Here is a 56,375-nt window from a genome sequence, read left to right on the forward strand (position 1 = left end):
ATGACCGTTTGCAGGCAGGTCCCGGGGCGCAGGCTGCGGGCAGCGGCTCGGCACCGGAAGCGGAAGCGCTGCTCAGCGTGCGGGTGCCGCCGGCGCTGCGCGCCATCTTCCAGGTCTGGGCGCAAGAGTGCGATCCGGCGCCGCTGCTGCCGCGCGGCGGCGACATGCGGGCGCTGGTGGCGGCCTACGTGCGCCTGGGCGCCGCGGTGGGGGCGGCGCCTGTCGAGCGCGAGCTGCTGGTGCGGGTGTATGTCAACGCGGCGCTGAACTGCGAATTTGCGCTGTGGATCGAACTGCGCCACGAAGCGGCAGCAGTGCTACGCTGGCTGGCGCCGCTCGTCGCGGCCGACCCGGCCCTGCGCGCGCGCATGGCGCAGGCCTGGCCGCGCCTGGGCGGTCCAGACGGACCTTAATAAACCAGCTTGACCGCGACCAAGGTGAGGGTGGTCGCCAGCAAGGCGCGCAAGAAACCTTCCGGCACCGATTTGGCGATCCAGGAACCGAGGGTGATGCCGGGCAGCGAACCGATCAGCAACATGGCGAGCAAGGCCCAGTTGATCGAGCCCAGCCACCAGTGGCCGAAGGCGGCAATCGCGGTCAGCGGCACGGCGTAGGCGATGTCGGTGCCGGCCACTTCGGCCGCGCTCATGCGGGGATACAGCATGACCAGCAAGGTGGCGCCAATGGCGCCGGCGCCGATCGACGAGACCGTCACCAGCACGCCCAGCAGCGCGCCGGACACGATGGTGGCGGCCGCCAGCGGCTTGCCCTGCAACTGGCGCTCGGGCTTGGCGTTGATCCAGGCCAGCATCTTGCCTTTGAACAGTAGCGCGATCACGGTCAGCATGACCGAGCCGGCGATGGAGTAACGGATGATCTGGCCGATTTCCTTGTCGAGGGTGCCGAATTGCTTGAGCGCCAGGGTAGCGGCCACGGCGGCCGGCAAGGCGCCGTAGCAGAGGTGGCGCACGATATCCCAGCGCACGGTGCCGCGCATGCGGTGAGTGAAGGCGCCGGCCGATTTGGTGATGGAAGCGAAGGCGAGGTCGGTGCCGACGGCGACCGAGGGCGGCACGCCGAACAGCAAGGTCAGCAGCGGAGTCATGAGAGAGCCGCCGCCGACGCCGGTCATGCCGACCAGCAGGCCGACCGCGAAACCTGAAATGATGTACGTAAGTTGCATGGATGAGCCCCTAGAATAGCCGCAAGGGTATAGGGACTCAGCCTTTATTCAAACAACGGAAAGCTTATTTGCTTATGCGTTTCGCCGTACCAGCGCCGGGCGGCGCCGCGCGGCGCCCGGTTTTACTTGTTCGGCTGGGGCGTGACACGCAGGTAAGCACGCGCGGCAGTGTAGCCTTTCGGATACTTCTGCTTGATCAGTTCGGGATCTTGCACGCTCAGCGGGATGATCACATCGTCGCCGTCACGCCAGTTGCCGGGGGTGGCCACGGTGTAGGCGTCGCTCAGTTGCAGGGCGTCGATGACGCGCAGCACTTCGTCGAAATTGCGCCCGGTGCTCATCGGATAGGTGATCGACAGGCGGATCTTTTTCTTGGGATCGATCACGAACAGCGAACGCACGGTGGCCGTGGCCGACTGTTCCGGGTGGATCATGTCATACAGGGATGCCACTTTTTTGTCGGCATCGGCAATGATCGGGAAGCCCACCACGGTTTTTTGGGTCTCTTCGATATCCTTGATCCAGGTTTTGTGCAGCTCGGCCGGATCGACCGACAGGGCGATGGCTTTCACGTTGCGCTTGTCGAATTCCGGTTTGAGCTTGGCGGTAAGGCCCAGCTCGGTGGTGCAGACGGGCGTGAAGTCGGCCGGGTGCGAAAACAGCACCACCCAGGAGTCGCCTGCCCATTCGTGAAACTTGATCGTTCCCAGTGAAGAATCCTGCTCGAAATCCGGAGCGGTATCGCCCAAACGTAAACTCATTGTGATCTCCAATCATTCATCAAAAGTAGTAGGCGGATATCAATCATGGCGAAAAGGCCAGCATCCTATTGTGCGCCAATTCGGCCAGCCGCTGCAAATATTGTTGTCCGGCGGGCCAGTCGCCCAGGCCCGACTCCGCATTGATGTGGCCCAGCCTGCCCTGCTCGGCCAGCTCGCTGCCCCAGCGGCGCGCCCACAGGGCCGCGTGTGGCGCACTCATCCATGGATCATTGGCGCTACTGACCAAGATGCTAGGGCAACCGAGCGGCAGCGCCGGCAAGCGCTCGGCCACGCCGAACTTGTCCGGATCGGCGGGCGCGACCAGCAACGCGCCGGCCACGCCCTCGCTGTTGCGGGCGATGCTGTGCACGGCGGTCAGGCAGCCGAAGCTGTGGGCCAGCAGCAGCGCGGGACGCGGATCGGCGCGCCGCTGCTGGTCCAGCCGTGCGGCCCAGGTCGCCAGATCGGGCTGGTCGAAGTCATCCTGGCGCACGCGCACGAATGCCGGGTGCAGGCGCTGCCAGCGCGACTGCCAATGCGCCGGTCCGCTGTCATGCAGTCCGCTGACCACGATGACTTGAAAATGGGGAAACAGTTCGGTCATGGCGCCACCTCCTGGACCACCAGAATACGGCGCGCATGCGCGAAAGCGAAGGAATCGTTTCGCGCTTCGATATACCGCCCGCGCATAAGGCGGGGCGGATGGGGCGGCTAGTAAAAGCGGTTGAACAGCACCACCGTCCAGGAGGCGATGGCGATCAGGACTGCCAGCATGACGGCGGCGCTGCCGAAATCCTTGGCGTTCTTCGAGAGCGGATGGCGTTCGAGCGAGACGCGGTCGACCACGGCTTCGATGGCCGAATTAATCAGTTCGACGATCAGCACCAGCACCAGCACGGCAATCAGGAACAGTTTCTGGAAAGCCGACACCGGCAGCACCAGCGCGATGATGGCGCCGATGATGACGACAATCAATTCCTGGCGGAAGGCGTGTTCGTGGGTCCAGGCGGATTTGAACCCATCCATCGAGTAGCTTGTCGCTGCCAGAATGCGCTTGAAGCCGCTTTTACTTTTAAAATCACTGACAGGCTGAGTCATGGATACTCTTCAAAATAACAGGTAAAGCACATTATGCCCCGCCCCGCCACCGGCGCGCCATCTTTGCGCGGCGTCACAGGGAAATTGCCAATCCTTTTCACATTGTGGTATAAAGTGACTACTTATACTGCACTGCACCAACCACATCATGAAAATCGACACCGTTGACGCGCCCAAAACCTCGATCCAGGTGATCGAGCGCATGGTGGCCCTGCTCGACGCGCTGGCCAACTATACCGATCCTGTCAGCCTGAAGGAATTGTCCAAGGTATCCGGACTGCATCCCTCGACCGCGCACCGGATTCTCAATGACATGGTCATCACGCGCTTCGTGGACCGGGTCGAGCCGGGCACCTACCGTCTCGGCATGCGCTTGCTGGAACTGGGCAATGTGGTCAAGAGCCGGCTGTCGGTGCGCGAAGCGGCGCTCGATTTCATGCGCTCGCTGCACAAGAAGACCCAGCAGACCATTAATCTGTCGGTGCGCCAGGGCGACGAGATCGTGTATATCGACCGCGCGTTTTCGGAGCGCTCCGGGATGCAGGTGGTGCGCGCGATTGGCGGACGCGGTCCGCTGCACCTGACCTCGACCGGGAAGCTGTTTTTGTCGGTGGACGAGCCCAAGGCGATCAGGGCGTATGCCACCCGCACCGGGCTGGCGGGGCATAACAAGAATTCGATCACCGATTTGAGCAAGCTGGAACGCGAATTGAGCCTGGTCCGGTCGCGCGGCTATGCGCGCGATAACGAAGAACTGGAACTGGGCGTGCGCTGCATGGCGGCGGGCATCCATGACGATTCGGGCAAGCTGATTGCGGGCTTGTCGATTTCGGCCCCGGCTGACCGCTTGCAGGAGGAATGGCTGGAAGATCTGGTGATGACAGCGAGCCAGATTTCGGCGACGCTGGGGTACACCGGGCCGGCGGTGTAAGCGTTTACGTCAAGTCCGTCATTCCTGCCAGGGGCAGAAATGACGGTTTTACGTATGACGGTACTAATTCAAGTCAATCCGGGCGGCCGCAAGGCTTCCAGCCAGCGCCGCATCCGTCCGGCATCGGCCGTGCGCGATTGCTTGCCCTTGGAATCCAAAAACACCATGATCACCGCGCGCCCCTGAATCACGGTCTGCATCACCAGGCAGCGCCCCGCTTCATTAATAAACCCCGTCTTTTGCAAACCGATATCCCAATCCGGCATCGCCACCAGATAGTTGGTATTGTTGTAATGCATCAGCCTGCCACCGGCATCGACCGTCGATTTCGGATCGGTCGAATACTGGCGCAGCAGCGGTTCGTTATAAGCGAACATGGCCAGCTTGGCCAGGTCGCGCGCGCTGGCGACATTGCGGCTGGACAGCCCGCTCGAATCGACATAGCGCGTATCGTGCATGCCCAGCTGGTAAGCCTTGGCATTCATGGCCGCCACGAAGCCCGCCACCCCGCCCGGATAATTGCGCGCCAGCGCGGCGGCGGCGCGGTTCTCCGAGCTCATCAGCGCGATATGCAGCAGGTTGGCACGCGTCATCTGGGAACCGACGCGCAGGCGCGAACTGGTGAATTTCTCATGGTCGACATCGTCCTCGGTGACAGTCAGGACCTCGTCCAGGTCTTGCCTGGCCTCGACCACGATCAGGCCCGTCATCAGCTTGGTGATCGACGCGATCGGCAAGGCGATATTGGCGTTCTTCTCGAACAAGACCTCGGCATTGTTTTGGTCGAGCACGAAGGCGACGTTGGACTTGAGGTCGAGCGGGTCGCGTGTCTGGTTCAGGCCGGCCAAATCGCCCGCGCTCTGGCGCACCCGTTCGGGCAGCGAGGCGGCGACGATCACGCGCTGGTACACCAGCTTGCGTTTGCCACGGACCATGACCGTGCGCCGCACCATGGTATTGCGGCTCTCGGCCGCCGGACGCAAGGCGATTTCGCGGCGCTGCACGCGCGACTTGACCACGACGTGCTTCTTGGCCTTGCCCGCGCCAACTGCGCGCTCGGCACCGGCCTTGGCCGTGACCCTGGCTTCCACCGGCGGCGTCAATACTAACAGCAGGGAAGCGATGGCGCTCAACACTAACTTATACATCTGGAAATCCTTTGAAGCGAGCTGACCTTGTAACGCTGAAGTCTAGCAAAGTGCTCAGCAATCGCAAGCGAATTTAACATTCGGAGGAAGTCTTGTGCTGAGCTACAACGTCGTGTAGCCAGGCCGCTTCTTGCATGAACACAGTGTACGCGTTTATTCCCTGAAACGAACAAAGCTTGCCAGCGGCTCGCGCGCCGTCAACAGGGTGTTTTCAATCTTGTCCGGATCGGCGTAGCCCAATGCCATGCCGCATACCAGCATCTCAGTGGGGGGCAGCTGAAGATGTTCGGCAATGACGCGGTGATACTGGGTGAAGGCCGCTTGCGGACAAGTGTCGAGGCCGCGCCCGCGTGCGGCGACCATGATATTTTCGAGGAACATGCCGTAATCGAGCCAGGAGCCCTGCTCCAGCACCCGGTCGATGGTGAAAATCAGCCCCACGGGCGCATCGAAGAAGCGGTAGTTGCGGCCAAACTGCGCTTGCATGCCGGCCTTGTTGTCGCGCTCCAGGCCCAGCAGCGAATACAAGTCCAGGCCGACCTTGCGGCGCCGCTCGATGTAGGGCGAGATCCATGCGCGCGGATAGTAGGGATATTCTTCCACATGCTGCCTGGCCAGCTCGGGATCGTTGTGGACGGCCAGGATCGCTTGCGCCAGCCGCTCCTTGGCTTGCCCGGTCAGCACGGTCACCTTCCACGGCTGGATATTGGTGCCGGACGGTGCGCGAGCACTCACTTCCAGGATGCGCTCGATATCTTCGCGCGCGACCGGGGTCGGCAGGAAGGCACGGATCGAGCGGCGCGAGCTGATGGCGGCATCCACGATGTCTTGTTCTTTACTTACCAACATTGCTTCTCCTATTTTTTAACGACACACACCACACCGATGACCGCCACCACCATCCCGGCCACGCCCAGCCAGCTGAAGGCTTCGCCGAACATCAGCCAGGCCATGATGGCCGTGGTTGGCGGCGTCAGGTACAGCAAGCTGGTCACCTGGGTCGCATCGCTGCGGCGGATTAACTGAAACAGCAGGAAAATCGCCCCGATCGACAGCGCAAACACCGACCACATCCAGGCCCCGACGAAACGCGGCGTCCATGTGATGCTGCTGAGCGTCAGATCGAGTCCTTCAAACATCAGGGCCACCGGCAGCAGCACCGCCACCGTGGACGCGAACTGGATCACGGTGCCGGTGCGCAAATCGAAGCGCGGGCAGAAATGCTTCTGGTACATTGTTCCGGCGGTGATCGAGAGCAGCGCCATGACACTGAAACCGATCGCCAGCCCCGACAGGCCGACCAGGGTGATCTTGGCATACACCACCAGGGCCACGCCGGTCAGGCCGAACAGCAGGCCCAGCCACTGGCGCGGACGCACCGTTTCGCCGATCAGGGGAGCGCAAGCGGCGGTGAGGATGGGTTGCATGCCGACGATCAGGGCGGTGAGCCCGGCCGGCATGCCGAGCTTGATGGCGCACCAGACGCCGCCCAGGTAGCCGGCCTGCAACAGCAGCCCGGCCACGGCGATATGGCCGATGCTGCCCCTGGGCCACGGCGCTTTCCAGATCAGGACGATGGGCAGGAGCACCACCAGGACGGCGACGCAGCGCAGCAGCAGGAAGGTCAGCGGCGGCGCGTACGGCAAACCGAACTTCGCGACAATGAATCCCGTACTCCACAATAAGACGAAGAACACCGGCATGGGCGAGAGCCAGGCCGCACTGTGGCGCGGCGCACCATTTTTTAACGTTTCGTTTGACATATATCAAGGGTCGCGCTCGACGCCAAAACGTCAAGACGCCGCATCAACAGGTTGGACAGCGCGAACAGCGCGAACAGCGAGTCTAGCATGGTCGGCCCTGCCATGTTATCAAGGCCCAGTTTGTCTATGACACGATGGTGATCGCGGGCATGCCCAGGGGGCGATGCGCGCCGTCCCGCCACATCGTTTCTTCCCGTCAGCACGCATTTGTGCACTGCACAAGATTCGCTTGACACTGCTCAGAAAATCATTAAAATGGGCTTTGTTGCGCTGCACAATCCACTTGTTCAGCCTTGGCTTGACAGATTTTCCTGCCTCACCGGTTCAACGCAGCATTTATCAACAATACGATTAATTATTATTTGGAGAATATATATGTTTGCAATCCCTGAGCAGTTTTCGAACGCCACCAAAGCTAACTTTGAATCGCAGTTCGCGCTGTACTCGTCGCTGACGGCGAAAGCGTTTGAAAGCATTGAAAAGCTGGTCGAGCTGAACATCACCGCTGCCAAGGCAACGCTGGAAGAGTCGTCGATCGCCACCAAGCAGCTGCTGTCGGCCAAGGATCCACAAGAATTTTTCGCGCTGAGCGCCGCCCAGGCCCAGCCGAATGCTGAAAAAGCCCTGTCGTACAGCCGCCAGCTGGCCGCCATCGCGACCGGCACCCAGGCCGAGTTCAGCAAGGCAGCCGAGTTCCAGATCGCCGAAACCAACCGCAAGGTGATTTCGCTGGTTGACGAAGTGAGCAAAAATGCACCAGCCGGTTCGGAAAATGTCGTTGCCGTGATCAAGGCATCGATCGGCAATGCCAACGCCGGCTACGAGCAGCTGACCAAGACTGCCAAGCAAGCCAAAGAAGCCATGGAAACCAATGTGAACGCAGCCGTATCGCAGTTCACCCAGGCTGCACAGAACGTTGCTGCACGTACCACCAAGCGTTAATTTGCTTGTGTAGTGCCGCAGTAAAAAAACCCCGCGCTGCGGGGTTTTTTGTTGCCGTCGTCAGCGCGCGCGGGCGCCGCGACGAGAAGCGGTCCGGTCTTACTCTTCGCCCAGATACGCCGCCTTCACGCGCGGATCATGCAGCATGTCCTGGGCATTGCCCCCCATGATGATCGCGCCCGAATCCATCACATAACCGCGGTTGGCCGCTTCCAGCGCCAGTTTCGCGTTCTGTTCCACCAACAGCACGGTAATGCCCTGCTTGTGCACGTCGCGGATCACTTCAAAGATCTTTTCCACCATGATCGGCGCCAGGCCCATCGATGGCTCGTCGAGCAGCAGCAACGTCGGGTGGCTCATCAAGGCGCGCGCCATCGCCAGCATCTGCTGCTCGCCGCCCGACAAGGTGCCCGCCATCTGCGCTGCCCGCTCCTTCAGGCGCGGAAACACCGAGAACCACTTTTCCACGTCGGCCTCGATGCCGGCCTTGTCGTCGCGCGTGTAGGCGCCCATCAGCAGGTTTTCGTGGATCGACATGCGCGTGAACACGCCGCGCCCTTCCGGCACCATGGCCAGCTTCTGCCGCACCAGTTCGAACGACTTGCTGCCCTTGAGCGGCTGGCCCATGTAGCTGATCACGCCTTCGACCTTGCAGTCGGGCAGCGTGCCGGTGATGGCTTTCAGCGTGGTGGTCTTGCCGGCGCCATTGGCGCCGATCAGGGTCACCAGTTCCCCCTTGTTCACTTCCAGGTCGATGCCCTTGACGGCCTTGATGCCGCCATACGCCACCTTCAAACCCGAGATTTTCAGAATGTTGTCGCTCATGCGTGAGCACCTCCCAGGTAGGCTTCGATCACTGCCGGATTTTTCTGTATGTCGGCCGGTAAGCCTTCCGCGATGGGTTTGCCGTATTCGAGCACGGTGATGCGGTCGCACAAGCCCATCATCAGCTTGACGTCGTGCTCGATCAGCAGCACGGTCTTGCCTTCCTGCTTGATTTTCACCAGCAGTTCGCGCAAGGCCAGCTTTTCGGTCGCATTCATGCCGGCCGCCGGTTCGTCCAGCGCCAGCAGTTGCGGATCGGTCGCCAGCGCGCGCGCGATTTCAAGGCGGCGCTGGTCGCCATAGGACAGGAATTTCGAGGTGCGCTTGGCGTACGCGCCGATCCCCACGAAGTCGAGCAGCTCTTGCGCCCGGGCGCGGATCGCCGCCTCTTCCAGGCGCGCCGCCTTGTGCCGGAACACGGCGCCGAACACGCCCTGATGGGTGCGCACATGGCAGCCCACCATCACGTTTTCCAGCGCCGTCATCTCGCCGAACAGGCGGATGTTCTGGAAGGTACGGGCAATCCCGGCCTTGGCCACCGCGTGCGGGGCCGATGGCGAGTACGGTTTGCCGGCCAGCTCGAACGTGCCCGTATCAGGCTGGTAGAGCCCGGTAATGACGTTGAAAAAGGTGGTCTTGCCGGCGCCGTTCGGCCCGATCAGGCCGTAAATCTGGCCGCGCATGATCTTGATACCGACGTTGGTCAGCGCTTGCAAACCGCCAAAGCGCTTGTTCACGCCGGAAATATTGAGAATGACTTGTTCGCTCATCTGGATATCCTCACGCAGCCATTACGCCGGCAGCTCGCCGGCTTGGTTGGTCTCGGCGGCCTCGGGCCGGTCTTCGTGCTTGGGCGAGGGCCACAGGCCGGCCGGCTTGCTGAGCATGATCCCCACCAGCGCCAGGCCATACAGGGCCATCCGGGTCACTTCCGCTTCCAGCAGCACCACGCCGAACACGGCCATCTGGAGCGGTTCGACCACGTAGCGCAGGATGTGCGGCAAGGTGGCCAGCAGCAAGCCGCCCAGGATCACGCCCGGAATGTGGCCGATGCCGCCGAGCACCACCATCGCCAGCACGGCGATCGATTCGGTCAGCGAAAACGATTCCGGCGAAACAAAGCCCTCGAACGAGGCGTACAGGGCGCCGGCCACGCCGCCGAACGAGGCGCCCATGGTAAAGGCCAGCAATTTGACGTTACGGGTGTTGATGCCCATGGCCTTGGCGGCGATTTCATCTTCGCGGATCGCCACCCAGGCGCGCCCCAGGCGCGAATGCTGCAAGCGCCCGGTGACGAACACGATGCCGATGCACACGGCCAGGAACAGGAAGTAGTGCGCGTTCACCGACGGCATGCTGAAGCCGCCGACGATCACATTTGCGCCCGACCCGGCCTCGCCGGACAGGGACACTCCGAAAATGCGGATCGGATCGATCAGGTTGATGCCCTGCGAGCCATTGGTGAAATTGAGCGGCGCGTTCAGGTTGTTCATGAAAATGCGGACGATCTCGCCGAAACCCAGGGTCACGATGGCCAGGTAGTCGCCGCGCAGCTTGAGTGTCGGCGCGCCCAGCAGGGCGCCGAAGAAGCCGGCCGTGGCCGCCGCGATCGGCACGATCACCCACAGCGACAGGTGAATCCCGCTTTCCCGGATTTGCGGTCCCATCAGCGTGACCAGCCATTCGCCCAGGCGCGGGTATTCGTTGACCACCGATTCGAGCAGCACGGCAAATTGCGGCGAGGCCAACAGGCCGGTGACATAGGCGCCGACGGCAAAGAAGGCAATGTAGCCGAGGTCGAGCAGGCCGGCGAAGCCGACCACGATGTTCAGGCCCAGCGCCAGCATGATGTACAGCAGGGCGATGTCGACCATGCGCACCCACGAGTTACCGAAATTCTGGGCGATGAAGGGGAAGGCCAGCAACACCACCAGCAGCACGCCCATGTTGATGCGGGCCTGGCGCGGATGGGCGTCGAGATCGAAGGAGAGAAGAGCCATGATATTCCTTTCTGTACCCGGTCAGGCGCGGTCGGCGACGCGTTCGCCCATGATGCCGGATGGCCGGATCGTGAGCACGATAATCAAGACCACGAAGGCAAAGATATCCTGGTAGTGGCTGCCGAGAAAACCGCCGGTCAGGTCGCCGATATAGCCGGCGCCCAGCGCTTCGATCAAGCCGAGCAGGATGCCGCCGATCATGGCGCCGTAAATATTGCCGATGCCGCCCAACACCGCCGCCGAAAAGGCTTTCAAGCCCGGCAGGAATCCCATGGCGAACTGGATCGACGAATAGTTGGCGCCCCACATCACGCCGGCGACCGCGGCCAGCGCCGCGCCGATGGCGAAGGTGGCCACGATGACCTTGTTGGCGTCCACGCCCATCAGGCCGGCCACCCGGGGGTTTTCGGCGGTGGCGCGCATCGCGCGGCCCAGTTTGGTTTTCTCGACCAGCATCACCAGCGCGCCCATGCACAGCAGGGCCAGGGCCAGCAGCAGGACCTGGGTCTGGGAAATCACGGCGCCGGCGATGTGGATCGGCTCGCTCGAAAGCAGTTGCGGAAATGGCAGCGGGTTCAAGCCCCAGGTTTTCATCGCAAACGCGTTCAGCAGGATCGAGACGCCGATGGCGGTAATCAGGGGAGCGAGGCGGGGCGCGTTGCGCAGGCGGCGGTAAGCGACCCGCTCGATGAGGACATTGACCAGCATGCAGGCCGGAATGGCACCGATGATGGCGATGGCCAGGTTGGCATAGCCGGGCAAGCCAGGCACGGCCCAGGCCAGCAATTTCAGGATGGACAGGCCAACCATGGCGCCGATCATCAGCACGTCGCCATGGGCGAAGTTAATCAGGTTGAGCACCCCGTAGACCATGGTGTAACCCAGTGCGATCAGGGCGTACATACTGCCGAGCACAAGGCCATTGAGAATTTGTTGGATAAAGATATCCATGATGTTCGCCTCATTTCATTTCGATCTAACAAAAACGGCACCCGGGGAAACCCCCGCAGTGCCGCTCCTGGCCTCATGCCGCTAATTCACAAACGCCGCCGCCCCTGGCCATGCGGGATGACGATTTTTCATGTCTCTGCTGCCGCCGCGCGTCACTGGAACGCGCATGCCGTCCTGATGACAAGCATTCCGAGCGTCGTCATCATAACGAGGTTTGGAAAAAACTAATATCGGAAAATCACAGGTGTTCCGAATTTAATTTTGACAAACGGCCATGCCCTGGGTTATGCAAGCCCGGCCTTGACGCCGTCGAGCCCCTTGGGCAGGGGGAAGGTTACATGCTCTTCCACGCCATCGAGCGCGCGCACGCTGCGCGCGCCGAGTTCCTTGAGGCGGTCGATGACGGCCTGGACCAGCACTTCGGGGGCCGAGGCGCCGGCCGTGACGCCGATCCGCAGCTTGCCGACCAGCCATTGCGGATCGATCTGGGAGGCATTGTCGACCATATAGGCCGGCGTGCCCTTCTTTTCCGCCACTTCGCGCAAGCGGTTCGAGTTCGAGCTGTTGGGGCTGCCGACAACGATCACCACGTCCACCTGGGGCGCCATGAACTTGACGGCTTCCTGGCGGTTGGTGGTGGCGTAGCAAATGTCGCCCTTCTTCGGCTCGATGATGTTCGGGAATTTTTCCTTGAGCGCGGCGATGATGTCGGCCGTGTCGTCGACCGACAAGGTGGTTTGCGAGACGTAGGCGAGCTGGTCAGGGGTCTTGACTTCCAGCTTGGCCACGTCGGCCACCGTTTCGACCAGGTGCATGCCCTCTTCCGTCTGGCCCATGGTGCCTTCGACTTCCGGATGGCCATCGTGGCCGATCATGACGATTTCGCAGCCCTGGCGCCGCATCTTGGCCACCTCGACGTGCACCTTGGTGACCAGCGGACAGGTCGCATCAAAAATGGTCAGGCCGCGCGCTTCGGCTTCGGCGCGCACCGCTTTCGACACGCCGTGGGCCGAAAACACCAGGGTGTTGCCGGGCGGGACATCATCGAGTTCCTCGATGAAAATCGCGCCCTTGCTGCGCAAGTCCTCGACCACGTAGGCGTTGTGCACGATTTCGTGGCGCACATAGATAGGCGCACCGAATTGTTGCAGGGCGCGCTCGACGATTTCGATCGCGCGGTCGACGCCGGCGCAAAAACCGCGCGGCTGGGCCAGGAGAATTTCGCTGTCCATGATGAACCTCTGTATTATTTATACAACAGTTATATATACAACACCAACAACTAAAGTACGGAAATCAGCCGAACTTCGAATTGCAAGGACTGGCCCGCCAGCGGATGGTTGAAGTCGAAGGTCACCACACCGTCGCCGAACTGGCGCAGCACGCCGGCAAAGCGGCCGCCGCCGGGCGCGGCGAAGTCGACCAGGTCGCCCACTTTATAGTCGGCGCCGGGGGCCGAGTTCTCGTCCAGGGTGGCGCGCGAGACATCGCGCACCAGTTCCGGATTGCGCTCGCCGAACGCTTGCGCCGGAGCCAGCTGGAAGGTTTCGTGCGTGCCTTCCGGCAATCCCATCAGGCAGGTTTCGAGGAAGGGCGCGAGCTGGCCGCTGCCCATCATCAGGGTGGCCGGGTTGCCGGCGAAGGTCGTGATCAGGTCGGTACCGTCAGCGCTGGCCAGGCGGTAATGCAGGGTCAGGTAAGCCGATTCGGTGACGACGGCGGGGGAAGTTGTGGACATGGTAGTCATCGAGGCGTGCAAAGCGCCATTGTAAGCCACGCTGGCGCAAACGGCCTCGCCTGCCCGCATTTGATTGCAGCCAGGCTTGCTCAGCAGCCGCAGCCGTAGGCGAAACGTTCGCTGCCGAGCACTTTCCAGGCACCATCGATGTTGACCAGCACCAGGCGCTACCAGCGGTCGTCGGTGCTGCCGGGCCGTTCGATATCGCCCGGTTCCTTGCCCTGCCCTTCCCACACGGCCAGGTCGGCAATGCCGTCGGCGTCGAGGTCGTAGTACAGATGCGTTCCGCCGATAAAGCCGGTGCGAGCGCGCTCGCGCGTCATCGTCGCCTCCCTGGCCGCGGCCGGGCCGGATGGCAGCTCGACTGTCGTGTAGAAGGCGAACAGGCTAGCGGGCGGCTTGACGTTGGTTTTCTTGCTGGCAGCGGCCTGGTGCCCAAAGAAGCGCCACGGGCCGGCGTCGGCTTCGCCGAACGCGAAGCCGGGAACCCAGCCTGCGCATTCGGGCTCATCGGCATAACGCCACAAGGTCTCGGTCTTGCGAATCACGCTCGGCTCGACGCGCAGCCGGCCGTCGCGCTTGAGCTGGACGCGCGACACCGAACGCACCAGCGCATCCGTGCGGCTGAGCATATCGTACAGGCCCGGAGAATCATCGTTCTCGCTGACGCCAGCGGGTTTCGGGCGCGGGTGGACCAGTTGCCGGAATACGATGCCGAAGCGGCCGCTGGCCTGCTCGGCGGTGCTGCCCGGTGCTGCCACCTGGGCTTCGGAACGGAACAGCGAGGGCCTCACGCTGGTGAATTCCAGCGCCCCGATCAGGCCGGCGAGTTGGCGCTCGTTCATGCGCTCGTCGCCGTGACCCGACAAGTCAAGACCGGTCCCATCGCGCAGGCTGGAATGCAGTTGCAACGACTCCTCCCCGCCCGGAAGCACCAGCCCGTTGACCTTGCCACGCGCGCGCAGGCGCACGGCCTTGCGCTTGAGATCGGACCAATCCGCGAACGGCGCCGGCTTGCGGCCATGCGTGCCCAGGGCGAGGTGGTGCAAGCGGCGCTGGCGCGCAACGCGGCCAGTATGGTGCTGGCGCACAAGCACCCGGTATGTTGAATTTGGGATTGTCAACGACTGAGTACCTCGAAAAACCTCGCTGAAAGTGGCATGATGCTGCCATGCCAACCATCGCGGCCCAGCGGCGCCTCCATGATCTCAAGTCAACTTCTATTTCTCTTTAGTGCGCTTGGCGCGGTCAATGGACTCTTCTTGGCATGCTACCTGTTCAGTCGCCGCTCGCATCGCCTGGCGAACTGCATGCTGGGCGCGCTATTGCTGGCGATCGGCATCCGCACAGTCAAATCGGTTATTTACTATTTCAATCCGGATCTGGCGCTCGGGTTTCTGCAGACCGGCATCTCGGCATGCGTGTTTATCGGGCCGCTGACCTACCTGTATGTGCATTGCTGCCTCGCCGATCTGACACACGGCACGGTCAGTATACGGTGGCACGGCCATCTTGTGCTGCCATCGTTGGCCGTCGGTTTGGGGCTGATTTTTCCGTATTCCGCGTACCCCTACCTCTGGCGCTGCTCCCTTTACGGCATCCATCCATACTGGCTTGCTTATCTATTCCTGGCTGGCCGGCAGCTTTGGCAGGCACGTGCCTTGGCGCGCCAATCCTTACTCGTGCACAGCGTGTACCTCAGCAGTTTTTTGATACTCATTGCCTACGTCAGCACGCCATTGACATCGTATATTGTCGGCGCGCTCTCATTCACTTTCTCGATACACGTCACGATTCTGATGTATTTTCTGCAATCCGAGACCAAGGCGGATACCAGCAAACGAGAGAGTTACAAAAATAGCAAACTGACCGAGGACGATGCGCGCGCCTTGTTGGGCTCACTCAATGACGTCATGCGCGACCAGCAGTTATATTTGAACCCGAACTTGAGTCTGGCGCTGCTATCAAAAAAGGTCGGCAATCTCCAAACCACGGTGTCGCAGGTTATCAATGACAATCTTGGCAAGAGTTTTAATCATTATATCAATGAGTTTCGCATTCAGCACGCACAGCATCTGCTGGTCAGCGAGTCTCACCTGAACATGGAGCTGGTTGCCGAGCGCAGCGGCTTCAATTCCAACTCCACTTTCTTTGCCGCGTTCAAGCGGATCACCGGACAGACGCCGGCGCGCTATCGCGCCGAACTGGCATCATAGTCCCCCCCGGCCGGCCGCCTGCCGGCCCCAGTCGCTGCGAAATTATGTATCCGGAGTCCGAAATCATGGCTCCAGACCGCACGCGCGCGCATTTCCCTTACCTTCTCATCAGGCCCAGCCTAACCCGCCAGCGGCCGAACAACCACGTATACAACTTAAGGTCGATTCATGAATCCACTTCGTTTCCTGAGCACCGTCTTCGGTGCCTGTCTCATTCTCTGCGTGCCAGGGCGTGCAAGCGCAGACGTACAACTCCCGACAGAAACTGAACAAATAGCCAGTACGCTAACGGCTTACATGGAAGGAACGGCGAACGGCGAGCCCGCCAAGTTAAGAAATGTCTTTCACCCGGATTTCAAGCTATACACCGTCAACGATGCCAACCAGCTGCTCATACGCTCCGGCGAGCAGTACATCGCAAATATAACTCCCGGCAAGAAAATCAATCGCATCGGGCGAATTTTGTCGATCGACGTCGAAAACAATGCGGCTGCGGCAAAGGTTGAAATTCTGATGCCTGATTACAGGCTGTATAGCGACTACTTCATGCTGCTGAAATACCAGGGCTCCTGGAAGATCGTACATAAGAGCTACACCTGGAAAAACGTTGACAAACAAAGCAACAAGATTCTGTTCGTCACATCGAACCAGCATACCTACGGCAGCACCAGGCTGAATACCGCAAATCATTTCGAAGAAATTGCCATAGCCTACGATGTCTTCAAGCGCAGCGGTTTTCAGGTGGACTTTGTCAGCCCCAGCGGTGGCGCAATTCCACTAGAGTATATCAAGACATCGGATAAAACCCAGAAAGAATACTTGTATAACGCTGCATTCATGACCCTGCTGCAAAATACATTCAAACCGGAGCAGATTGACGCTAACGAATACAAGGCGGTCTATTACAGCGGCGGCGGCTCGGCCATGTTTGGGGTTGCCGAAAACAAAGGCATTCAGAATATCGCAAGCAGGATTTACGAAAATGGCGGCATCATTTCCGCCGTATGCCACGGCACTGCCGGCATTACCCTTTTGAAAGATCGAAACGGCAAGTCAGTCTTTTTGAACAAGAAGGTCACCGGTTTTTCCGACATATTTGAAGACACGCAGGCTGACTATTACAAGACCTTCCCATTTTCCATCGACAAGGAAATCGGCAAACATGGCGGCAATTTTGTCCATTCAAAGAAATTGGGAGAGGAGTTCTATGTGGTGGATGGCAATATCATAACGGGACAAGACCCTTCGGCCACGGCTTCCGTCGCGCACCAAGTCATCAACACCATTCGAAAAAATTGAAAGGACGGACGCAATGAAACGCAACTTCTTAGTGGCAAAATGCCTTATGCTCGGATGCATTGCATCGCTCTCATTGACCGCATATGCCGACACTGACATTGATCCTGCATCGGCACTGGCCATCGAAAAAATTTTCGCCGACGTCAATTCCCCGAATAAGCCTGCGCTGACAGTCATTGCTTTGAGGAACGGGAAGCCAATTTACCAGAAGGCTTTCGGAAGTGCCAATCTTGAATACAAAATCCCGGCGACTGTCGATACAAAATTTCAGGTTGACAGGCTCGCATGGGAATTTATCGCCTTTGCCACTTTCATGCTGGAGGAACAGGGGAAAATTAAGCTCGATGAAGATGTCAGAAGTTACCTCCCTGAGATGCCTGGCTTCGGCGGGAAAATAACCGTCCGACATTTGCTGAGTTCGACTGACGGACTGCACGGATACAAGGTGCTGAAATCTTTGGCAGGCTGGGAATCACGAGAACCCGATCAGCACACGACCATATTTAAGATGATTAAGAATCAAAAGGCACTGAACTTCAAACCGGGAAAGGAATTTTCGCCAGGCGGCGACACCAGGCTCGTACTATTGGCCAAAGTCGTGGAAGCCGTTTCAGGCGAACCATTTGACGTATTCTGCAAGAATCGAATATTTTCCCCACTTGGCATGTCGAACACCCAATTTGTCTACGATAGCGGTCTACCCCTGGAAAACACGGCCGTGCCGTACCGACCTGGTGACAACGGCGCCTATCAGGCCGACCGCGGCAATGCGCCAGGTCCGGCCAATCTTTACACATCCGTCCGCGACCTGGGCGTCTGGCGCTCCCATCTTGCATCGCAGGACCCTGGCGTCAGGTCATTGGTCAAACAGCTGGATTCGCCCATCCGGCTTGATAATGGCGCAGTTATCAAGGATATGAGCAGTATTTCGATCTACGGGCAACAGCACATTGGCCAAGAGCGAGGAATACCGAAAGTCTACCAAATGGGGAATTCTGGCGGGTATGCGAGCTCTATTTTTCGTTTTCCCGCCCAAGATTTCACCGTTATTACATTGAGTTCCGGGCTGGCGTACAGTGGCAGTTACGGCATGCGTTTGGCGACCGTGCTCTTGAAAGACCATTTTCCCGAACCCGAATCGATCGACTACAGCAAGATTGCGGCTGTGAAGCTGCGTCCCGGGCAATTGCAGAAATATGAGGGAGATTATTGGAGTTCGGTGCGGGCCATTTCTGCGAAGGTTCACCTGAAAGATGGCGTTCTATACTTCAGCAGGGCCGAGGGTATAGAAGGCCGCGAGCTGATTCCGCTCGGTGACTCGGTCTTCCAGCTGAAAGCAGAGGGGGACGATACATTCATCATCAAATTTGTCGATACCAAGTCCGGAAAAAATGTGCACTACATCATGGGAGAAAGCGATCCACTCGTATATGAATCATATCGGCCCATGCCACAGACAAAAGATGCGCTGACACAATTTACAGGCGTGTTTTACAGCGATGAACTGAATTCTTCGTTCGTTCTTGATGCAAGCTCCGGCACGCTTACCGCCAGTAATATCCGCGTAGGCGCGGTCAAATTCAAGCCAACGAATCAGGATATGTTTTCTGGCGACAAGCGCTTTATGGCCGGCATTAAATTTATTCGAGGAAAAGGCAATGAGGTAACTGGATTTCGCATCGCAGTCGATGAGGTTCGAAATCTGGTGTTTAAAAAAATGCCCACCAGCTAAGGTCGTCCAGTTCGTCCTTCTCGCCACCGTGCAACAACGCCTAAGCGGTCGAACTCGCGCCTTCCACAGCGGTCCAATCGGAACGGTGGCAATCAGGCGCCGTTGCAGCACCAGTGGAGAACGTGGATGGGAGGGATCAAGGATTGGCCCAAACAGCAGCGGCCGCGCGAACGGCTCATCAGCGAGGGAGCGTCGGCCCTGTCCGATCCGGAATTGCTGGCCGTGTTCCTGCGCGTGGGCGTGCGCGGAAAAAGCGCGGTCGAACTGGGACGCGACCTGCTGCTGCGTTTCGGTTCGATCAACGGCTTGTTCGACGCCAGCCTGGTACAGTTTTCGGCGATGCACGGGCTGGGGCCGGCCAAGTTCGCGCAATTGCAGGCGGTGATGGAACTGGCCCAGCGCGCCATCGGCGAGCGCCTCGAGAGCGGCCCGATCCTCGGTTCGCCGGAGGCGGTGCGCCAATACCTGCGCATGCAGCTGGGCCGCCAGCGGCATGAATCCTTCCTCGTGTTGTTTCTGGACGTCAAAAATCGCTTGATCACCTGCGACGAAATGTTTCGCGGCACCCTGACCCATACCAGCGTGCATCCGCGCGAGGTGGTGAAAGCGGCGCTGGCGCGCAACGCGGCCAGTATTGTGCTGGCGCACAACCACCCATCGGGCACGCCGGACCCCAGCGAGGCCGATCTGCTGCTGACCCGCGCGCTGGTACAGGCCCTGGCGCTGATCGATGTGCGGGTGCTCGATCATTTCGTGGTGGCGGGGCCGCATGTGCATTCGTTCGCGGAGCATGGGCAGATGTAAGCGGCACCGAACCCTTTATTTGTTAAATCTACCAGATAATAAGACACAATTGTTTTTCACAAGTCATTGATTTAGCTTCGCTTTTCACGCTATACTCTTGTTTTTCCAATTTTGGATATATTCAAGGAGTGCGCTATGGCACGTGTTTGCCAAGTAACTGGCAAGGGCCCGATGGTTGGTAACAACGTCTCCCACGCTAACAACAAAACGAAGCGTCGTTTTTTGCCTAACCTGCAAAACCGTCGTATTTTTGTGGAATCGGAAAACCGCTGGGTCTCCCTGCGCCTGTCCAACGCCGGTCTGCGCGTAATCGACAAAGTCGGCATCGATGCCGTGCTGGTCGACATGCGTGCCCGTGGCGAAAAAGTTTAATTAGGGAGCTATCATGGCAAAAACTGGCCGCGACAAAATCAAGCTGGAATCGACCGCAGGTACGGGTCACTTCTACACTACCGATAAAAACAAGCGCACGATGCCTGCTAAAATGGAGATCATGAAGTTCGATCCTAAAGCACGCAAGCACGTGATGTACAAAGAAACCAAGATCAAGTAATCCGCGATCCCGATTTCAGTACCGAAAGAGCCGCCCACGCAAGTGCGCGGCTCTTTTGTATTGCGAGCCCGGCTCAGTGCCTGGCGATGCGCTCGCGCAGGCTGGCAATCAAGCCGTCCGACGCGTCTTCGATATAGTCGAGGACCAGTTCGAAACCATCGATATCGCCGCCGTACGGATCGGGCACCACGTCCGAGTCCGAGCGGGTGGCAAAGTCCATCAGCAGGCCGAGCTTGTGCTGGAAGCGCGGCGGGCAGGCGCTTTCGAGCATGGCCAGGTTGTGGCGGTCCATGGCGTAGATATGGTCGAAGTTCTCGAAATCGGCCGGCGTCACCTGGCGCGCGCGCTGGCCGCTCAGGTCGATGCCGCGGCGGGCGGCGTGCTCGCTCGAACGCGGGTCGGGCGCGGAACCGATGCGGTAATTGGAGGTAGCGGCCGAATCGATCAGCAGGAAGGGTTCGAGGCCGGCAGCGGCGGCACGGCTGCGAAACACGCCTTCGGCGGTGGGCGAGCGGCAGTAATTGGCCATGCAGATGAACAGGATGGCGATTTTTTTGGTCATGGGCTTGTCCGACGATGAATGATCACAAACAGGCCGGGCTTGCCGCCGGCAAGCGAACCGTCAACCTCAAAACCGTCATTCCCGCGTCGGCGGGAATCCAATTTCCTCCGCGTATCTGAGAGGCCTTGGATTCCCGTGGGGGCGCCTAGCCCTGCGCGGGAATGACGGTTTTTGAGTTTGAGGCTAAAGAAAGACGTTGCGTGCTATGCGTAGCTGCGCAAGCGCAGCGAGAATTCCTGCAGCGATTTGATACCCGACGCTTCGGCGCGGGTGCACCAGTCCTGCAACTGCTGCAGCAACTGGTCGCGCGTGAAATGCGAACGTTCCCAGATCGCGCCCAGTTCCACCCGCATCTGGTGCATCGTTTCCAGTGCCTTGCTGTGCTGGAACAACTCAACCAATTGCTGTTTCTGCGGATCTTCCAGCTTGCCCGGCTCGCGCTGCAACAGCTTGCGCGAGGACTTCAGGAAGCGCGCTTCCAGCTCGGCCTTGTGCTTGAGGTGCTCGAACTCGTCGCGCCAGGCCTGCTTGACCGATTTGGCATATTTCGCCATCACGTCATACCGGTTGGCGATCACCGACTGCAAGGTATCGAGGTCGGCGACCATCTTGCCATGTTCAAAAGCCGGCTTCGGCGCCACTTTCTTCACCTTGGCCAGGCCCAGGGTTTCCAGCACGCGGATATAGAACCAGCCAATATCGAATTCATACCATTTCGAGGACAGCTTGGCCGACGTGGCAAAGGTGTGGTGATTGTTATGCAACTCTTCGCCGCCGATCAGGATGCCGAACGGGATGATATTGGTAGCCGCGTCGGAGCAGTCGTAATTGCGATAACCCCAGTAGTGGCCAATGCCGTTGATGATGCCGGCCGCAGTGATCGGAATCCACGCCATCTGGACCGCCCAGATGGTCACGCCGATCACGCCGAACAGCGTGAAATTGATCACCAGCAGGGAAGCCACACCCTGCCAGCTGAAACGGGTATACAGATTGCGTTCGATCCAGTCGGTCGGCGTGCCGTGGCCATACTTCTCCATGGTTTCCAGGTTCTTCGATTCGGCGCGATACAGCTCGGCGCCTTCAAACAAGACCTTGCGGATGCCGCGCGTGACCGGGCTGTGCGGATCTTCGACGGTGTCGCATTTGGCGTGGTGCTTGCGGTGAATCGCGGCCCACTCCTTGGTCACCTGGCCGGTGGTCAGCCACAGCCAGAAACGGAAAAAATGACTTGGAATCGGATGCAGGTCCAGCGCGCGGTGCGCCTGGTGGCGGTGTAAATAGATGGTGACGCTGGCAATCGTGATATGGGTCACGATCAGCGTATAAATCACGACTTCCCAGCCGGACAGGCCAACCAGGCCGGTCGTCATAAAATCGAGCACAGCGTTCAAGGTGGTGCTTAACAAATTCATTACCGCTCCAAAATGGTGTTCGTTGCCATCCAGACCATGCCGCATGGAAATGATCGAGTGAGCCATTTTACGACGATACCGTACCGCACGGTACGATTGTCACCAATCATTTCAATTACGGACGAGAAATACCGGCCAGCACGGACACCATCTGGGCATCGAGCAGTCGCGTGTCGCGCGAAGGATACGCCAGCTTGATCTGGCCCGACTGGACCAGGGCGTAAATCTTTCTGTTTACTTCAGACAAAACACCGCCACGGCCATTTTCCGGATCGCTGATCCAGAAGCCCACTTCCAGGTCGTAGCCGTCGGCGCCGAACTTGGTCAGCGACACCCCCGGCGCCGGATCGTCGAGCACGCGCTCGACCCCGTGCGGCTGCTGTTCGAGCAGCGGGATCAGCACATCGAGGTCGCTGCCGTAGGCCACGCTGAGCGTGGTCGCCACCCGGATCGAGCGGTTCGACAGCGACTGGTTCTGTACCGGCCCGGAAATGAGCATTTCATTTGGCAACACCGTCTCGACCCCATCGAGCCCTTGCAGGATGGTGTAGCGGGTATTGATATGGGTAACTTTGCCGGTGAATTTATCGACCGAAATCATATCGCCGATGGCAAGGCTACGTTCGAGCAAGATGACAAAGCCCGACACATAGTTGCTGGCAATTTTTTGCATACCGAGACCCAGGCCGACGCCGAGCGCCCCGCCGAATACCGACAGCACGGTCAGGTCGATGCCGACCAGGGTCAGGCTGCCGAGCACGGCAATAATGATCAGCACGGCGCGGCTCATGCGCCCGATCACCGCGCGCGACGAGGTATGGATGCCTTGCACGCCCATCAAGCGCTCTTCCAGCGACGCGCCAGCCCACAGCGCCAGCATCAGCAGCACCACCACCGACACGATGGCTTGCAGGATGGCCGCCATCGATACCTTGTTTTTGCCGAGCGGCAGCTTGGTATCGTCGAGGAACTCGAACACATCCGGCCAGAGCCCGGCGATGTACAGGGCCACCGCCAGCCAGACCAGCATGGCGAAGATTTTTTCGAAGGTGAGAATGGCGGCGCCGACCGGGCCGTGACGCGCAAACACGCGCCGCATCAGGTAAAACGCCAGGCGGATCAGCGCCAGCGACGCGAACAGCGGCAGCGCCAGGCGCAGCAGGTGCACATTGTAGCGTTCCGCCACGAACAGCAATTTGGCCAGCGCCAGGAAGCCCACCACGGCCAGCGGGCTGAGCACATAGGAGAAACTTTCCACCCCTATCTGCACCACCCCGTTCCCGGAGCGGCCGCGCAGCCAGGCACGCCGGATCGCGTAACCCAGCCCCCATCCCAATACGATACAAACAACGATGGCCCCAGCCTGGTACAGGAAGCTGGGTTTGTCGAAATCCTCGATCAGGTCGGACAGCACGTTCGATAAGGGCATGGGGCTCGCTGGGCGGGTTATTCGTCGGCGTCGGCGTCGATCTCGTCAGCCGGCTTGTCTTTCGGTGGCTTCGGCGCCATTGGCTTGCGCTCCATCACGGCGGCGAAGAAGCCGTCGGTGTGGTGCTTGTGCGGCAGCAGCTTGAGGTAGTCGCCCATGTCCAGGTCGATCTTTTGCTCAGCCAGCACTTTGCTCATCGGCACCAGGTCGAATTCCGGATGGGCCGCCAGGAATTGCTCGACGATGAAGTCGTTCTCTTCGTCCAGCAGGCTGCAGGTGGCGTACACCAGGCGGCCGCCACCCTTGAGCAGGCGCGCCGCGCCGTCCAGGATCGAGGCTTGCTTTTCCTGCATTTCAGCGACGGCTTCCACCTTCTGGCGCCATTTCACGTCCGGATTGCGGCGCAGGGTACCCAGGCCCGAGCAAGGCGCGTCGACCAGCACGCGGTCGATCTTGCCGGCCAGGCGCTTGATCTTGGCATCGCGTTCGTGCGCAATCTGCACCGGATGCACGTTCGACAGGCCGCTGCGCGCCAGGCGCGGCTTGAGCTTGGCGAGACGCTTTTCGGAAATATCGAAGGCGTACAGACGGCCGGTGTTGCGCATCAGCGCACCCAGCGCCAGGGTCTTGCCGCCAGCGCCGGCGCAGAAATCGACCACCATCTCGCCGCGCTTGGCGCCGACGATCTGGGACAGTACCTGGCTGCCCTCGTCCTGCACCTCGATCGCGCCGCTCTTAAACAGCGGCAGGTTTTGCAGGGTTGGCTTTTTCAGCACGCGCAGGCCGAGCGGCGCGTACGGCATCGGCATCGCTTCGATCGGCGCTTCGGCCAGGCCGGCGACGACTTCATCGCGCGTGGCCTTGATCGAATTGACGCGCAGGTCGAGCGGGGCCGGCTGGTTCAGGGCGTGCGACAGGGCCAGCGTTTCGGCTTCGCCATACTGGGCCACGAACTTGTCGAACAGCCACTTCGGCAGGTTCGAGCGCATTTGCGGCGGCATCAGGTTGCGGTCGATTTCCTGGATGCGGTTCAGGAATTCGGTTTCTTCCTCAGTCAGGCCGCCCAGCGAATCGACGCCCACCGCTTCGGCCAGGCCGAGGATGGTCAGGCGGCGCATGGTCGGGCTGGCGCCCGCTTCGGCGAAGTCGGTAAAGAAGGATTTATTGCGCAGGATGGCGTAAATGCCTTCCGCCACGGCGCCGCGCTCGCGCGAACCGAGGCGTGGGTGGTCTTTGAAGTAGCGCGACAAAGTGGAGTCGGCGGGCGCCGAAAAACGCAAGATCTCGCGCAATACTTCTTCGGTATTGGCGAGTATCGCTGGTGGCAATCTCATGGTATTCCTTGGTTAATTATTTGTTGGTTCGGCGATGCGAACGTCGCCGTTGTCGATGCTGAGCCGGTCCTCGACGAACAGGCGGATCGCGCGCGGGTACAGCGTGTGTTCCTGCACCAGCACGCGCGCGGCCAGGGTGTCGGCGGTATCGCCCGGCAGCACGTCGACTTCCGCCTTGAGCACGGCCGGGCCGTGATCGAGTTCGGCGGTGACGAAATGCACCGTGGCGCCGTGCCTGGCCACGCCGGCGTCGAGCGCCTGCTGGTGGGTGTGCAGGCCGGGAAACAGCGGCAGCAGCGAGGGATGAATATTGAGCATGCGCCCGTCATAATGGGCGACAAAGCCTGGCGTGAGGATGCGCATGAAGCCGGCCAGCACCACCAGGTCAGGCGCAAAGCGGTCGATCGTGTCGCGCAGGGCGGCATCGAACGCTTCGCGCGTGGCGAATTCCTTGTTGGCGACCACGGCGGTCGGGATGCCGTGCGACTGGGCAAATTCAAGGCCTTTGGCGTCGGCCTTGTTGCTGATGACGGCCGCGATGCGCGCCGGCCACTGCTCTTCCCGAGCAGCATGGACGACGGCTTCCATGTTGCTGCCGCGCCCGGAAATGAGGATCACAATGTTTTTCATAGCGCGCATTGTACCCTGAGCGGCTGGCCGGACCAATAAACCGGGGTACAATTGTTGCAGCGCAGCACGAAGCTGCTACGGAAGGCCGGGCGCGCAGCCGTGCCGGCGCTGGCTTACTCGAAGGAGTAAAACACGCGGAATGGCACTTTTTTCTCGGCCCAGTAGTCGGCCGCATCGCGGAACACGTCGAGCAGGGTTTCGCGCGCTTCCTTGTCGAATTTCTGCGTATTCGGCAGTTGTTCGAGCACGACGATAAAGCCCGGCTGCGGACCGGCCTTGCCGATGGTATCGGTCAGGCACTCGCGCAGGGCATCGAAATTCTTGCCGCAAGGCTTGGGAAAGTAAAAATTCTCGGCAATGCGGCCGCACACCTGCTGCTTGGTCAGGGTATCGGCGCAATGCGCGTACAGGAAATGCTGTCCCAGTAGGACTGCTTCTTCTTGCAGTTCCACTACACGGAAGGCACGGATGGACTGCACAAGATTGGGCGGCACTGTAATCAACAAACTCATTTTTCCCTCAAGTCGTCCTGGTGTGGTCGGGTGCATTTCTATTCTATTGTTGCCGATGCGTCGCGTTTACCGGGGAAAACGCCGATCTCCTGCTACCGTTGCCACCCGCCAATATACCCCCTAATCGTATAAGGGTAACGTTTTGTGGTTACTGAATCAACCCGAATGTGATTTGAACCACAATATTTGTAATAAATCAGATCGAATTCTGTATAAACCCTCTAATTTGTAAGCCCTGCGGGAAGAATGCCCGGCCATTCTGCGACCTGGGGCGGCGGGTGTTCTTCGCTGTTACAAATTGTTGCCATGCGGATTTCACAGCGCGCTCCGACAGGAATACCATGCAATGGTGGTTCTCAGTGTCCGAACTCAGAGCCCTTTACAGTGTCTTACCCTACATACGAGGTATCCCATGAACATGCACACCAAACTGATCGTGACGGCGCTGGGCATCTGCGCCCTGCCGTTCGCCCAGGCGAGCGAATTCGCCGATTACGGCCGCGTCATCCGTGTCCAGCCGCGGGTTGAGCAAGTCCGCCAGCCGCGCGAAGAATGCCGCACCGAGTACGTGCAAGTGCCGGCGCAACAGCAGCAGCAGGAGCGCAGCGCGGGCGGCGCCATCATCGGCGGCATCGCCGGTGCGCTGCTGGGCAACCAGGTCGGCGGCGGCAGCGGCCGCGCGGTGGCCACGGCGGCCGGCGCGATTGCCGGCGCGGTCGTGGGCGACCGGGTCGGCAACAATGGCCGCGCGGTGCAGAGCCAGCCGCAGTACCCGCAAGAACAAGCCGTGCGCCAGTGCCGCATGGTCGACGCCTACGAGTCGCGCACCACCGGCTATGACGTCACCTACGATTACCGCGGCCAGACCTACACCAGCCTGATGGACCGCGATCCGGGCCAGCGCATCCGCCTGCGGGTGTCGGTGGAGCCGGAACACGGCCAGTAATCCGCAGCGGCTGAGGGCGCCGCTTCCCGCACCAGGCGCCGGCGAAACCCGGATAAGCGTCGCCCCCGCGCCAAGGCGGCACTCGGCGGCGGCCCAAGTGAACGCCAGCCCCTCCTTCCGGAAACGTTTCCCCCGCCCAGGTCCGCCCTGGCGCGAGGGCAAGGCCTCCCACGGCAGCGCCATGCCATCCATTCCCGCATTTCGCTTGCACTCCGGTAAGCCCTCCATCGATAATGGGCGATCGAATCAGGCGCCCTATGCTCATCAAAAGAAAATCCATCGAACAGGCCGAATCCTCGCGCCGTCCAGCCCGTAAGCCCAAATTTGCGCCCGTGACCTTATCCGAGCAGGATGGCGTGCGTTACCTGCACTTCGGTACCGAATGGGTGCAGGGCGCCATGCGCATCCGCAAGCCCGACTGGCCCGAGCTCGAATACGCGCAGCAAATGATGGCCTGGATGCTGTTCATCGAGGCCCCGCGCGCCATCGCCCAGCTCGGCCTGGGCACCGCCACGCTGACCAAATACTGCTACCGCACCTTCCCCGAGGCGAGCGTGACGGCGGTCGAACTCAATCCCTCCGTCATCGCGATCTGCGCCTCGATGTTCAAGATGCCACCGGAAGACGAACGCCTGCGCGTGCTCGAAATGGACGCGCTCGACTTCGTCAACGATCCCGTCAACGAAGCTGCCTTCGACGTGCTCCAATGCGACCTGTACGACGCCACCGCGCGCGGTCCGGTGCTCGACACGCCCGAGTTCTACCAGGCTTGCAACGCTTGCCTGCGCGACGGCGGCATGATGACGGTCAACCTGTTCGGCGACCATCCCAGCTTCGCACGCAATATCAAGGCGATGAAATTCGCCTTTGGCCATGTGATCTGCCTGCCGGAAGTCCACGACGGCAACATCGTCGCCCTGTGCTTCAAACAACGCCCCGTCATCGATCCGGAAGCGCTCGCTGCGCGTGCCGCACAGATCGTGACGGCGACCAAATTGCCGGCCAAATCCTGGGTCAAGGGCATGCTGGCGGCTAAGTAATTTGCACTGCCCAAGGGAGAAAACGGATTGAACGCAGAACATACGATCAGCAGCGCGGCGCCCAAGCGCAGTGCCCCCAAATCGCTCGACCTGCAAGCCATCTTTTCATGGCTGCTGGCCGATGGCATCGTGGAAAAGGCCAACGTCAAGGGCAATTATGCCCAGGCCCAGGGCATCCTGAAGACGGCGGCCGGGTCCATGCATCCCCTGTCGGCCGTGGCCCAGTGCAAGCTGGTCTCCGCCCTGCCCCCGCACCACCTGCTCACGCTCGATGTGCTGACCGAATGGGCGGCAGGCAAGGTGCGGCTACCCTTCATCCGCATCGACCCGCTGAAAATCGACTTCACCAAGGTGGCCGATGTGATGACGGCGAGCTACGCGGCGCGCTTTAACATCCTTCCTGTCGAACTGAGCGGCACCAAACTGGTGGTGGCCACCGCCGACCCATTCTCGATCGAGTGGGAAGCCGAGATCATGAAGGTGTCGCGCCGCAAGATCGAGCTGGTGATGGCCAATCCGCTCGAAATCTCGCAATATATTTCGCAGTTTTTCAGCCTGGCCAAATCGATCAAGGATGCCAACAAGTCCAAGGGCCAGGACCTGGCGCTGCGCAACAACTTCGAGCAACTGGTCGAACTGGGCAAGTCGAACAAGCTCGACGCCAATGACCAGCACGTGGTCAACATCGTCGACTGGCTGTGGCAGTACGCCTTCGAGCAGCGCGCCTCCGACATCCACCTGGAACCGAAGCGCGAGATCGCCTCGGTGCGCTTCCGGATCGATGGCGTGCTGCACCAGGTGTACCAGGTGCCGGCGGTGGTGATGATCGCCATGACGGCGCGCATCAAGCTGCTCGGGCGCATGGACGTGATCGAAAAGCGCCGCCCGCAGGACGGGCGCATCAAGACCCGTACTACCGGCGGCCAGGAAGTCGAGCTGCGCCTGTCGACCATGCCGACCGCCTTCGGCGAAAAGCTGGTGATGCGGATTTTCGATCCGGAAGTGGTGGTCAAGACCCTGCCCGAACTGGGCTTTCCGCCGGACGACGCGACGCGCTGGGACTCTCTGACCACGCGCCCGCACGGCATCATCCTGGTGACCGGGCCGACCGGTTCGGGCAAGACCACGACCCTGTACACGACGCTCAAGGCGCTCGCCACCACCGAAGTGAATGTGTGCACGGTGGAAGACCCGATCGAGATGGTCGAGCCCTCGTTCAACCAGATGCAGGTGCAGTCGGGCCTGGACCTGGGCTTTTCCGATGGCGTGCGCGCGCTGATGCGGCAAGATCCCGACATCATCATGGTCGGCGAGATCCGCGACCTGGCCACGGCCGAGATGGCGATCCAGGCGGCCCTGACCGGCCACCTGGTGCTGTCGACCCTGCACACCAACGATGCGCCCTCGGCCGTGATGCGGCTGCTGGAACTGGGCGTGCCGCATTACCTGCTGGAAGCGACGCTGATCGGCATCATGGCGCAGCGCCTGGTGCGCACCCTGTGCGTGCTGTGCAAGGCGCCGGGCGGCGAACTCAACGACGACGTGTGGGACAGCATCGGCGGCTCCTGGAACATTCCCAAGCCGGCGGTGGTATACCGCCCGATCGGTTGCCCGGAATGCCGCCAGACCGGTTTCCGCGGCCGTACCGGCCTGTACGAACTGCTGACCGTGACCGAGGGCTTTACCAACATGATCGGCAAGGAGACCGACCTGGCCGCCCTGCGCAGGCAGAGCGTGGGCGATGGCATGAAACCGCTGCGCATTGCGGGCGCGTACAAGATCATCGAGGGCGTGACCACGGCCGAAGAAGTGCTCAAGGTGACAGCCAAGTTGACCTGAACAACAGGGTCCGCGACAGCTGTTGCAAAACTTCCTAGCGGAAATCGAAATCGCCAGCTATAATATTGCCTCTTTCGGGGTCGTTAGCTCAGCTGGTAGAGCAGCGGACTTTTAATCCGTTGGTCGCAGGTTCGAATCCCGCACGGCCTACCACGAATTCGCAGTAAGCAAACCAAGCAGTTGCGAGCGATCGCCACTGCTTTTTTTGACCGGTTTTACCTTGGGTCGTTAGCTCAGCTGGTAGAGCAGCGGACTTTTAATCCGTTGGTCGCAGGTTCGAATCCCGCACGGCCTACCAAGAATAGACAAAAAGCCCGCAGGTTCGCTTGCGGGCTTTTTCCGTCTGGCGCTTCCTCTCGCGTCCCTAGATTTTGGCCCCGATCGAGAAAAACACTTGACGCGGCGCCCCCGTCAGCAAGGTCGCATACGTGCCGTTCGGATCGGACTTGAGAAAACCGTTCGATCCGATGGTGCTGATGTATTGCTTGTCGAACAGGTTATTCACGTGCAGCTGGAACGTGACATCCTTGAGGCGCCACACGGACTTGAGCTTGTAGCCCGCCGACATCGACGCCATCAGGTAAGAATCGACGCCCGCATCGTTGAGGAAGGTGTAGTAGCGCTTGCCCGTGTACTTGACCCCGACCCGGCCGAAGACATGATTGCTTTCGTAATTGAGTTCGGAGCTGAGCATGGTGCGCGGCGTATCGACGACCTGCATGCCGGCGGCCTTGACCAGTACCCCGTTGTCCATATAGTTCGACTTGTAGGTCGAGTCGTTATAGGTCACCGAGTTGAACCACGAATAGTCCTTGCTCATTTTCCACATGGCGCTCGCCTCCATGCCGGTGGTGAGCACCTTGCCCACGTTGACCAGGGTGCTCGGACAACCCGCGATGCCGCTGCAGGTGGCCACGCTGAGCTGGCGGTCGCTGAAGTCGGCCCGATATACCGCAACCGAGCCTTGCAGCGCATTGCGCCGGAAGCGGTAGCCAAGGTCGACCGAGGTCGAGGTTTCCGGCTTGAGATTGGCCTTGCCCAGGTCGAACGCCACCTGGGTCTGCGAAAACGGCCCGGCCGCGCCCGGCTGGTAGGCGCGCATGTTCTTCGACGCCGATCCGAAGATTTCGTCGTCCTTGTTCAAGGCATAGATCACGCCGGCCTGGGGCAGGAAGCTTTTTTCGGCCGTGATCGAACCGGCTGCCCGCGTGCCGAGCACGCTGGTCGCGTCGATGCTCACCTTGGGGCTCTTGAACCCGGCATTGACCTTGAAGCGGCCATCGGCCATCGAGATCGTATCTTGCAGGTAGAACTGGCGCGTGCTGGTGTCGAAGCTCTGGAAAAATGCGCGCGAGCTGGGGTTGGTGAGGAAATGGCCGGTATCTTCCGGACCGCCCACCGCGTAGAAATTGCGCGAAAAATCGTGGGAATTGCTCTCGGCCCACATGCCCGCCTTGAGCGCATGCATGCCGCGCTCCCAGCTCAAGTCCAGCACGACGCCGCGCCGGTGAATGTCGTACTCGGAAGCGCGGATCGACATCGGCACCGTTGCCGAGGATGCCGCGTACGGCGTGTACCAGTGGCCCTGCCCCTGGTGCTTGTGGGTGTAGAGCGTGCCCTTGAAGCCGAGGCCGGCGCCGAAGTCGAGGTCCAGCGTCAGCCCGCCGAGGCCATCCTTGCGCAGGCCGCGCCCAAGGAAATACGCATCATCCTTGGTAGTGACGCCGCCGGTGTAGACGCCGCGCGCGGCCGCCACGGCACGCTCCCAGTCCGGCGCATAGTAGTCGAAGTCGTAGCCCACCTTCGGCAGCATGGCGAGCGACAGATCCTGGTAGTCGCGCTCGATGCGGTCGGAATAGTTATAAAAGCCGCTCAGTGTATGGTCGCCTATCGGTTGCTGGAAGCGGAAATTGAACTGTTCCTGGTCATGCGAGCCCTCACCCTTCCATTTGCCGGCGCGCTGGCGCGTTGCGCTCAGGTAGAACTTGCCGCCACCGGAGAGTTCGCCAGAATCGAGGCGCGCGAAGGTGCGCGAGGTCGCGTTTTCGCCAACGGTCTGGACCACGGCGGTGCCGAACTCGTCGTTCGGCTCCTGCATTACGAACTGTACCGTCCCGCCCAGGTTGCTGGTCGATGCCGTTCCGAGTGCGCCGGCGCCTTGCGACAGCGACACCCGCACCACGTTTTCGGAGGACACCGCGCGGGTGATCTGCAAACCGTTGTTGTTACCGTAGCTCATGTCGCCCAGCGGGACATTATCCAAGGTAAACCCGAGCTGGCTCTGGCTGAAGCCGCGCACATTGAAGCGCACCGACCATTCGTAGATGCCGAACGCATCGGCGGCCTGGAAACTCACGCCCGGCAAGCGTTCGAGCGCTTTGAGCGGACTGGTGCCCGGCAACAGCTTGCTCAATTCAGTGCGCGAAATGTTCTGGACCTGGCGGCTTTGGCCACGGCCGAAGGTTTCGACCACGATCGCGGCCGGAGCGGAGGCTGGCGGCGCTGGCGGCTTGGCCGATGCCGCTGGCGCGGCGTCCAGCGCGGCCGGTTCCGGCGGCAGGGCCGCATCGGGAACGGCGGCGTAGGCGAAGCAGGACAGCGCCTGCATGACGAAAAGACAGAGCGGTTTGATCGTTGGCTGCATAGAATTCTCCGTGGCAATGCGAATGAAATTGCTTGGATCGGTGACGAGATCCACTGACCGTGCTGCCCCGCATGCGTGCCCTTGTCAGAGTGATGGGCCATGCAAGTCGCATGTGTATATATTGCTTCATGGAATCAATTTAAGGGGATAAACACCCGAATATTTTTACTCCATGGAAATAATGTCGCGAAAATGTCACCCACCGCGGCCGCCGACAGTGGGCCGCGCCGGCCGGGCTAGCGGGCCGGCAAGGGCAGGCGGCGGCGCCGGGCGCCACCATGTGCCTGATGGTTAACATTGTTGCGCCGGGCATACGCGCACGGCCGCGTATCATGCGAATGAGCAAACTTGAGGTAATCTTGAGGAACGATGCGATGAAGGCGGGGATATATGGCGCAATTGGACGAGCGCGCGCAGCGCCTGACCGTGAAACTGGTCTACTATGGCCCCGCCCTCTCCGGCAAGACCAGCAATCTGACGCGCCTGCACGATTTGCTCACGGCCGACCGGGTGGGCGACATGATGCTGCTCGAAACCGAAGGCGACCGCACCTTGTTCTTCGACTTGCTGCCGCTCGGCTTCACCGCGCCATCCGGCCTGCTGGTCAAATTCAAGCTGTTTACCGTGCCCGGACAGGTTGCCCACAATGGCACGCGCAAGGCGGTGCTCTCGCGTGCGGACGGCGCCGTGTTCGTGGCCGACTCCCAGTGTAACCAGGCAGTCAACAATGGCTCCTCATTCGACAACCTGATGGCCAATGCCGCCACCGTCGGGATCGATGTGGCCAGCTTTCCGCTGGTGGTCCAATACAACAAGCGCGACCTGCCCGATATCTTGTCCGAGGAAGACATCGCGCATCGCTGGAGCAAGGCGCCCTGGCCGGTGCTGCTGGCCAGCGCGCTGCGGGGCGACGGGGTAAGGGAAACGTTCTCGGCCTTGCTCAAGCTGGTCTACGTGCGGCTCGACCTTCAGTTCGCGCTGCTGGCCGAGCACGGCCTGGCGCAAGACGCGTTCGTCAAGGCGGCCGGAGGAGAATTGAGGTGAACAAACACTTGCCTGCATTCGACCGCCAGGTCAGCTTGGGCGACATGATGCGCCACGTTCCGGCGGCCGCGCTGGCAACGGCGATGCAGCACAGCGTCGGCCATGCCTGGCGCATCGCCGGCATCGACGACGAGCCCGTGCGCGCGGGCGCGCTGGCCATCGACGGCCCCGTCTGCACGGTCGCGCTGGTGGTCGACATCGACGTGGTGGGGACATTGTGCGCGCCGGCCGAGCGGCAGAGCTGGCTCGCGCCGGCGGGGAAATGGATCGAACTGCTGCTGGGCGCCTCCAACCGTTACCGGATGGCCGCGGACCTGCATCTGGAAACGGTGATGTCCGACCATGACGAACTCATGGCCAAGCACGCGGCGCTGGCCACCTCCGAGGCGCGCTACCGCACCCTGAGCGCGCAGCTCGAAGCGCGCGTGCAGGAGCAGGTCGGCCAGATCGAACAGAGTCAGCGCCGCATGTACCAGGCCGAAAAAATGGCTTCGATCGGCAGCCTGGCAGCCGGCATGGCGCATGAGATCAATAACCCGATCGGTTTCATCAGGAGCAATCTGAGTACCGCCAAGGAGTACGTCGCCACCGTCGCCCAGGCCATCGCGGCGGCGCCCGCGGCGGCGGCCATGGCGGCCAAGCTGGCCTATATCCTCGACGATTTCCCCAACTTGATCAACGAATCGATCGCCGGCGCCGACCGGGTGTCGCGCATCGTCGCGGACCTGAAGGCGTACGCCCATTGCGAGCCGGCGCAGTTCGCCGCCATCGATCCGAACGATGCGCTGCGCGCGGCCGTGAGGATGCTGGGCGAGCTGCCGGCCGGGGTGCGGCTCGAGACCGAGTTCGAGGCGCTGCCGCCAGTCACTTGCGACCCCGACGGCCTGACCCGGGTGGTGCTGGCCTTGCTCCTGAACGCGCGCAGCGCCATGCGCGAGCGCCAGGGCGTGATCCGGCTCGCCAGCACGGCCCGCGACGGCGAACTGCGCGTGTCGGTGAGCGACCAGGGCTGCGGAATCGAGGAGGCGGTGCTGCCGCGCAGCTTCGACCCCTTCTTCACCACCCATGGCGTGGGCGGCGGAATCGGGCTCGGCTTGACGGTGGCCGGCGACGTCGTACGCGCGCACAGCGGGCATATCGCGGTGCGCTCGACAGTGGGCGGCGGCAGCGACGTCGACGTGCATATCCCGCTGCAGGCCGGGGGCCGTGCATGAGCTATGGGCATTTGTTCACCGGCGCTGCCCAGGCCGACAGCACGGCGACCGAGGTGCGCGCCTACCGCATCCTGCTGGTGGACGACGAGCCGAACGTGCTGTCGGCCTTGCGCCGCGTATTTCGCCAGGAAAATTACGAGATCGTTACCAGCGGCAGTCCGCGCGAGGCGCTGGCGCTGCTCAAGGCCGGAACCTTTCACTTGATCATCAGCGATTTCATGATGCCGGGCATGGACGGCGGCGAATTGCTGCGCCAGGCGCGCCAGATCGAGCCCGACATGATCCGCATCATGCTCACCGGCCATGCCGACGTGAACGCGGTGGTGGGGGCCGTGAAGACGGGCGCGGTCTATAAATTCATCCTCAAGCCGTGGAACGACGACGACCTGCGCGTGACGGTGGCGCTGGCGCTGGAACGCCAGGAGCTCAACCGGAGCAACAAGGCCCTGATCCAGGACAATGCGCGCAAGTCGCATGAAATCGAGCAGATGGCCAAGTTTTCGGCGGGCAACCGCAGCCGGCTGGCAACGGTGCTGCACCGCCACGGCAAACTCAACCTTGGACAGGTGCAGGAACTGATCCGCATCCAGCAGCAGGCCCAGAAGCAGCAGGCGGTATTAAAGGAAATCGTCGAACGCGGCTGGGTACAGGAAAAGGTCGTCCACGACTTGCTGGCTGCCGAGCTGATGATCCAGCAGGTCAACGTTGACGAGATGTCGGTCGACGTGGCGGTGGCCGCGCTGGTGCCGGCCGCCTTGTGCCAGCGCCACTTGATCGTTCCCCTGCGCATTGACGACAAACGCCTGACGGTGGCAATGGCCGACCCGCTGGACGAAGGCTTGCTGCACGACCTGCGCTTCGTGACCGGCCTGGAAATTGCGCCCGTGCTGGCGTCGATGTCAGCCATCGTGGCCAAGATCGCCATCGTCTACAACACCGGGCAAGCCGACCTGACCGACCTGGAGGCGGCCTTCGGCTCGAACGACCCGTATGAAGGAGTGGAAATCGTCATCGAGGACGATGGTGCCGGACAGACGCTCGAAGAGCTGTTGCGCGGCACCGACGAGCCGCCCGCGATCCGGCTGGTCAATGCGATCCTGCTCGAGGCGATCAACGTGGGCGCGTCCGACATCCACATCCAGCCGCGCACCAAGAATGTGATGGTGCGCTTGCGGGTCGACGGCGTGCTGATCGACAAGATGCAAATTCCGCACAATATGCACCAGTCGATCGTCTCGCGCATCAAGATCATGGGAGAGATGGATATTTCCGAGCGCAGGCGACCGCAGGACGGACGGCTGGCGGTGAAAACGCCGCAGAAGGTGGTCGACCTGCGGATTTCGACCTTGCCGACCATCAACGGCGAAAAGATTGTCATGCGCATCCTCGACCGCAATGCAGCCGTGCTGCGCCTGGACGGCATCGGTTTCAATCCGATGGACCTGGCCAAGGTGCGCAATGCCAGCGACAAGCCGCAGGGCATCGTCCTGGCGACCGGTCCGACCGGCAGCGGCAAGACCACCACGCTCTACAGCCTGCTCCAGAGCAGCGCCACGTCGGAAAAAAACTACATCACGATCGAAGACCCGGTCGAGTACTACCTCGACTCGGCGGGGCAGGTGGTGGTGCGCGAAAAAATCGGCCTGACCTTCCCGCTGGTGCTGCGCGCCATCTTGCGCCAGGATCCGGACGTCTTGCTGATCGGCGAAATCCGCGATTTTGAAACGGCCGAGGTGGCATTTCACGCGGCGCTGACCGGCCACCAGGTGTATTCGACCCTGCACACCAATTCGGCGATCGCCACCATTTCACGCCTGTTCGACCTGGGCCTGAAGCCGTTCGTGATCGCGACGGCGCTCGAAGCGGTCATCGCGCAGCGCCTGGTGCGCAAGATATGCGAACGCTGCCGGGCACCGGCGCCAAGCGAGCCGGACCTGCTGCAGCGCCTTGGCGGAAGTTTCGCCGCGCAGCCGTTCACGGCGTTCCACGGCGCCGGATGCGAAACTTGCCACGGCAGCGGTTACAAGGGCCGCCTCGGCCTGTATGAAGTGCTCGCTCCGGACACCCACATGCGGCACTTGATCGCCTCCCAGGTCGCCATCACGGAAATCACGCAATACGCCCGCGAGCAGGGTTTCATGAGCTTGCGCGACGACGCTTTCATCAAGGTGCGCGATGGCTTGACGACACCGGACGAGGTGTTCCGGGTGCTGGGGCCGGAGTGAGCCCGGAAGGCACTTGCCATGGTTGGGACGGCGTATTCCGGGTGCTGGGGCCGGAGTGAGCCTGGCAGGCACTTGCCATGGCTGGGACGGCGGATGCGCGCAGCGCACGGCGCGCGTCGCCCTTGCGGCGGCCAGGCCAGCCGCACGCCTCCTGATTATTGCGTGGCTGCGCCTGTGAGGGCAGTGCCAGCATTACCGGCTTTCAAATCGGCTTTCAAATCGGCTTCAACCATGTGGAACAGTCTCACTGCACGGGCACGTCCGCTCTCGCCTTCCGTTGGCAACAAGGGCAGGTCGGGTGCAATGCCGGCCACCTCGTCGCTGCCGTCGGCGCGCAGGCGGACGCAGTCGGGCGCCTGGAAGCGCAATTGCGAATGCGCCAGCAGCATCAGCCGCGGCTTTTGCATGTTGCCGCAGCCTAAACCCATGGTCGGAGCGCCGATGATCCTGGCGATGCCATTGTCACGCATGGTCGCGGCGAACATCTCCGCCGCAGACGCGACCTTGCCGTTGGTCAGGACATACACCGGCCCGCTCCACGTTCCACGGTAGGCATCGGCAACGGCGGGCCAGTACAGCGCGGCGGCGGCCCCGGCATGGCCAGGCGCGGCCGCCGGCAGAAAATCCACAGCGCCGCTGGCAAACCCGCCATCGATCAAACGGCTACAGGCCGCCGGGGAAAATGGCCGCCGTTCACGCCACACCCAGGACATATCGCAAACGCGCCCGGCGATCCCTGCTTTTCTGTTTTCAAAATCACTCACGCCCTGCCGCAGCGCCGCTTGCAGCTCGGCGTGGCCATCGAGGGGCCTTGCCAAGACGTTGCGCAAGCCATCGAGTTGCTCGTCAAAATACGCCGCGTTGGCTGGCGTCGCCGCCATCAGCAAGCGGGCGGACTTGACCGGCCGCGACGTGAACAGGCGCGCGGCCGAGTCGCCCGTATCGCCACCGCCACCGTTACTACCGACATCGACCACCACAGCGCTCACACCTTGCGCCTGCATTTGCTTGAGTTGGCCTGCCAGGGCTCCCAGCCAAGCCCCTTCCATGGCCTCTTCAAGCATCCTGGCGTCGAGCGGCGTTGCAGCCGTCTTCAATGTGGCCCATGTCGAATGGCAGAGCGCGGTGTATTCGGCCGTCACGAACGTGGGAATGCGGATCACCCCGATCCGCATGCCGGCCTCAGTGTGCAGGACGCCGGCCCGAAATACCTGCGCCATGCCGTCCGCCGTCAGCGTGAAATTGGCCAGGCCTTCGATCGGCAAGGAAAAGGGAATCGCGCTGGTCGGACCGACCCCGATCGCGGCACAGGCGCTCGCCGCATCCATCTTGTCGATCGCCGCCTTGGGCGGATTGCTGGCGTCCGCCCGGGCTGGCGCGATGGACGGTTTCTGGCGAAGATGGCCGTCGTGAAAGGCATTTACAAAAGCAAACAGGGCTGCTTTGGCGTCGTCCTCATTCTCGGCTTGCTGCAATATTCTCTGGGTACGACGATCAAGTTGGGGCAAGTTCACGCCACCTTGTGGGGAAGCAAACCAGGCCAGGTGGGAATACTGTTGTTCCAGGTGCTTTTTCAGCGACGCGTAATCGGCGAGCCATGGCTTGACGTCGAAGGCCGGCACCGGATCCGGGCGCACTGCGGACTGTGCAGCCTTGCTCAACATCGGCGTGCTGGCCACGATAAGCGCCGACAACACCGCCACGGCGGGCGCTGCGCAGTCGCTGATGGGAGCCTGCCCGGCATGCGCTCATGTCCGGTGCTGGCGTCTTGTGGCTCGACATGAGGGAATTCCTGATAAAAATGCGTCGGCTGCAAGAAGACAGCGACTGAGTGGGTGGGCAAACAGGCAAAATTATATCCCTGGCAATGTTTCTGAGGAAATATAAGCTGGCTCGCCGATACGCATGCGTCGCTGTGCTGCCTTCCCGGCGTGCACTCCGTCCGTCTTACGCGCTTACCACTTCATCTCGCCTTTGCTGACCTTGGCGCCGATATCCAGTGCCAGACCCGGCGGCGCGTCTGGATACGCGCTCTTCATGCGCGCGATCAGCTCGACGCTGTTGGCGGTCGCGGCCAGCGTTTGCTCGTAGTTCTTGAGGTAATTTTTGGTGTACGCAATGCTGCTCTCGTCAAGTTGCGTGCCCGCCTTCATATGCCCCGGAATGACCACCACGGGCTTGAGCGCCGCCATGTCGTCGAGCTGGGCGCTCCACGCGCTGCGCTGGGCCGCCGTTGGGGCGTCGGCCATCCACAAATGCAGGTTGCCGAACACGCCGATGGTGCCCGTGATCGTCTTGATCGATGGAATCCACACGTACGGGCGATGCGCCAGCGCGCCTTGCGTGCCGCGTACTTCCACCGCCTGGCCATCCACGGTCAGGGTCATGCTGTGCAGCGCTGCGGGCAGGCTCGGTGCCGCCGGGGCGTTGGCGCCCATCTTGGGCGTCCAGAAGGCCAGCTTGGCCGCCATCTTTTCCTTGATCTTCTCGATCACTTGCGGCGTGGCCACCACTTGCGCTTGCGGAAAAATCTGCTTGAGCGCGTCGACGCCGAAGTAGTAATCCGGATCGGCCTGGCTGACCAGGATGGTCTTGAGCTGCTTGCCGCTGTCGAGCACGTTGGCGGCGATGCGCAGCGCGTCGGCGCGGGTAAAGCCGGCGTCGATCACCATGGCTTCGGTCTCGCCATAAATCAGGGTGGAATTGACGTTGAAGCTGGCGCCATCGGCGTTGTAGACCTTGGTTTGCAGGGCGGGCGCGGCCAGGGCGTTGCTAAAGACCAGCGTGAGGGCGGCGCCGATGGCGGTGGTGCGGAACATAAGGACTCCGATAAAGTTGTTTTAAGGAAGCCTGAAGTGTAGTGAGGTCTTTGGTCCGGATAAACGGGTTAAACTGCTCATCACTGTTTCATGGATCGGACAAATGGATCGAATTACGGCAATGCGCGTCTTCGTCGAGGTGGCCGGCAGCGGCAGCTTCAGCGCCAGCGCGGACAAGCTCGACATGTCGCGGGCGATGGTGACGCGCTATGTGTCCGAAATGGAAACCTGGCTGGGTACGCGCCTGCTCCAGCGCACCACGCGCCGCGTGACGCTCACCGATGCCGGCGAGACTTGCCTGCGGCGCAGCCAGCAAATGCTGGCGCTGAGCGAGAATATGGAAGAGGAAACCGCCAGCGGGGGCGAACTGCGCGGCCTGTTGCGCGTCACCTGCAGCCTGTCCTTCGGCCATGCGCAGCTGGCGCAGGCGCTGGTGCGCTTCACGGCGCTCCACCCGCGTCTGAATCTCGACCTGAATCTGAACGAAGGCGCGCTCAATCTGGTCGAAGCGCGTATCGACCTGGCGATCCGCATCAGTGGCGAACCGTCGCCCTTGCTCATCGCGCGCCCGCTGGCGCAGTGCGATTCGCTGCTGGTGGCCGCGCCCGCTTACCTGGCCGCGCAGGGGGCGCCGGCCGCGCCGCAGGAACTGGAAAAGCACCGCTGCCTCAGCCACGCTAACGTGGGGCGCAGCATCTGGTCATTCGCGCGCGACGGCGAAGCGGTCCAGGTCGGCGTGCTCAGCTATTTCAGCGCGAATGACGCAAGCACCCTGCTCGCAGCGGCCGTGGCCGGCGGCGGCATCGCCATGCTGCCGACCTATCTGGTCAACCCGGTGCTCGCCAGCGGGGCGCTGGCGCACGTGCTGCCGCAGTGGCGCGTGCCCGCCCTGACGATCTATGCGATCTATCCGTCGCGCCGGCAATTGTCACCAGCGGTACGCGCCTTGCTTGATTTTTTGGTGGAATACTTTGCCGTGCTGCCGTGGTGACGCGGCGGCGTGCGGCAAGCTCAGCACCGCTGAGTCACCGAAAAACAACGCTTTTTTTTAATTCTCGAGCGTGGTCGGAATCCCGAACTCGTCGTGCATGCCGCGCCGCAAAGCGGGTTTGGTCAGCACCCGCAAGGACACGCTGATATGGACGGCGTTGTCGGACAGATACTCCGCAGCGCCTCCCGTACCCAGCATGGCTTGCAAGATAATGCCGACCTCAACCTTTTGCGCCGTGAGTGTATCGCCGCGCCCGATCACGCGCAAAGGGCGTGACTCGGGCCGCAGCGGGGCGGCCATGGCTGTGGCCACCGCGATGGGATCGTTACTGGCCTGAACAGGTCTGTTCAGCACCGCATCATCGAGTTCAGCGAAAATTTTCATTCTGGGATACTAAGGTTGATCGTACATGTGGTCGGTTCGCCAACACGCATAGAGTAAGGTCGCGAACAAGCATTGTATCTTATACATTTTTATTAAATTTATGCAACTGAACAGTGCATTCAGGCCAACTTTGTTGCCCTAATGCGCTATCATGGCTTTCAGAGACCCTGATCAGCTCATCCATTTGAGCACAAAAAACGCCATGCAAATACCAAAAAGAGTGTTCCAGCTTGCGAAACAACCCGCACTGTCGGGTTTTAACGTCCTTGCCACGAAAACCCTGGCCGAAGCCGAGGTCAACCTGGAGAAGGCATTGAAAGGGGCCGCGCGCAGCAACGAGCGCCTGCTCATGAATGAGCGCCAGGGTTTGCGCGAGCACGGCACGGTTCTGTTAGCGCGAATGCAGCACCATTTTGCCGATTACCTCGAGCGCGCCATGCAGACCATGTACATGGACACGCGCGCCAGCCTCGAGGAGATCAGTGCGGACAACCTGACCCTCATCGAGGATGACGTCGTAACGCGGCAAATCGAGATCGACCGGATGGTGATGCGCCTGCGCGACGCCGGCCAGCCCAACCTCGGCCGCCTGAACCTCATGATCGCCCAGTTGCACGGCGACCCGGAGGTGCGCGAACGCGAAAATCCTTTCCGTCCCTATCTGCTGGCGCGCTCGCTGCATGAAGCCCTGCGCGAAACCATCAGGGACGAAGCCCAGTCGAAAGGCTTGTTCGATATTCTTTCAGTGGCGATGGTCCATTGCCTGCAAGGATACTACGTTGCGATAGAAGAAGTATTCAAATCGCGTGGCGTGTCCAGCAAGCTGAGCGCCCGTCCCACGGCGCTCACGCGCGCCCAGCGCGACCGGCTCGCCTGGCAAAAGGCGGCCGAGCAGCTCATCGGCCATGGGATGGCGGGTGGGCGCGCCGACACGCAGCTGGGCAAACCAGCGCAGCCCAAGCAAGCCCGCATGCTGCCTGAATTACGACGCATGATGCAGCAACACGGCGAGCTGCTGCCCGGCGCCCCGGCGCAGCCGCACGCGCCCGACTTGCAGGAAATGGTCTGGAATCTGTTCAACCAGCCGAAAACGCCGCGTCCGCCGCGCCATGACGAGGTCCCGGTCCCGGTCCCGGCTCCGGCCCCAGCCTCCGGCTGCCAGGCGCGCATCGCCCTCGATGCCCAGCTAAAAGAAATGCAACAGGCGCAGCCTGCCCCTGCCGCCAGAGGCGCGCGCACGCCCGGTCCGCTCGACTTGCGCGCCCGGCTTGCCGACGCGGCCGGCAGCGAGCCGGACCGGGTCACCGTCGACCTGGTCAGCCTGCTGTTCGAATCCATCGTGCACGACGAGCAATTGCCAGACGGCGTGCGCCAGCAACTCGGGCGCCTGCACGTGCCGTTCCTGCGCGCCGCCATGCTCGATCCATCGATGCTGCATGACGCCCGCCATCCCGCACGCCGCCTGCTGGACCGCATCGGCACGGTAGCGACCGGCATCACGCCCGAAATGGCATGCTACCCGGCGCTGGAAGACGAAATCGACACGGTGCTGGACGGCGTGCTGGCGCGCTTCGACACGGACATGACGACCTTCGCCGATGGCCAGCGCAAGCTCGACCAGTTTGTCTCGACCTTGCTGCCGCGCGGCGACGTGGGCCTGGCGCGCTGCATCGATGCCATCGGCGCGGTCGAAGCGAGCAGTGCCCGCCAGAGCGATACCGCCACCACCCTGGGCGCCCTGCTCGACCCGCTCGATGTCGATCCGCGCATTGGCAATTTCATCACCGATATGTGGAGCCGCGTGCTGGTCCATCCGGGCGGCGACGCAGCCGCCAGCCAGGCGATGCTGGCCGAGCTGGTGTGGAGTGCGCAGGAAAAGAATACCCCTGAGGAGCGTGCCCAGATGGTCCGCATGCTGCCCAGCCTGGTCAAACGGGTACGCGAAGGATTGGCCGCGATCGGCATGGGCGAGACCGTGTCCAAGGCCGCGCTCGACCAGTTGGTGATGGTCCACATGGATGTGCTGGGCCAGCGCCAGCCGCCATCGGCCAACGCCATGGATCTGGAGCAGCTGCGCGCGCACTTCGCCGCCTTCGGCGGGGAGCGCGAAGCGGGCCAGGACGCGGTCAGCATCGGCCACGCCCAGCTTGAAGCGGCGCTGGAGCAGCGCGGCATCCGCGCCGAGCTGTACACGGACGCCGGCAAGAGCGCCGCGCACGCCACCGACGAGCGCGAATGGCTGGGCATGGCATTGCCGGGCGCCGGCTTCGAACTTGCCGTGGACGGGCGCTACGTGCCGGCGCGTCTCTCCGCGGTCAGCCCGCGCGGCAGCCTGTATCTGTTTTCGGTCAAGGGCCAGGCGGCGCCATCCACCTTCACCCGCGATGCCCTGCTGGCGGCGATGCAGAATGAAACCTTGCGCACGGTGGAACACGCGCCCGTGTTCGAGCGCGCGGTCGAGTCGCTGATGGCCGGCGCCGAAGCGCTCAGCGGCCACCACTAGTCACGCGCTTACAGCTGGCGCGCGCCGAAGGTATCGCACGAGGCGACCCTGCCATCGTCGAGGCCGCGCTTGAACCAGCGCGCGCGCTGCTCCGAGCTGCCGTGGGTGAATGAATCGGGCACCACATGGCCTTGCGACTGGCGCTGCAAGGCATCGTCGCCGATGGCGGTTGCCGCTTTCAGTGCGGCATCGACGTCGCCCTGCTCCAGGATTGCGCGCGACTGGTTGGCATGGAAGGCCCAGACGCCGGCAAAACAGTCGGCCTGCAATTCCAGGCGCACCGACATCGCGTTCGCCTGTTTTTCGGTGCCGCGCTGGCGCGCCTCGTCGACCTTGTCGGTCAAGCCCATCGCATGCTGCACATGGTGGCCGATTTCGTGGGCAATCACGTACGCCTGGGCAAACTCGCCCTCGACCTTGAAGCGCTCTTCCATCAGCTGGAAAAAGCTCATGTCCAGATACACCTTGCGATCGGCCGGGCAATAAAAAGGCCCGGTCGCGGCCTGTCCGGCACCGCACGCGGTCTGGGTGCGGCCGGAATACAGCTGCAAGGCCGGCTTCTGGTACGTGCCACCCTGTTCGCGGAACAAATTGGTCCAGACATCTTCGGTATCGGCCAGCACCACGCGCACGAATTTGGAACCGCGGTCGTTGGCCGGCACGCCCCGGGCTTGCCCCTGTTGCTGCTGTACCGGCACCGCGCCCCCGCCGCCACTCATGATATTGAGCAGGGTCATCGGATTGATGCCGAAGATCCAGCCGCCCACCAGCGCAATGACGATCGTACCGATGCCGACCGAGCGTCCGCCGAAGCCAAACCCGCCCCCGCCGCCCGAGCCGCGCACATCTTCCACGTTGTCGCTTTCGCGATTACCTTCCCATTTCATGTTCTGCTCCACAATGCATTTTGTTAATCTTATAATGACTTTACGCTGAAAGCCAATTTCCTGGCGCACACAGTAACCTTCGCGTCCGCATTCTCGCGACAACCTGCCCCGCCCGCCATGCCCGAGCCATCCACCCATTTTCTCCTGACCGGCGCCGCCCTCAGCGCCGCCGCCGCCGCGCTGCATCTGGCTTGCATTGCCGGCGGTCCCGCATGGTACCGCGCCCTCGGTGCCGGCGAGCCGATGGCGCGCATGGCCGAGTCCGGTTCCTGGTATCCCGCCATCGTCACCCTGGGCATCACTGCCGTGCTGCTGGTCTGGGCCGCGTACGCCCTGTCGGGCGCCGGCGTGCTGCCGCGCCTGCCATTGCTGCGCATTATCCTGTGCGCCATCACCGCCGTCTACGTGGCGCGCGGCCTGGCCTTGGTGCCGATGATGATCCTGATGCCCGGCCGCAGCGTGGTGTTCTGGGGCTGGAGCTCGGCCATTTGCCTCGGTATCGGCATCGTGCACGTGCTCGGCCTGCGCCAGGCCTGGGCCTCGCTGTGAGCGCGCCGCCGGCATGATCGATATCCTGGTGCGCGTGCTGCTCATGCCGCCGATGAGCCTGATCGTACTGATCCTGGCCGGCTACGCCCTGCGGCGGCGCTGGCCGCGCTGCGGACGCGCCGTCAGCGGCGTGGGACTGGCCGCGCTGCTGGTGCTGTCGACCAATGCCGGCTCGCTGCTGCTGGTGCAGCCGCTCGAAGGGCTCACGGCGCCCTTGGCCGACGCCCGCGCCAGCGGTGCCCAGGCCATCGTCGTGCTGGCCGCCGGCAATGTGCATGCCGCGCCCGAATACGGCGCCGACATTCCCGACGACGTGGCCCTGGTGCGCCTGCGCTACGCGGCCCACCTGCAGCACGCGACCGACTTGCCGCTGCTGGTCAGCGGAGGCAATGGCGATCCGGACAAGGGAATTCCGCCCAAGGCCAGCACCATGGCGCGCGCCCTGCGCGACGACTTCCGCACCGCCGTCGCCTGGACCGAGGAACGCTCGGCCGACACCACCCAGAACGCCATCTACAGCGCCGCCATCCTCAAGGCGGCCGGCGTGCGGCGCGTGCTGCTGGTCACGCACGCCATGCACATGCCGCGCGCCGAACGCGCCTTCGTGGCGGCCGGACTGGAAGTGGTGCCGGCCCCGACCATGTTCTATGCGCGCAGTACGCTCTCGCCGCTCATGTTCGTGCCCGGCTGGAGCGGCATGTTCCGCTCGTATTACGCCACCCACGAATGGATCGGCCTGGCGTGGCAGCGCATTAACTGACCGGCCGGCCGGCTGCACTGCCGATCTGGCTGTTGGCCGGACCGCCGGGAGCGCTGCCGATTGGGCTATCGACGGGACCGCCGGGCGCACTGCCGATCTGGCTGTCGGCCGAACCGCCGTGAGCGCTGCCGGCCGGTCTGCCGCGTGCGCGCTCGATCAGCCCGCCCAGCATCTCCAGCGGCAGCGGAAAGACAATCGTGGTGCTCTTGTCGCTCGCCAAGGTGCCCAAGGTTTGCAGATAGCGCAACTGCATCGCGCCCTGCTGCTGCGACAGCACATTGGCCGCCTGCATCAATTTCTCCGATGCCTGCAATTCCCCCTCCGCGTGGATGACCTTGGCGCGCCGCTCGCGTTCCGCCTCCGCCTGGCGGGCAATGGCACGCACCATCGATTCGTCCAGGTCGACATGCTTGATCTCGACATTGGCGACCTTGATGCCCCAGGCGTCGGTCTGGGCGTCGAGCACCTGCTGGATATCGATGTTGAGCCGTTCGCGCTCGGCCAGCATGTCGTCGAGCTCATGCTTGCCCAGCACCGAACGCAGGGTGGTCTGCGCCAGCTGGCTGGTCGCTTCGAGAAAGTTGGCCACCTGGATAATGGCGCGCTCGGGATCGATCACGCGGAAGTACAGCACGGCGTTGACCTTGACCGATACATTGTCGCGCGAAATCACGTCCTGCTTGGGCACGTCGAGCACGATGGTGCGCAAGTCCACCCGCACCATTTGCTGCAGCACGGGAATGAGCAGGATCAGCCCCGGTCCCTTGACCGACCAGAAACGCCCCAGCTGGAACACCACGCCCCGTTCGTACTCGCGCAGGATGCGCACCGAGTTCGCCAGCAAAACCAGCAACAACAGCAACAGCAGGAACAGCAGCGGGCCGCGTCCAGACCCGAATCCATTCTCGAGCATCGTTATTCTCCTTGTTTGACCTGGTTGACCGGGACCACGTCGAGCCGCGCGCCCTTGCGCGCCAGCACCCGCACCGTCTGCCCGGGCCGCAGGGCGGCGCCGCTGGCCACGCGCCAGGTTTCACCGTTGACGTTGGCCCAGGTATCGGTGCCGCCCGCGCCGATGACCTCGGCGAGGCTGCCGACCAGGGCGTTCGGCCCGCCCGCCACCGCGCGCCGGCGCGTCCTGAGCGCCACCCCCGCCATGCCCGCCAGCAGCAGCGCGCTGACGATGGCCAGCGGCACCACCACGGCGGCCGGCACGCCATAGCCGGGCAAGTCGGTATCGACCAGGATCAGCGCCCCGGCCACGAAGGCCGTCATGCCACCCAGGCCGAGCACGCCGAAACTGGGCAGGAACGCCTCCGCCAACATGAAGGCCAGGCCGAGCAGGATCAGGCCGAGTCCGGCATAGTCGAGGGGAAGCAGGTGCAGGCCGTACAAGCCCGGCAGCAGGCACAGCGTACCCACCACGCCGGGCGCGACCGCACCCGGACTCATGAATTCGAACAGCAGGCCGTCAATCCCGATGCTCATCAGGATCAGCGCCACCGAGGGATCGGAGATCACGCCCAGCAGCCGCGTGCGCCAGTCGGGATCGGCCCGATGCAGCGGCGCGCCGCGCGTGTGCAGGGTCGGCGTGCCCGTGCGCAGCGTGACCTGCCTGCCGTCGGCCAGCGCCAGCAGCGCCGCCACATCGCCGGCCACGTAGTCGATCACGCGTGCGTCCAGGGCGTCCGCCGCGGGCAGGCTGGACGCGTCGCGCACCGAGCGCTCGGCCCATTCCGCGTTGCGCCCGCGCAGCGCGGCCAGCGCGCGGATGTAGGCGGCGGCATCGTTGCGCTGTTTGCGGGCCATGGGCGTGGCGGCGCGGTCACCGGCGCTGCCGGGTCCATCTTTGGTGGTGTCTTTGTCGTGGTCGTAGCCGCCGCGCGTGCCGCCCGCGCCCCGCCTTGGCGCGGCGCCGGGCAGCCCGTCATCGCTCCCCGCCGGCGGGCCGCCCAGTTGCACGGGCGTGGCCGCGCCCAGATTGGTGCCGGGCGCCATGGCGGCGATGTGGCTGGCCATCAGGATGAAGGTGCCGGCGCTGGCCGCGCGCGCACCCGGGGGCGCCACGTAGACGGCCACCGGCAGGCGCGCGCCGAGAATGGCCTTGACCGCCGCGCGCATGGATGTGTCGAGCCCGCCCGGCGTGTCGAGCGCGATGATCACCAGCTGGTGCCCGTCGCGCGCGGCGCGCTCGATGCCGCGCGCAATATGGTCGGCACTGGCCGGGCCGATGGCGCCGTCGACCGTGAGCAAGGTGACCGGAGCCGGCGCGGCGGCCGCCGGCGGCCACATCAGCAGCAAAAGAAAGGTGGCGCAGGCGACCAGCAAGCGCGGCAGGGACAGCAGCCCAGCCCCGGCAGCGGCAAACCAAGCATGCGTGATGCGCCTCATCGCTCCCCCGGCACGGGACCCCGTGTCCCGCCTTACCTGGGGTTAGAAACCGGACCAGCGTTTTGGTTCCGTATTTTGATTACGCCGGCTAGACCAGCAGTGCGGCGCTCATCGATTTGACTTCGTCGGCCGACTCGTGAAGGATCGCTTGCAGGGTGTCGTTGTCGATGACGAAATCGAGCACCGAATCGGCATGCTCGGGCAGCGGCTCGTCGGGCACGCCCAGCGGCGAGCGCACGGGCGCGAACTGATTGGCCAGCAACAGGGTGTCGAGCAAGGTGCTCGGCGGCATGGTGAGCCAGCCGTCGCGCAGGGCCAGGATGGCGTGGGTGACGGTCTCGGGAATGGCGAGTTTTTTCAGCACTTCGCGGCTGACCACTTCCTCGCACAATTCCGCCCATTTTTCGGGATCGTCGTCCAGCAGGCCGGGAAATTCATCGGCGCGCGAGAGCAGGTAAAAGCCGCCCACCTCGTGCACGATGGCCGCGAACATGGCGGTATCGGGATTGACGAAGGTCACGCGCCGCGCCAGCACCTGGGCCAGCGCCGCCACGTGGGCCGTATGCTCCCACAATTGCTCAGCCTTGGCGCGCAGCACCGGATCGACGATGCGCATGCCGAACTGGCGCACCACGAGGCTGGCGACCAGGGTCTGCAAGCTGCGGTAGCCCACCCGCATGACGGCCGCGCGCACATTCGTGATCGGGGTGTCGCCATTGCGGTTGAATGCGGCCGAGTTGGCCAGCGCGACGGTGCGCGCGGCCAGTTGCGGCTCGCCCAGCACCAGCTTGATGGCGTCTTCAATATGGCAATCGGGATTGTCGAGTGCGAGTTGCAGGCGCAAGGCGGCGTTCACGCTGGTGGGAAGGGTGATTTCCCCGCGTGCGGCTTGGGCGGCAATATATCCAAAGGCTTCTAGTCTGTTCACGGGAAAATTATACCTTGGGGCGGCTGCCACGCCATGGATTGCAGCGACAAAGCCCCGAACGGTGCAGCAATGCAACACAATCGCATCGTCGCGCCGTACGGGGCCGCAGTTTTCTGCTGCCGTCCCGGTGTTCCGGGGCGGCCTGGGTAGTAGGAGAGCCGGCTTACTTGACCTTGATCGCGCTCTTGACTGCAGTCACGCCATCGACGCTCTTGGCCAGGCGCACGGCTTTCTCGGCATCGGCCTTGGAATCGACGAAGCCGCTCAGCATGACCACGCCTTTTTCGGTTTCCACGTGGATCGCCATCGATTTCAGCTCAGGCTCCTTGAAAATGTCGGCCTTGACCTTGGTCGTGATGACCGCATCGGCCATGACAGCACCCGATTTCTCGGCCATGCGGTCGGTCTTGTTGGCCATGCTGTCGGCGGCGCGCTCGGTTTTATCGGCCAGGGTATCGATCGCGCGCTCGGTCTTGGCAGCCATGCTGGCGCCGGCGGCACGGGTCTTGTCGGCGGCATTGTCGAGCGCGTTGGCGCTGCGCTGGGCGGCGCTGTCGGCCGCCATGTCGGTGCGGTTGGCCACGGCGCCGGTGGTGGTGGTGGTGGCCGCGCTACGGGTATTGTTATCGACCAGGCAGCCGGTATTCGGGCTACCCGCGACCTGGGCGCATTTGTCCACCGCCGCCGCCTTGGTGGCGTCGCTGGTGGTGGTGCGGGTCACCGGGCTCATGGTATCGGTGGTGCCGCTGCTGGCGAGCTGGATGTCGCGGTCGGCCTTGACATCGGCCAGCGCGGCGCTGTGAACCGCGCGCGCATTGCTCAGGCAACTGTCTTTTTCGGCGCCCATGGCGTCGGCGCACTTGACCTTGGCCAGCGCGTAGTCGGCGTCAGCCAGGTCGGTGCGGGCCTTGGTGCGGCCTTTGAGGGTATTGTTGTAATCGGTCAGGGCTGCCAGGTCGGCGCGCGCGCGCACCACCTTGGCTTGTTCCATGCACAGGCTGCGGGCGTTGCCGCTCATGTCCTTGCACTGCGCCGAGGCGGCCTTGTAGTCGGCGGCGGCCTTGAGCGTCATCGTGCGGTAGGTCGCGGTATCGGTCCTGGTGGGCGTCTCGGCGGCGTAGGCGCTGGCGAAAGCGGCGCTGAGGGCGGCGGCAAGCAATGTGGCGACGATAGGTTTCATGGTGAAGTCCCTTAAATGTATGGTTGTTGGTGGACGGATTTAACATCCTAAGCACGCACAACATCTGTGCGACAACGTACATACGGACGCAAAAGGACTATCGATATCTGTTTAATCGTTCATCGGCCTGGGCAAATAGATTCTCATTGGCATCTTGCGGCCCCTCGGCCAAGGCGCGTTCGAGCAGGGCCACGGTGTCGTGCTTGGGTTCGCGGAAACGGGTGCGCACGCGCAGCATTTCATTGACCAGGGCCGTGTAGCGCTCGGGATGGAAGCGCGCGATCCAGGCCACCGAGGTCATGTCGGCGTAGGCTTCCTCGGTGCGCACGCGGCGCGTGAACCAGTCGCGCAGCGGACCGATCCAGGCCACCACCGGCAGCAGTTTTTCGTTGTGCGGATAGCCGCGCAGGCGGCGGTGGCAATGCCCCACTTCGTGCATCGCCGCGCCCGCCAGAAAAGGTTCGAGCAGCTCGGGGGCAATCATGGAACTGAGCTTGTCGGCGGTCGGATTGTTGCTGGCCGAGACGACCAGGGTGCAGCGCCCGTTTTCGCTGGCCAGCCCGACCGGCGTGTGGCCGGGCAAACCATTGCCATCCACCACTTCCAGGTCGATCGGCAAGCCCTGCGCGCGGCCATACGCGACCGCCTCGGTGGCGGCGGCGATCCACTGGGCTTCGGTGGCGGGAGCGGCGGCCGATGCCGCCGCGCCGGCCAGCGCCAGCAGCACGGCGGCGCCCAGCTTATTCATCGTTGAGCAAGCCGGCTTGCCACATCGTCACGGCGTCGTCGAAGGGGCTGGCGCCATGGCCGAAACCGTCGGCATGCTTCGCCAGGCGCACCCAGGCGCGGGTATCGTGGCCGCTGCGCTCGACCGGCACGGCGTCGCGCAGGGTCGACAGCCAGGCGTACACGCGGCCGTATTGGGCCCGATGCTGGCGCTGGACCCAGGCCAGCGCGACCAGGTCGGCAAAGCCTTCCTCGCGCCGCATTTCACGCATGGCTTTCGATTCGGCCAGCAATTGCACATCCTTCGCCTGTTCGTCGCCGGTTTCAATGAAGCCGGCCGGCAGCGCATGCCACACGCCCTGCACGTAACGCCAGCAATGGCCGATTTCGTGGGCGGCCATGGTTTCGATCAGCAGCGCGCGCTCGGCTTCCGGCACGCTGTGCAAGATATGTTCGGCCTCGGGATTGCCGCGCATCGACAGCACCAGCTTGCAGCGGCCATCGACAAATCCCATCGCCAGCGGCACATCGCCGGGGCGGGCTTTTGGTTGCACGGTGATATCTATTGGCAAGTTCATACGTTGCGAATACGCCAACACGGGCGCGGCGGCGTTCAGCCAGCGCATTTCCAGCTCGGTGAGGGTGGCGCCAGCAGTGGCGGCAACGGGAATCAGGGCGAACAGGGCAGTCAAAAGGTGCTTTAACATGGCGTTTCCTCAGGAGGTCTATAAATGCCTAAGAGCAATAATATAGACCTCCGGGACGCTTTGGGAGAAATATCTTTCCTTGTGGAAAATTCTCAACATGGCGCTATGTCAAGCTAGCGCTGGCGCAAACAATCAGATCGTTTCCCACTCGTCAGCAACAATGTTAGTGCGGGCAATCTTGCCGGGCCGGCGCGTCGATAGCGGCGCAGCCGGCACGCTCATTTTGCCTTCGCCAATGCCGCCGCCGTGGTGAATGCCGGCCGGATATCGTTCGGCACCGATTTCATCTTGTCGAGCGCCTTCTGCACATCCGGGCGGATCACCACATACCTGGCCATCATCTCCTTGGCGCGGGCATAGTCGCCGCTGGCCTCGATGGTCAGCAATTCGCGGTTCAGGTCAATCACCGCCTGCTTGATCTTCTTGAAATCGACCGCGAACGTGCCATCGCCGTGCGACACGAAGCCGCCCTGATCGAGCAGGTAATTGAGCTGGATCGCCATGCCGCGCGCATGCGAATCGGTCAGGCCGAAATGCAGCGTGCGAAATGCCGATGCCAGGAAGGTGTTATACAGCTTGCGCTCGGCCAGCTCGCCCTGCCCCAGCGTGTCTTTCAGCTGGCCCTTGTCCATCATGTACGCCAACGCCCACAGGCCGGCCATGTCGGCCTTGGCTTCCTCGATGGTCGAATACGCGTCTTTCAGGTCCTGGCGCGGGGTCGATGGCTTGCCATCCTGGGTGGTGCTGTGGGGACCGAGGCCATGGGTGATTTCGTGCGCCAGGATGTGGGTGAAGAAGGAATCGAAATCGAGGTCCTTTTGCGCTTCCGGCCGCAGCACCAGCTTGGTGATCGGCGTCAGGGTCGATTTGAACTTCGCTTGCTGGATATTTTTCAGCATCACGCGCTTGGAACCGCGCTCGCTGATGATCCGCTCATCATTCGGCAGGTTATAGGCGGCCGTCTGCACGCCCATATTGCCGTCGCCGGCGCCATACACCTGGTTGACCACCACCATCGGCGCCAGCGCACCGACCTTGGGATTGCGGTACTGCTTGTCGAGCGGCAGATTGTCTTCCAGTTCCTGCATGTGCTTGCTGAAGAAATCGAGCTTCCGGGTTTCTTTTTCGTCGCGGATATTCACGTACGCCTCGAACGCCGCCTTGTATCCGAACAGTTCATCGTTATACGTCTCGTAAGGGCCGATGGTGATATCGACCGGGGAATCGAGATCCATCCACGCGAAATCCGACGCCAGGTAATCGTTGGATAAAAACGCATCGGCGCGCAGGGTCAGGAATTTCTTGAGCGAGGCGTTGTCGGTCGATGCCGCCGCGTCGCGCAGCAGCGTGGCCAGTTTTTCCAGCTCGGCCTTGTATTCACCAGCGTAGGTGACGGTCTTGAATTTGCCCTCGGCGCCAGTGCGGATGGTGGTGAAGAACCACTGCGCCTGTTCCTTGTCCTTGGGCGCGAGCGCGTTCATCCACGCTTCCAGCGACGCCTTGCTCGCGCCTACCGGGTAGAAATTGGCGCCTTCCGGTTTCTTGGCCGGGATGGTGATGCCGGCGTAAGTGGCTGGCATGAAGGAGTCGTTACCGTCGAGGATGGACCACGGGCCTTTGTTGAGCCAAAAATAATTCAGGCGCGCCTTGCCGAGGGCGCTCTTGTCCTTCTTGAGCGCGCTCCACAGGGCTTCGTTATGGGCCCAGCGCTGGCGCAGCTGCAAGGTATCGATGATCCTGGCCGCTTCGATCAGTTTGACGATGGCGCCCTTGTCGCCTTTGGACAGGGCCGAGGTATCGGCACGCAGGTCGACCGGCGCGAAGCGCTTGGCCATCTGGTTCAGTTGGGCGACGCTGGCGGGCTGCCCGGCGGTGGCGCTGGCGCTGGCGAACATCAGAAAGATGGGAATAAGGAGTTTTTTCATGGGGCCTTGGCAAAAATAATAGGGTGGCAAAAACAGCATCCTGATTCTATCGCGCCCGCGCCCCGTCTTCCATACTCGTTTGCGACAGGACCGGCATTCGGCCCTGCGCCACCTGAAGGAGTGAGCAATGTATCTGATGTCGATCGGAGCCGGCGTGCTGGTAGGGATCATCTACGCACTGATCCAGGTGCGTTCGCCCGCCCCGCCAGCCATCGCACTACTGGGCCTGCTTGGAATGCTGATCGGCGAACAGATGGTCCCGATCGCCAAGCGCGTCATCGCCGGCGAACCGCTCACGAGCGCCTGGTTCGCCACCGAATGCGCCCCAAAAATCACCGGCCTGCAAGCGCCAGCACAAGACAAGGACCCGGCATGAGCGCCTCCCTCATCCGGATCAACGGCCGCTTCCACACCACCGACCGTTCCAACCCGGCCGCCAACGCGGTCGCCATCGGCGGCGAGCGCTTCATCGCGGTGGGCGATTGCGCCGACGTGATGCGCCACCGCGACGCCAGCACCCAGGTCATCGACCTGGCCGGCCGCACTGTCATCCCGGGCCTGAACGACTCGCACATGCACCTGATCCGCGGAGGCCTGAACTACAACCTGGAACTGCGCTGGGAAGGCGTGCCCTCGCTGGCCGATGCCATGCGCATGCTGCGCGAACAGGCCGCACGCACGCCATCGCCGCAATGGGTGCGCGTGGTAGGTGGCTGGACCGAATTCCAGTTCGCCGAAAAGCGCATGCCGACCATCGAGGAACTCAACGCCGCCGCCCCCGACACGCCGGTCTTCGTGCTGCACCTGTACGACCGCGCCCTGCTCAACCGCGCCGCGCTGCGGGCGGTCGGCTACACCCGCGACACGCCCAACCCGCCGGGCGGCGAAATCGTGCGCGACGCCGCCGGCAACCCGACCGGCATGCTGATCGCCCGGCCCAACGCGATGATCCTGTATGCCACCCTGGCCAAGGGCCCTGCCCTGCCGCTCGAACACCAGGTCAACTCCACGCGCCAGTTCATGCGCGAACTCAATCGCCTGGGCGTGACCAGCGTGATCGACGCCGGCGGCGGCTTCCAGAACTTCCCCGACGATTACGCCATCGTCGACCAGCTCGCGCGCGACAACCAGCTCACGGTGCGCATCGCCTACAACCTGTTCACCCAAAACAAGGGCGCCGAAACTCGACGTCCTGACGCCACACAACTCGCAACTGATCTTCATCGACCACCAGCCGCAAATGGCGTTTGGCGTGCAGTCGATCGACCGCCAGGTCCTCAAGAACAACACGGTGGCGCTGGCCAAGGCCGCCAAGGCGTTCAACATCCCGACCGTGATCACCACCGTCGAAACGCAAGCGTTTTCCGGCCACACCTATCCGGAACTGCTGGACGTGTTCCCGGGCCAGAAGATCCTTGAGCGCAGCTCGATGAATTCGTGGGATGACCAGAAGGTGCGCGATGCCTTGAAAGCCAACGGCCGCAAAAAGGTCATCGTGGCCGGTTTGTGGACGGAAGTGTGCAACAACAGCTTCGCGCTGTGCGCCATGGCGGAAGGCGACAACGAGATCTACATGGTGGCCGATGCATCGGGTGGCACCTCGAAGGAAGCGCACGACTACGCGATGCAGCGCATGATCCAGGCCGGCGTGGTGCCGGTGACCTGGCAGCAGGTGATGCTGGAATGGCAGCGCGACTGGGCACACCGCGAGACCTATGACGCGGTAATGGCGATCGTGCGCGAACACTCGGGCGCGTACGGCATGGGTGTCGATTACGCCTACACCATGGTGCACAAGGCGGCCGAACGCACCACGGGCGAACACGAAGTGCTGGCGCCGGTACCAGCACGCTAACCCCAAAACCGTCGTCTCCTGCATTGCCGGAACCGACTTCCCGCGCAGGGCTTGGCGCCCCGCGGGAACGACGGAAGCTAACGGCAACAAGAAAGCCATCATGTCCACAAACGACAACCAAAAAACCCTCTCCCGCCGCGCAGCCATCACCGCCGGCGCTTCCCTGGCCGCCGCCATCAAACGCACCTCCAGCACCATCACCACCAAAGACGGCGTCGAACTGTATTACAAGGACTGGGGCACCGGCCAGCCGGTCGTGTTCTGCCACGGCTGGCCCCTGAACAGCGACAGCTGGGAATCGCAGATGTTCCACCTTGCGAACAATGGCTTCCGCGTCATCGCCCACGACCGCCGTGGCCACGGCCGTTCCAGCCAGCCCTGGAGCGGCAACGACATGGACCACTACGCCGACGACCTGGCCCAGGTCATCGAAGCGCTGGACCTGAAAAACGCCATCCTGATCGGCTTCTCGACCGGTGGCGGCGAAGTGGCCCGCTACGTCGGCCGCCACGGCACCAAGCGCGTCGCCAAACTCGGCCTGATCTCGGCGGTCCCGCCGCTGATGCTCAAAACCGCCGACAACCCGGGCGGCCTGCCGATGGATGTCTTCGACGGCATCCGCAGCGCCTGCGTCAAGGACCGCTCGCAGTTCTACCTCGACCTCGCCTCCGGCCCGTTCTACGGCTTCAACCGCCCTGGCGCCAAGCCATCGCAAGGCCTGATCAACGCCTGGTGGATGCAGGGCATGATGGCCGGCCACAAGAACACCTACGATTCGATCAAGGCGTTCTCCGAAACCGACTTCCGCGCCGACCTGAAAAAATTCGACAAGCCGACCCTGATCATCCACGGCGCCGACGACCAGATCGTGCCGATCGACGCCGCCGGCAAGGCGTCTGCCGCCGTCGTCAAGGACGCCAAGCTGATTATCTACCCCGGCGCCCCGCACGGCCTGACCGACACCCACAAGGACCAGGTCAACGCCGACATTC

The 56,375-nt window shown here is 62.4% G+C and carries 53 protein-coding genes, 2 tRNA genes and 2 pseudogenes (1 of these 57 running past the window's edge); 25 read left to right on the forward strand and 32 right to left on the reverse strand.

Annotation, left to right across the window (positions count from 1 at the left end):
• A partial coding sequence (locus tag PO883_RS23985) for a hypothetical protein (RefSeq protein ID WP_289311991.1) occupies positions 1 to 413 on the forward strand: 413 nt, incomplete at its 5' end.
• On the opposite strand, the gene PO883_RS23990 is transcribed toward PO883_RS23985, so the two are convergent.
• The 4 genes from PO883_RS23990 to PO883_RS24005 all read right to left on the reverse strand — a co-directional run bounded on the left by PO883_RS23990 (position 410) and on the right by PO883_RS24005 (position 3,042).
• Positions 410 to 1,183, reverse strand: coding sequence for a sulfite exporter TauE/SafE family protein (locus PO883_RS23990; protein ID WP_167087863.1), 774 nt, complete (start codon positions 1,181 to 1,183; stop codon positions 410 to 412). The genes PO883_RS23985 and PO883_RS23990 overlap by 4 nt on opposite strands.
• Positions 1,184 to 1,305: 122 nt before the next feature.
• On the reverse strand, positions 1,306 to 1,944 hold the full coding sequence (locus PO883_RS23995) for a peroxiredoxin (protein WP_167087861.1): 639 nt from the start codon (positions 1,942 to 1,944) through the stop codon (positions 1,306 to 1,308).
• Positions 1,945 to 1,987: 43 nt separating this feature from the next.
• The gene (locus PO883_RS24000) at positions 1,988 to 2,548 is read right to left on the reverse strand and encodes an alpha/beta hydrolase (protein WP_289311992.1); all 561 of its coding nucleotides are present in this window, start codon (positions 2,546 to 2,548) and stop codon (positions 1,988 to 1,990) included.
• Between the two features lie 107 nt (positions 2,549 to 2,655).
• A complete protein-coding gene (locus PO883_RS24005; RefSeq protein WP_289311993.1) occupies positions 2,656 to 3,042 on the reverse strand; it encodes a diacylglycerol kinase in 387 nt (128 codons plus the stop codon).
• 148 nt (positions 3,043 to 3,190) lie between these two features.
• Here PO883_RS24005 and PO883_RS24010 point away from each other — a divergent pair, with 148 nt between their 5' ends.
• Positions 3,191 to 3,973, forward strand: coding sequence for an IclR family transcriptional regulator (locus PO883_RS24010; protein ID WP_289311994.1), 783 nt, complete (start codon positions 3,191 to 3,193; stop codon positions 3,971 to 3,973).
• A gap of 68 nt (positions 3,974 to 4,041) precedes the next feature.
• Here the strand turns inward: PO883_RS24010 and pbpG are convergent, their stop codons facing one another.
• The 3 genes from pbpG to PO883_RS24025 form a co-directional block, all read right to left on the reverse strand.
• Positions 4,042 to 5,121, reverse strand: coding sequence for a D-alanyl-D-alanine endopeptidase (gene pbpG, locus PO883_RS24015; protein WP_289311995.1), 1,080 nt, complete (start codon positions 5,119 to 5,121; stop codon positions 4,042 to 4,044).
• Between the two features lie 153 nt (positions 5,122 to 5,274).
• Entirely contained in the window at positions 5,275 to 5,970 is a 696-nt protein-coding gene (locus PO883_RS24020; protein ID WP_289311996.1) for a nitroreductase, read from the reverse strand.
• 8 nt (positions 5,971 to 5,978) lie between these two features.
• Positions 5,979 to 6,884: a DMT family transporter gene (locus PO883_RS24025; protein WP_289311997.1), complete on the reverse strand. Its 906-nt coding sequence runs from the start codon at positions 6,882 to 6,884 to the stop codon at positions 5,979 to 5,981.
• A gap of 375 nt (positions 6,885 to 7,259) precedes the next feature.
• Between PO883_RS24025 and phaP the strand changes: the two genes are divergently transcribed.
• A complete protein-coding gene (gene phaP, locus PO883_RS24030) occupies positions 7,260 to 7,826 on the forward strand; it encodes a TIGR01841 family phasin (protein WP_167087849.1) in 567 nt (188 codons plus the stop codon).
• 99 nt (positions 7,827 to 7,925) lie between these two features.
• Here phaP and PO883_RS24035 read toward each other — a convergent pair whose 3' ends face one another.
• From PO883_RS24035 to PO883_RS24065, 7 genes are all read right to left on the reverse strand, one after another.
• Entirely contained in the window at positions 7,926 to 8,651 is a 726-nt protein-coding gene (locus PO883_RS24035; RefSeq protein ID WP_289311998.1) for an ABC transporter ATP-binding protein, read from the reverse strand.
• Complete coding sequence (locus tag PO883_RS24040) at positions 8,648 to 9,421, reverse strand: ABC transporter ATP-binding protein (protein ID WP_167087845.1); 774 nt, start codon at positions 9,419 to 9,421, stop codon at positions 8,648 to 8,650. Before PO883_RS24040 ends, PO883_RS24035 begins: the two co-directional genes overlap by 4 nt.
• Positions 9,422 to 9,442: 21 nt before the next feature.
• Positions 9,443 to 10,651 (reverse strand): branched-chain amino acid ABC transporter permease, encoded by a 1,209-nt coding sequence (locus PO883_RS24045; RefSeq protein WP_289311999.1) that lies wholly within the window; start codon positions 10,649 to 10,651, stop codon positions 9,443 to 9,445.
• A 21-nt stretch (positions 10,652 to 10,672) separates the two neighbouring features.
• A complete protein-coding gene (locus PO883_RS24050; protein WP_167087841.1) occupies positions 10,673 to 11,602 on the reverse strand; it encodes a branched-chain amino acid ABC transporter permease in 930 nt (309 codons plus the stop codon).
• A gap of 284 nt (positions 11,603 to 11,886) precedes the next feature.
• Entirely contained in the window at positions 11,887 to 12,834 is a 948-nt protein-coding gene (ispH, locus tag PO883_RS24055) for a 4-hydroxy-3-methylbut-2-enyl diphosphate reductase (protein WP_289312000.1), read from the reverse strand.
• Between the two features lie 50 nt (positions 12,835 to 12,884).
• Positions 12,885 to 13,340: a peptidylprolyl isomerase gene (locus PO883_RS24060; protein WP_289312001.1), complete on the reverse strand. Its 456-nt coding sequence runs from the start codon at positions 13,338 to 13,340 to the stop codon at positions 12,885 to 12,887.
• Between the two features lie 167 nt (positions 13,341 to 13,507).
• On the reverse strand, positions 13,508 to 14,389 hold the full coding sequence (locus PO883_RS24065; RefSeq protein ID WP_289312002.1) for a hypothetical protein: 882 nt from the start codon (positions 14,387 to 14,389) through the stop codon (positions 13,508 to 13,510).
• 153 nt (positions 14,390 to 14,542) lie between these two features.
• Here PO883_RS24065 and PO883_RS24070 point away from each other — a divergent pair, with 153 nt between their 5' ends.
• From PO883_RS24070 to rpmG, 6 genes are all read left to right on the forward strand, one after another.
• Positions 14,543 to 15,556: an AraC family transcriptional regulator gene (locus tag PO883_RS24070; RefSeq protein WP_289312003.1), complete on the forward strand. Its 1,014-nt coding sequence runs from the start codon at positions 14,543 to 14,545 to the stop codon at positions 15,554 to 15,556.
• Positions 15,557 to 15,724: 168 nt separating this feature from the next.
• Positions 15,725 to 16,855: a nuclear transport factor 2 family protein gene (locus tag PO883_RS24075; RefSeq protein WP_289312004.1), complete on the forward strand. Its 1,131-nt coding sequence runs from the start codon at positions 15,725 to 15,727 to the stop codon at positions 16,853 to 16,855.
• Positions 16,856 to 16,868: 13 nt separating this feature from the next.
• Positions 16,869 to 18,587, forward strand: coding sequence for a serine hydrolase (locus PO883_RS24080; RefSeq protein WP_289312005.1), 1,719 nt, complete (start codon positions 16,869 to 16,871; stop codon positions 18,585 to 18,587).
• Between the two features lie 126 nt (positions 18,588 to 18,713).
• A complete protein-coding gene (gene radC / locus PO883_RS24085; RefSeq protein WP_289312006.1) occupies positions 18,714 to 19,391 on the forward strand; it encodes a DNA repair protein RadC in 678 nt (225 codons plus the stop codon).
• Positions 19,392 to 19,526: 135 nt separating this feature from the next.
• The gene (gene rpmB / locus PO883_RS24090; protein ID WP_054264245.1) at positions 19,527 to 19,763 is read left to right on the forward strand and encodes a 50S ribosomal protein L28; all 237 of its coding nucleotides are present in this window, start codon (positions 19,527 to 19,529) and stop codon (positions 19,761 to 19,763) included.
• 10 nt (positions 19,764 to 19,773) lie between these two features.
• Positions 19,774 to 19,944, forward strand: a complete 171-nt coding sequence (gene rpmG / locus PO883_RS24095) for a 50S ribosomal protein L33 (protein ID WP_197422130.1) — start codon at positions 19,774 to 19,776, stop codon at positions 19,942 to 19,944.
• A gap of 73 nt (positions 19,945 to 20,017) precedes the next feature.
• Here the strand turns inward: rpmG and PO883_RS24100 are convergent, their stop codons facing one another.
• From PO883_RS24100 to PO883_RS24125, 6 genes are all read right to left on the reverse strand, one after another.
• Entirely contained in the window at positions 20,018 to 20,506 is a 489-nt protein-coding gene (locus PO883_RS24100) for a low molecular weight protein-tyrosine-phosphatase (RefSeq protein WP_289312007.1), read from the reverse strand.
• A gap of 203 nt (positions 20,507 to 20,709) precedes the next feature.
• On the reverse strand, positions 20,710 to 21,921 hold the full coding sequence (locus tag PO883_RS24105; RefSeq protein WP_289312008.1) for a fatty acid desaturase: 1,212 nt from the start codon (positions 21,919 to 21,921) through the stop codon (positions 20,710 to 20,712).
• Positions 21,922 to 22,036: 115 nt separating this feature from the next.
• Positions 22,037 to 23,350 carry a mechanosensitive ion channel family protein gene (locus PO883_RS24110; RefSeq protein WP_289312009.1) on the reverse strand — a complete coding sequence of 438 codons (1,314 nt, stop codon included), beginning with the start codon at positions 23,348 to 23,350 and terminating at the stop codon, positions 22,037 to 22,039.
• A 17-nt stretch (positions 23,351 to 23,367) separates the two neighbouring features.
• Positions 23,368 to 24,684 carry an RsmB/NOP family class I SAM-dependent RNA methyltransferase gene (locus PO883_RS24115; RefSeq protein WP_167087829.1) on the reverse strand — a complete coding sequence of 439 codons (1,317 nt, stop codon included), beginning with the start codon at positions 24,682 to 24,684 and terminating at the stop codon, positions 23,368 to 23,370.
• 12 nt (positions 24,685 to 24,696) lie between these two features.
• Positions 24,697 to 25,314 (reverse strand): phosphoribosylglycinamide formyltransferase, encoded by a 618-nt coding sequence (purN, locus tag PO883_RS24120; RefSeq protein ID WP_289312010.1) that lies wholly within the window; start codon positions 25,312 to 25,314, stop codon positions 24,697 to 24,699.
• Positions 25,315 to 25,427: 113 nt separating this feature from the next.
• Positions 25,428 to 25,826 (reverse strand): barstar family protein, encoded by a 399-nt coding sequence (locus PO883_RS24125; protein WP_167087825.1) that lies wholly within the window; start codon positions 25,824 to 25,826, stop codon positions 25,428 to 25,430.
• Positions 25,827 to 26,238: 412 nt separating this feature from the next.
• Here PO883_RS24125 and PO883_RS24130 point away from each other — a divergent pair, with 412 nt between their 5' ends.
• From PO883_RS24130 to PO883_RS24150, 5 genes are all read left to right on the forward strand, one after another.
• Positions 26,239 to 26,772 (forward strand): glycine zipper 2TM domain-containing protein, encoded by a 534-nt coding sequence (locus PO883_RS24130; protein WP_289312011.1) that lies wholly within the window; start codon positions 26,239 to 26,241, stop codon positions 26,770 to 26,772.
• Positions 26,773 to 27,029: 257 nt separating this feature from the next.
• Entirely contained in the window at positions 27,030 to 27,812 is a 783-nt protein-coding gene (locus tag PO883_RS24135; RefSeq protein ID WP_289312012.1) for a methyltransferase domain-containing protein, read from the forward strand.
• A gap of 198 nt (positions 27,813 to 28,010) precedes the next feature.
• The gene (locus PO883_RS24140) at positions 28,011 to 29,651 is read left to right on the forward strand and encodes a GspE/PulE family protein (protein WP_308606107.1); all 1,641 of its coding nucleotides are present in this window, start codon (positions 28,011 to 28,013) and stop codon (positions 29,649 to 29,651) included.
• A gap of 77 nt (positions 29,652 to 29,728) precedes the next feature.
• Positions 29,729 to 29,804, forward strand: a tRNA-Lys gene (locus PO883_RS24145).
• A 69-nt stretch (positions 29,805 to 29,873) separates the two neighbouring features.
• Positions 29,874 to 29,949, forward strand: a tRNA-Lys gene (locus PO883_RS24150).
• 66 nt (positions 29,950 to 30,015) lie between these two features.
• Here the strand turns inward: PO883_RS24150 and PO883_RS24155 are convergent.
• On the reverse strand, positions 30,016 to 32,295 hold the full coding sequence (locus tag PO883_RS24155; protein ID WP_289312013.1) for a TonB-dependent receptor: 2,280 nt from the start codon (positions 32,293 to 32,295) through the stop codon (positions 30,016 to 30,018).
• Positions 32,296 to 32,685: 390 nt separating this feature from the next.
• Here PO883_RS24155 and PO883_RS24160 point away from each other — a divergent pair, with 390 nt between their 5' ends.
• The 3 genes from PO883_RS24160 to PO883_RS24170 are packed head-to-tail and all read left to right on the forward strand — an operon-like array spanning position 32,686 to position 36,778.
• On the forward strand, positions 32,686 to 33,339 hold the full coding sequence (locus PO883_RS24160; protein WP_167087817.1) for an ATP/GTP-binding protein: 654 nt from the start codon (positions 32,686 to 32,688) through the stop codon (positions 33,337 to 33,339).
• Complete coding sequence (locus tag PO883_RS35195) at positions 33,336 to 34,553, forward strand: ATP-binding protein (RefSeq protein ID WP_289312014.1); 1,218 nt, start codon at positions 33,336 to 33,338, stop codon at positions 34,551 to 34,553. The genes PO883_RS24160 and PO883_RS35195 overlap by 4 nt, the downstream gene beginning before the upstream one ends.
• The gene (locus tag PO883_RS24170; protein ID WP_289312015.1) at positions 34,550 to 36,778 is read left to right on the forward strand and encodes an ATPase, T2SS/T4P/T4SS family; all 2,229 of its coding nucleotides are present in this window, start codon (positions 34,550 to 34,552) and stop codon (positions 36,776 to 36,778) included. Before PO883_RS35195 ends, PO883_RS24170 begins: the two co-directional genes overlap by 4 nt.
• 155 nt (positions 36,779 to 36,933) lie before the next feature.
• Here PO883_RS24170 and PO883_RS24175 read toward each other — a convergent pair whose 3' ends face one another.
• Both PO883_RS24175 and PO883_RS24180 read right to left on the reverse strand, forming a co-directional pair.
• Entirely contained in the window at positions 36,934 to 38,457 is a 1,524-nt protein-coding gene (locus tag PO883_RS24175; RefSeq protein WP_289312016.1) for a S41 family peptidase, read from the reverse strand.
• Between the two features lie 276 nt (positions 38,458 to 38,733).
• Positions 38,734 to 39,597 carry an MBL fold metallo-hydrolase gene (locus PO883_RS24180; RefSeq protein WP_289312017.1) on the reverse strand — a complete coding sequence of 288 codons (864 nt, stop codon included), beginning with the start codon at positions 39,595 to 39,597 and terminating at the stop codon, positions 38,734 to 38,736.
• A 103-nt stretch (positions 39,598 to 39,700) separates the two neighbouring features.
• Between PO883_RS24180 and PO883_RS24185 the strand changes: the two genes are divergently transcribed.
• Positions 39,701 to 40,588 carry a LysR family transcriptional regulator gene (locus tag PO883_RS24185; RefSeq protein WP_289312018.1) on the forward strand — a complete coding sequence of 296 codons (888 nt, stop codon included), beginning with the start codon at positions 39,701 to 39,703 and terminating at the stop codon, positions 40,586 to 40,588.
• A gap of 57 nt (positions 40,589 to 40,645) precedes the next feature.
• Here the strand turns inward: PO883_RS24185 and PO883_RS24190 are convergent, their stop codons facing one another.
• The gene (locus tag PO883_RS24190) at positions 40,646 to 40,972 is read right to left on the reverse strand and encodes a hypothetical protein (protein WP_289312019.1); all 327 of its coding nucleotides are present in this window, start codon (positions 40,970 to 40,972) and stop codon (positions 40,646 to 40,648) included.
• A 202-nt stretch (positions 40,973 to 41,174) separates the two neighbouring features.
• Between PO883_RS24190 and PO883_RS24195 the strand changes: the two genes are divergently transcribed.
• A complete protein-coding gene (locus tag PO883_RS24195; RefSeq protein WP_289312020.1) occupies positions 41,175 to 43,475 on the forward strand; it encodes a DUF1631 family protein in 2,301 nt (766 codons plus the stop codon).
• A gap of 8 nt (positions 43,476 to 43,483) precedes the next feature.
• Here the strand turns inward: PO883_RS24195 and PO883_RS24200 are convergent, their stop codons facing one another.
• Complete coding sequence (locus PO883_RS24200; protein ID WP_289312021.1) at positions 43,484 to 44,362, reverse strand: neutral zinc metallopeptidase; 879 nt, start codon at positions 44,360 to 44,362, stop codon at positions 43,484 to 43,486.
• Between the two features lie 117 nt (positions 44,363 to 44,479).
• On the opposite strand from PO883_RS24200, the gene PO883_RS24205 reads away from it, so the two are divergent.
• A complete protein-coding gene (locus tag PO883_RS24205; protein WP_289312022.1) occupies positions 44,480 to 44,911 on the forward strand; it encodes a hypothetical protein in 432 nt (143 codons plus the stop codon).
• 13 nt (positions 44,912 to 44,924) lie between these two features.
• Complete coding sequence (locus tag PO883_RS24210; RefSeq protein ID WP_289312023.1) at positions 44,925 to 45,671, forward strand: YdcF family protein; 747 nt, start codon at positions 44,925 to 44,927, stop codon at positions 45,669 to 45,671.
• Positions 45,672 to 45,828: 157 nt separating this feature from the next.
• Here PO883_RS24210 and PO883_RS24215 read toward each other — a convergent pair.
• The 7 genes and pseudogenes from PO883_RS24215 to PO883_RS24245 all read right to left on the reverse strand — a co-directional run.
• Positions 45,829 to 46,584 (reverse strand): annotated as a pseudogene (locus PO883_RS24215) (slipin family protein); the annotation flags it as partial.
• 2 nt (positions 46,585 to 46,586) lie between these two features.
• Positions 46,587 to 48,062, reverse strand: a complete 1,476-nt coding sequence (locus PO883_RS24220) for a nodulation protein NfeD (protein ID WP_289312024.1) — start codon at positions 48,060 to 48,062, stop codon at positions 46,587 to 46,589.
• A gap of 88 nt (positions 48,063 to 48,150) precedes the next feature.
• Positions 48,151 to 48,990, reverse strand: a complete 840-nt coding sequence (locus tag PO883_RS24225; protein ID WP_289312025.1) for an HDOD domain-containing protein — start codon at positions 48,988 to 48,990, stop codon at positions 48,151 to 48,153.
• Between the two features lie 163 nt (positions 48,991 to 49,153).
• Positions 49,154 to 50,170 carry a BON domain-containing protein gene (locus tag PO883_RS24230; protein ID WP_289312026.1) on the reverse strand — a complete coding sequence of 339 codons (1,017 nt, stop codon included), beginning with the start codon at positions 50,168 to 50,170 and terminating at the stop codon, positions 49,154 to 49,156.
• Between the two features lie 97 nt (positions 50,171 to 50,267).
• On the reverse strand, positions 50,268 to 50,918 hold the full coding sequence (locus tag PO883_RS24235) for a hypothetical protein (RefSeq protein WP_289312027.1): 651 nt from the start codon (positions 50,916 to 50,918) through the stop codon (positions 50,268 to 50,270).
• Positions 50,911 to 51,603, reverse strand: coding sequence for a hypothetical protein (locus PO883_RS24240; RefSeq protein WP_289312028.1), 693 nt, complete (start codon positions 51,601 to 51,603; stop codon positions 50,911 to 50,913). The genes PO883_RS24235 and PO883_RS24240 overlap by 8 nt, the downstream gene beginning before the upstream one ends.
• A gap of 218 nt (positions 51,604 to 51,821) precedes the next feature.
• On the reverse strand, positions 51,822 to 53,528 hold the full coding sequence (locus tag PO883_RS24245; RefSeq protein ID WP_289312029.1) for a hypothetical protein: 1,707 nt from the start codon (positions 53,526 to 53,528) through the stop codon (positions 51,822 to 51,824).
• A 127-nt stretch (positions 53,529 to 53,655) separates the two neighbouring features.
• On the opposite strand from PO883_RS24245, the gene PO883_RS24250 reads away from it, so the two are divergent.
• From PO883_RS24250 to PO883_RS24265, 4 genes and pseudogenes are all read left to right on the forward strand, one after another.
• A complete protein-coding gene (locus PO883_RS24250; protein ID WP_167087786.1) occupies positions 53,656 to 53,904 on the forward strand; it encodes a DUF1427 family protein in 249 nt (82 codons plus the stop codon).
• Positions 53,901 to 54,710 (forward strand): annotated as a pseudogene (locus PO883_RS24255) (amidohydrolase family protein); the annotation flags it as partial. The gene PO883_RS24250 and the pseudogene PO883_RS24255, both read left to right, overlap by 4 nt.
• 10 nt (positions 54,711 to 54,720) lie before the next feature.
• Positions 54,721 to 55,383 carry a hydrolase gene (locus PO883_RS24260; protein ID WP_289312038.1) on the forward strand — a complete coding sequence of 221 codons (663 nt, stop codon included), beginning with the start codon at positions 54,721 to 54,723 and terminating at the stop codon, positions 55,381 to 55,383.
• 100 nt (positions 55,384 to 55,483) lie between these two features.
• Positions 55,484 to 56,375 carry the 5' portion of an alpha/beta fold hydrolase gene (locus PO883_RS24265; RefSeq protein ID WP_289312030.1) on the forward strand. The gene runs 20 nt beyond the window's last position, so only the first 892 of its 912 coding nucleotides appear in the window; it begins with the start codon at positions 55,484 to 55,486; the stop codon falls past the right edge of the window.

This window comes from Massilia sp. DJPM01 (assembly GCF_030348125.1).
Lineage (GTDB): Bacteria > Pseudomonadota > Gammaproteobacteria > Burkholderiales > Burkholderiaceae_D > Telluria_A > Telluria_A frigida.

What these genes read in the sequence shown, in the direction of transcription:
- PO883_RS23990 (WP_167087863.1), bottom strand. Translation starts at nt 1,183, where the DNA reads ATGCAACTTACGTACATCATTTCAGGTTTCGCGGTCGGCCTGCTGGTC.
- PO883_RS23995 (WP_167087861.1), bottom strand. Translation starts at nt 1,944, where the DNA reads ATGAGTTTACGTTTGGGCGATACCGCTCCGGATTTCGAGCAGGATTCT.
- PO883_RS24000 (WP_289311992.1), bottom strand. Translation starts at nt 2,548, where the DNA reads ATGACCGAACTGTTTCCCCATTTTCAAGTCATCGTGGTCAGCGGACTG.
- PO883_RS24005 (WP_289311993.1), bottom strand. Translation starts at nt 3,042, where the DNA reads ATGACTCAGCCTGTCAGTGATTTTAAAAGTAAAAGCGGCTTCAAGCGC.
- PO883_RS24010 (WP_289311994.1), top strand. Translation starts at nt 3,191, where the DNA reads ATGAAAATCGACACCGTTGACGCGCCCAAAACCTCGATCCAGGTGATC.
- pbpG (WP_289311995.1), bottom strand. Translation starts at nt 5,121, where the DNA reads ATGTATAAGTTAGTGTTGAGCGCCATCGCTTCCCTGCTGTTAGTATTG.
- PO883_RS24020 (WP_289311996.1), bottom strand. Translation starts at nt 5,970, where the DNA reads ATGTTGGTAAGTAAAGAACAAGACATCGTGGATGCCGCCATCAGCTCG.
- PO883_RS24025 (WP_289311997.1), bottom strand. Translation starts at nt 6,884, where the DNA reads ATGTCAAACGAAACGTTAAAAAATGGTGCGCCGCGCCACAGTGCGGCC.
- phaP (WP_167087849.1), top strand. Translation starts at nt 7,260, where the DNA reads ATGTTTGCAATCCCTGAGCAGTTTTCGAACGCCACCAAAGCTAACTTT.
- PO883_RS24035 (WP_289311998.1), bottom strand. Translation starts at nt 8,651, where the DNA reads ATGAGCGACAACATTCTGAAAATCTCGGGTTTGAAGGTGGCGTATGGC.
- PO883_RS24040 (WP_167087845.1), bottom strand. Translation starts at nt 9,421, where the DNA reads ATGAGCGAACAAGTCATTCTCAATATTTCCGGCGTGAACAAGCGCTTT.
- PO883_RS24045 (WP_289311999.1), bottom strand. Translation starts at nt 10,651, where the DNA reads ATGGCTCTTCTCTCCTTCGATCTCGACGCCCATCCGCGCCAGGCCCGC.
- PO883_RS24050 (WP_167087841.1), bottom strand. Translation starts at nt 11,602, where the DNA reads ATGGATATCTTTATCCAACAAATTCTCAATGGCCTTGTGCTCGGCAGT.
- ispH (WP_289312000.1), bottom strand. Translation starts at nt 12,834, where the DNA reads ATGGACAGCGAAATTCTCCTGGCCCAGCCGCGCGGTTTTTGCGCCGGC.
- PO883_RS24060 (WP_289312001.1), bottom strand. Translation starts at nt 13,340, where the DNA reads ATGTCCACAACTTCCCCCGCCGTCGTCACCGAATCGGCTTACCTGACC.
- PO883_RS24070 (WP_289312003.1), top strand. Translation starts at nt 14,543, where the DNA reads ATGATCTCAAGTCAACTTCTATTTCTCTTTAGTGCGCTTGGCGCGGTC.
- PO883_RS24075 (WP_289312004.1), top strand. Translation starts at nt 15,725, where the DNA reads ATGAATCCACTTCGTTTCCTGAGCACCGTCTTCGGTGCCTGTCTCATT.
- PO883_RS24080 (WP_289312005.1), top strand. Translation starts at nt 16,869, where the DNA reads ATGAAACGCAACTTCTTAGTGGCAAAATGCCTTATGCTCGGATGCATT.
- radC (WP_289312006.1), top strand. Translation starts at nt 18,714, where the DNA reads ATGGGAGGGATCAAGGATTGGCCCAAACAGCAGCGGCCGCGCGAACGG.
- rpmB (WP_054264245.1), top strand. Translation starts at nt 19,527, where the DNA reads ATGGCACGTGTTTGCCAAGTAACTGGCAAGGGCCCGATGGTTGGTAAC.
- PO883_RS24100 (WP_289312007.1), bottom strand. Translation starts at nt 20,506, where the DNA reads ATGACCAAAAAAATCGCCATCCTGTTCATCTGCATGGCCAATTACTGC.
- PO883_RS24105 (WP_289312008.1), bottom strand. Translation starts at nt 21,921, where the DNA reads ATGAATTTGTTAAGCACCACCTTGAACGCTGTGCTCGATTTTATGACG.
- PO883_RS24110 (WP_289312009.1), bottom strand. Translation starts at nt 23,350, where the DNA reads ATGCCCTTATCGAACGTGCTGTCCGACCTGATCGAGGATTTCGACAAA.
- PO883_RS24115 (WP_167087829.1), bottom strand. Translation starts at nt 24,684, where the DNA reads ATGAGATTGCCACCAGCGATACTCGCCAATACCGAAGAAGTATTGCGC.
- purN (WP_289312010.1), bottom strand. Translation starts at nt 25,314, where the DNA reads ATGAAAAACATTGTGATCCTCATTTCCGGGCGCGGCAGCAACATGGAA.
- PO883_RS24125 (WP_167087825.1), bottom strand. Translation starts at nt 25,826, where the DNA reads ATGAGTTTGTTGATTACAGTGCCGCCCAATCTTGTGCAGTCCATCCGT.
- PO883_RS24130 (WP_289312011.1), top strand. Translation starts at nt 26,239, where the DNA reads ATGAACATGCACACCAAACTGATCGTGACGGCGCTGGGCATCTGCGCC.
- PO883_RS24135 (WP_289312012.1), top strand. Translation starts at nt 27,030, where the DNA reads ATGCTCATCAAAAGAAAATCCATCGAACAGGCCGAATCCTCGCGCCGT.
- PO883_RS24140 (WP_308606107.1), top strand. Translation starts at nt 28,011, where the DNA reads ATGCATCCCCTGTCGGCCGTGGCCCAGTGCAAGCTGGTCTCCGCCCTG.
- PO883_RS24155 (WP_289312013.1), bottom strand. Translation starts at nt 32,295, where the DNA reads ATGCAGCCAACGATCAAACCGCTCTGTCTTTTCGTCATGCAGGCGCTG.
- PO883_RS24160 (WP_167087817.1), top strand. Translation starts at nt 32,686, where the DNA reads ATGGCGCAATTGGACGAGCGCGCGCAGCGCCTGACCGTGAAACTGGTC.
- PO883_RS24170 (WP_289312015.1), top strand. Translation starts at nt 34,550, where the DNA reads ATGAGCTATGGGCATTTGTTCACCGGCGCTGCCCAGGCCGACAGCACG.
- PO883_RS24180 (WP_289312017.1), bottom strand. Translation starts at nt 39,597, where the DNA reads ATGTTCCGCACCACCGCCATCGGCGCCGCCCTCACGCTGGTCTTTAGC.
- PO883_RS24185 (WP_289312018.1), top strand. Translation starts at nt 39,701, where the DNA reads ATGGATCGAATTACGGCAATGCGCGTCTTCGTCGAGGTGGCCGGCAGC.
- PO883_RS24190 (WP_289312019.1), bottom strand. Translation starts at nt 40,972, where the DNA reads ATGAAAATTTTCGCTGAACTCGATGATGCGGTGCTGAACAGACCTGTT.
- PO883_RS24195 (WP_289312020.1), top strand. Translation starts at nt 41,175, where the DNA reads ATGCAAATACCAAAAAGAGTGTTCCAGCTTGCGAAACAACCCGCACTG.
- PO883_RS24200 (WP_289312021.1), bottom strand. Translation starts at nt 44,362, where the DNA reads ATGAAATGGGAAGGTAATCGCGAAAGCGACAACGTGGAAGATGTGCGC.
- PO883_RS24205 (WP_289312022.1), top strand. Translation starts at nt 44,480, where the DNA reads ATGCCCGAGCCATCCACCCATTTTCTCCTGACCGGCGCCGCCCTCAGC.
- PO883_RS24210 (WP_289312023.1), top strand. Translation starts at nt 44,925, where the DNA reads ATGATCGATATCCTGGTGCGCGTGCTGCTCATGCCGCCGATGAGCCTG.
- PO883_RS24220 (WP_289312024.1), bottom strand. Translation starts at nt 48,062, where the DNA reads ATGAGGCGCATCACGCATGCTTGGTTTGCCGCTGCCGGGGCTGGGCTG.
- PO883_RS24230 (WP_289312026.1), bottom strand. Translation starts at nt 50,170, where the DNA reads ATGAAACCTATCGTCGCCACATTGCTTGCCGCCGCCCTCAGCGCCGCT.
- PO883_RS24235 (WP_289312027.1), bottom strand. Translation starts at nt 50,918, where the DNA reads ATGAATAAGCTGGGCGCCGCCGTGCTGCTGGCGCTGGCCGGCGCGGCG.
- PO883_RS24240 (WP_289312028.1), bottom strand. Translation starts at nt 51,603, where the DNA reads ATGTTAAAGCACCTTTTGACTGCCCTGTTCGCCCTGATTCCCGTTGCC.
- PO883_RS24245 (WP_289312029.1), bottom strand. Translation starts at nt 53,528, where the DNA reads ATGAAAAAACTCCTTATTCCCATCTTTCTGATGTTCGCCAGCGCCAGC.
- PO883_RS24250 (WP_167087786.1), top strand. Translation starts at nt 53,656, where the DNA reads ATGTATCTGATGTCGATCGGAGCCGGCGTGCTGGTAGGGATCATCTAC.